This window comes from Klebsiella sp. OBRC7 (assembly GCF_000293135.1).
Classification (GTDB): domain Bacteria; phylum Pseudomonadota; class Gammaproteobacteria; order Enterobacterales; family Enterobacteriaceae; genus Klebsiella; species Klebsiella michiganensis.
Map to the genome: position 1 here is coordinate 57,227 of NZ_ALNJ01000028.1, position 57,142 is coordinate 114,368.

53 protein-coding genes and 1 pseudogene (2 of these 54 cut by a window edge) are annotated in these 57,142 nt (G+C 56.7%); 24 read left to right on the forward strand and 30 right to left on the reverse strand.

What is annotated here, in order from left to right:
* Positions 1–45, forward strand: the 3' portion of a protein-coding gene (locus HMPREF1144_RS07490; protein ID WP_009652375.1) for an alpha/beta hydrolase. Its footprint begins 978 nt before the window's first position; 45 of the gene's 1,023 nt are visible here — the last part of the coding sequence; the start codon falls outside the window, past its left edge; it ends in the stop codon at positions 43–45.
* Between the two features lie 40 nt (positions 46–85).
* Here HMPREF1144_RS07490 and miaE read toward each other — a convergent pair whose 3' ends face one another.
* Positions 86–844, reverse strand: a complete 759-nt coding sequence (miaE, locus tag HMPREF1144_RS07495) for a tRNA isopentenyl-2-thiomethyl-A-37 hydroxylase MiaE (RefSeq protein ID WP_009652296.1) — start codon at positions 842–844, stop codon at positions 86–88.
* A gap of 52 nt (positions 845–896) precedes the next feature.
* Positions 897–1,322 carry a ribonuclease E inhibitor RraB gene (gene rraB, locus HMPREF1144_RS07500; RefSeq protein WP_009652332.1) on the reverse strand — a complete coding sequence of 142 codons (426 nt, stop codon included), beginning with the start codon at positions 1,320–1,322 and terminating at the stop codon, positions 897–899.
* Between the two features lie 99 nt (positions 1,323–1,421).
* Here rraB and argL point away from each other — a divergent pair, with 99 nt between their 5' ends.
* The gene (gene argL, locus HMPREF1144_RS33980) at positions 1,422–1,517 is read left to right on the forward strand and encodes a putative translational regulatory protein ArgL (RefSeq protein ID WP_370798676.1); all 96 of its coding nucleotides are present in this window, start codon (positions 1,422–1,424) and stop codon (positions 1,515–1,517) included.
* The gene (argF, locus tag HMPREF1144_RS07505) at positions 1,487–2,491 is read left to right on the forward strand and encodes an ornithine carbamoyltransferase (RefSeq protein WP_004098121.1); all 1,005 of its coding nucleotides are present in this window, start codon (positions 1,487–1,489) and stop codon (positions 2,489–2,491) included. Before argL ends, argF begins: the two co-directional genes overlap by 31 nt.
* A 93-nt stretch (positions 2,492–2,584) precedes the next feature.
* Here the strand turns inward: argF and HMPREF1144_RS07510 are convergent, their stop codons facing one another.
* A complete protein-coding gene (locus HMPREF1144_RS07510) occupies positions 2,585–3,037 on the reverse strand; it encodes a YhcH/YjgK/YiaL family protein (RefSeq protein WP_004098120.1) in 453 nt (150 codons plus the stop codon).
* A gap of 192 nt (positions 3,038–3,229) precedes the next feature.
* Between HMPREF1144_RS07510 and HMPREF1144_RS31105 the strand changes: the two genes are divergently transcribed.
* The 5 genes from HMPREF1144_RS31105 (at position 3,230) to ridA (ending at position 7,043) form a co-directional block, all read left to right on the forward strand.
* Complete coding sequence (locus HMPREF1144_RS31105) at positions 3,230–3,334, forward strand: pyrBI operon leader peptide (protein WP_009652331.1); 105 nt, start codon at positions 3,230–3,232, stop codon at positions 3,332–3,334.
* A 35-nt stretch (positions 3,335–3,369) separates the two neighbouring features.
* Complete coding sequence (gene pyrB / locus HMPREF1144_RS07515; RefSeq protein WP_004098118.1) at positions 3,370–4,305, forward strand: aspartate carbamoyltransferase; 936 nt, start codon at positions 3,370–3,372, stop codon at positions 4,303–4,305.
* Between the two features lie 12 nt (positions 4,306–4,317).
* Positions 4,318–4,779: an aspartate carbamoyltransferase regulatory subunit gene (gene pyrI / locus HMPREF1144_RS07520; RefSeq protein WP_004098115.1), complete on the forward strand. Its 462-nt coding sequence runs from the start codon at positions 4,318–4,320 to the stop codon at positions 4,777–4,779.
* 259 nt (positions 4,780–5,038) lie between these two features.
* Positions 5,039–6,502: an N-acetylglucosamine-binding protein GbpA gene (gene gbpA / locus HMPREF1144_RS07525; protein WP_009652316.1), complete on the forward strand. Its 1,464-nt coding sequence runs from the start codon at positions 5,039–5,041 to the stop codon at positions 6,500–6,502.
* 154 nt (positions 6,503–6,656) lie between these two features.
* A complete protein-coding gene (gene ridA, locus HMPREF1144_RS07530) occupies positions 6,657–7,043 on the forward strand; it encodes a 2-iminobutanoate/2-iminopropanoate deaminase (protein WP_009652347.1) in 387 nt (128 codons plus the stop codon).
* 67 nt (positions 7,044–7,110) lie between these two features.
* Here ridA and mgtA read toward each other — a convergent pair whose 3' ends face one another.
* Together mgtA and mgtL are read right to left on the reverse strand one after the other, a co-directional pair.
* A complete protein-coding gene (mgtA, locus tag HMPREF1144_RS07535) occupies positions 7,111–9,819 on the reverse strand; it encodes a magnesium-translocating P-type ATPase (protein ID WP_004098109.1) in 2,709 nt (902 codons plus the stop codon).
* A gap of 144 nt (positions 9,820–9,963) precedes the next feature.
* Entirely contained in the window at positions 9,964–10,017 is a 54-nt protein-coding gene (gene mgtL / locus HMPREF1144_RS33985; protein ID WP_219620490.1) for a mgtA regulatory leader peptide MgtL, read from the reverse strand.
* Between the two features lie 180 nt (positions 10,018–10,197).
* On the opposite strand from mgtL, the gene treR reads away from it, so the two are divergent.
* The 3 genes from treR (at position 10,198) to treC (ending at position 14,401) form a co-directional block, all read left to right on the forward strand.
* The gene (gene treR / locus HMPREF1144_RS07540) at positions 10,198–11,145 is read left to right on the forward strand and encodes a trehalose operon repressor TreR (RefSeq protein WP_004098106.1); all 948 of its coding nucleotides are present in this window, start codon (positions 10,198–10,200) and stop codon (positions 11,143–11,145) included.
* Positions 11,146–11,273: 128 nt separating this feature from the next.
* Positions 11,274–12,692 carry a PTS trehalose transporter subunit IIBC gene (treB, locus tag HMPREF1144_RS07545; protein WP_004098104.1) on the forward strand — a complete coding sequence of 473 codons (1,419 nt, stop codon included), beginning with the start codon at positions 11,274–11,276 and terminating at the stop codon, positions 12,690–12,692.
* A gap of 53 nt (positions 12,693–12,745) precedes the next feature.
* A complete protein-coding gene (gene treC, locus HMPREF1144_RS07550) occupies positions 12,746–14,401 on the forward strand; it encodes an alpha,alpha-phosphotrehalase (protein ID WP_009652350.1) in 1,656 nt (551 codons plus the stop codon).
* A gap of 124 nt (positions 14,402–14,525) precedes the next feature.
* On the opposite strand, the gene celB is transcribed toward treC, so the two are convergent.
* From celB to HMPREF1144_RS07565, 3 genes are all read right to left on the reverse strand, one after another.
* On the reverse strand, positions 14,526–15,881 hold the full coding sequence (celB, locus tag HMPREF1144_RS07555; RefSeq protein WP_004098100.1) for a PTS cellobiose transporter subunit IIC: 1,356 nt from the start codon (positions 15,879–15,881) through the stop codon (positions 14,526–14,528).
* Positions 15,882–15,907: 26 nt separating this feature from the next.
* On the reverse strand, positions 15,908–17,215 hold the full coding sequence (locus tag HMPREF1144_RS07560; protein WP_009652335.1) for a 6-phospho-beta-glucosidase: 1,308 nt from the start codon (positions 17,213–17,215) through the stop codon (positions 15,908–15,910).
* A gap of 79 nt (positions 17,216–17,294) precedes the next feature.
* Positions 17,295–17,603, reverse strand: coding sequence for a PTS sugar transporter subunit IIB (locus tag HMPREF1144_RS07565; RefSeq protein WP_004098095.1), 309 nt, complete (start codon positions 17,601–17,603; stop codon positions 17,295–17,297).
* Positions 17,604–17,863: 260 nt separating this feature from the next.
* Here HMPREF1144_RS07565 and HMPREF1144_RS07570 point away from each other — a divergent pair, with 260 nt between their 5' ends.
* The 3 genes from HMPREF1144_RS07570 to nrdG all read left to right on the forward strand — a co-directional run bounded on the left by HMPREF1144_RS07570 (position 17,864) and on the right by nrdG (position 21,834).
* On the forward strand, positions 17,864–18,607 hold the full coding sequence (locus HMPREF1144_RS07570; protein ID WP_042927234.1) for a MurR/RpiR family transcriptional regulator: 744 nt from the start codon (positions 17,864–17,866) through the stop codon (positions 18,605–18,607).
* 370 nt (positions 18,608–18,977) lie between these two features.
* The gene (gene nrdD / locus HMPREF1144_RS07575; protein WP_004098089.1) at positions 18,978–21,116 is read left to right on the forward strand and encodes an anaerobic ribonucleoside-triphosphate reductase; all 2,139 of its coding nucleotides are present in this window, start codon (positions 18,978–18,980) and stop codon (positions 21,114–21,116) included.
* 253 nt (positions 21,117–21,369) lie between these two features.
* The gene (nrdG, locus tag HMPREF1144_RS07580; protein WP_004098087.1) at positions 21,370–21,834 is read left to right on the forward strand and encodes an anaerobic ribonucleoside-triphosphate reductase-activating protein; all 465 of its coding nucleotides are present in this window, start codon (positions 21,370–21,372) and stop codon (positions 21,832–21,834) included.
* Between the two features lie 7 nt (positions 21,835–21,841).
* Here the strand turns inward: nrdG and HMPREF1144_RS33520 are convergent.
* From HMPREF1144_RS33520 to pmbA, 13 genes and pseudogenes are all read right to left on the reverse strand, one after another.
* A pseudogene (locus HMPREF1144_RS33520) lies at positions 21,842–21,961 on the reverse strand (type II toxin-antitoxin system mRNA interferase toxin, RelE/StbE family); the annotation flags it as partial.
* Between the two features lie 26 nt (positions 21,962–21,987).
* A complete protein-coding gene (locus HMPREF1144_RS07585) occupies positions 21,988–23,898 on the reverse strand; it encodes a BglG family transcription antiterminator (protein ID WP_004098085.1) in 1,911 nt (636 codons plus the stop codon).
* A gap of 22 nt (positions 23,899–23,920) precedes the next feature.
* Positions 23,921–25,072: a lactonase family protein gene (locus tag HMPREF1144_RS07590; RefSeq protein ID WP_009652295.1), complete on the reverse strand. Its 1,152-nt coding sequence runs from the start codon at positions 25,070–25,072 to the stop codon at positions 23,921–23,923.
* Positions 25,073–25,159: 87 nt separating this feature from the next.
* Entirely contained in the window at positions 25,160–25,900 is a 741-nt protein-coding gene (gene dagF, locus HMPREF1144_RS07595; protein ID WP_009652358.1) for a 2-dehydro-3-deoxy-phosphogluconate aldolase, read from the reverse strand.
* Positions 25,897–27,015: a DgaE family pyridoxal phosphate-dependent ammonia lyase gene (locus HMPREF1144_RS07600; RefSeq protein ID WP_009652314.1), complete on the reverse strand. Its 1,119-nt coding sequence runs from the start codon at positions 27,013–27,015 to the stop codon at positions 25,897–25,899. Before HMPREF1144_RS07600 ends, dagF begins: the two co-directional genes overlap by 4 nt.
* A complete protein-coding gene (locus HMPREF1144_RS07605) occupies positions 26,999–28,132 on the reverse strand; it encodes an amidohydrolase/deacetylase family metallohydrolase (RefSeq protein WP_009652309.1) in 1,134 nt (377 codons plus the stop codon). The genes HMPREF1144_RS07600 and HMPREF1144_RS07605 overlap by 17 nt, the downstream gene beginning before the upstream one ends.
* A gap of 42 nt (positions 28,133–28,174) precedes the next feature.
* Positions 28,175–28,819, reverse strand: a complete 645-nt coding sequence (locus HMPREF1144_RS07610) for a DUF4310 family protein (RefSeq protein ID WP_004098076.1) — start codon at positions 28,817–28,819, stop codon at positions 28,175–28,177.
* A gap of 12 nt (positions 28,820–28,831) precedes the next feature.
* Positions 28,832–29,608, reverse strand: coding sequence for a DUF4311 domain-containing protein (locus HMPREF1144_RS07615; protein ID WP_004098075.1), 777 nt, complete (start codon positions 29,606–29,608; stop codon positions 28,832–28,834).
* A gap of 21 nt (positions 29,609–29,629) precedes the next feature.
* Entirely contained in the window at positions 29,630–29,929 is a 300-nt protein-coding gene (locus HMPREF1144_RS07620) for a DUF4312 family protein (RefSeq protein WP_042927216.1), read from the reverse strand.
* 2 nt (positions 29,930–29,931) lie between these two features.
* Positions 29,932–30,294 carry an SFCGS family glycine-rich protein gene (locus HMPREF1144_RS07625; protein WP_004098072.1) on the reverse strand — a complete coding sequence of 121 codons (363 nt, stop codon included), beginning with the start codon at positions 30,292–30,294 and terminating at the stop codon, positions 29,932–29,934.
* Between the two features lie 11 nt (positions 30,295–30,305).
* Positions 30,306–30,644, reverse strand: a complete 339-nt coding sequence (locus HMPREF1144_RS07630; protein ID WP_004098070.1) for a PRD domain-containing protein — start codon at positions 30,642–30,644, stop codon at positions 30,306–30,308.
* 291 nt (positions 30,645–30,935) lie between these two features.
* Positions 30,936–31,322, reverse strand: a complete 387-nt coding sequence (gene cybC / locus HMPREF1144_RS07635; RefSeq protein ID WP_009652340.1) for a cytochrome b562 — start codon at positions 31,320–31,322, stop codon at positions 30,936–30,938.
* Positions 31,323–31,358: 36 nt separating this feature from the next.
* The gene (gene pmbA / locus HMPREF1144_RS07640; protein WP_042927218.1) at positions 31,359–32,711 is read right to left on the reverse strand and encodes a metalloprotease PmbA; all 1,353 of its coding nucleotides are present in this window, start codon (positions 32,709–32,711) and stop codon (positions 31,359–31,361) included.
* Positions 32,712–32,805: 94 nt separating this feature from the next.
* On the opposite strand from pmbA, the gene yjgA reads away from it, so the two are divergent.
* From yjgA to HMPREF1144_RS07660, 4 genes are all read left to right on the forward strand, one after another.
* Positions 32,806–33,357 (forward strand): ribosome biogenesis factor YjgA, encoded by a 552-nt coding sequence (gene yjgA / locus HMPREF1144_RS07645; RefSeq protein ID WP_004098062.1) that lies wholly within the window; start codon positions 32,806–32,808, stop codon positions 33,355–33,357.
* Positions 33,358–33,993: 636 nt separating this feature from the next.
* Positions 33,994–35,505 (forward strand): CoA-acylating methylmalonate-semialdehyde dehydrogenase, encoded by a 1,512-nt coding sequence (locus tag HMPREF1144_RS07650; protein WP_004098061.1) that lies wholly within the window; start codon positions 33,994–33,996, stop codon positions 35,503–35,505.
* A 195-nt stretch (positions 35,506–35,700) separates the two neighbouring features.
* Complete coding sequence (locus HMPREF1144_RS07655) at positions 35,701–36,843, forward strand: iron-containing alcohol dehydrogenase (RefSeq protein ID WP_009652336.1); 1,143 nt, start codon at positions 35,701–35,703, stop codon at positions 36,841–36,843.
* 326 nt (positions 36,844–37,169) lie between these two features.
* A complete protein-coding gene (locus tag HMPREF1144_RS07660) occupies positions 37,170–38,378 on the forward strand; it encodes an aldose 1-epimerase family protein (protein WP_004098059.1) in 1,209 nt (402 codons plus the stop codon).
* 170 nt (positions 38,379–38,548) lie between these two features.
* On the opposite strand, the gene HMPREF1144_RS07665 is transcribed toward HMPREF1144_RS07660, so the two are convergent.
* On the reverse strand, positions 38,549–39,094 hold the full coding sequence (locus HMPREF1144_RS07665) for a GNAT family N-acetyltransferase (RefSeq protein WP_009652356.1): 546 nt from the start codon (positions 39,092–39,094) through the stop codon (positions 38,549–38,551).
* 64 nt (positions 39,095–39,158) lie between these two features.
* Complete coding sequence (gene mpl / locus HMPREF1144_RS07670; RefSeq protein ID WP_004098056.1) at positions 39,159–40,532, reverse strand: UDP-N-acetylmuramate:L-alanyl-gamma-D-glutamyl-meso-diaminopimelate ligase; 1,374 nt, start codon at positions 40,530–40,532, stop codon at positions 39,159–39,161.
* 175 nt (positions 40,533–40,707) lie between these two features.
* Here mpl and fbp point away from each other — a divergent pair, with 175 nt between their 5' ends.
* Positions 40,708–41,706 carry a class 1 fructose-bisphosphatase gene (gene fbp, locus HMPREF1144_RS07675; protein WP_004098053.1) on the forward strand — a complete coding sequence of 333 codons (999 nt, stop codon included), beginning with the start codon at positions 40,708–40,710 and terminating at the stop codon, positions 41,704–41,706.
* A 44-nt stretch (positions 41,707–41,750) separates the two neighbouring features.
* Here the strand turns inward: fbp and yjfF are convergent, their stop codons facing one another.
* The 4 genes from yjfF to ytfQ form a co-directional block, all read right to left on the reverse strand.
* Complete coding sequence (gene yjfF, locus HMPREF1144_RS07680; protein WP_004098052.1) at positions 41,751–42,737, reverse strand: galactofuranose ABC transporter, permease protein YjfF; 987 nt, start codon at positions 42,735–42,737, stop codon at positions 41,751–41,753.
* Entirely contained in the window at positions 42,724–43,749 is a 1,026-nt protein-coding gene (gene ytfT / locus HMPREF1144_RS07685; protein WP_009652307.1) for a galactofuranose ABC transporter, ATP-binding protein YtfT, read from the reverse strand. The genes yjfF and ytfT overlap by 14 nt, the downstream gene beginning before the upstream one ends.
* Positions 43,750–43,759: 10 nt before the next feature.
* Positions 43,760–45,262 carry a galactofuranose ABC transporter, ATP-binding protein YtfR gene (ytfR, locus tag HMPREF1144_RS07690; protein WP_009652299.1) on the reverse strand — a complete coding sequence of 501 codons (1,503 nt, stop codon included), beginning with the start codon at positions 45,260–45,262 and terminating at the stop codon, positions 43,760–43,762.
* Between the two features lie 109 nt (positions 45,263–45,371).
* Positions 45,372–46,328 (reverse strand): galactofuranose ABC transporter, galactofuranose-binding protein YtfQ, encoded by a 957-nt coding sequence (gene ytfQ / locus HMPREF1144_RS07695; RefSeq protein WP_004098043.1) that lies wholly within the window; start codon positions 46,326–46,328, stop codon positions 45,372–45,374.
* Between the two features lie 403 nt (positions 46,329–46,731).
* On the opposite strand from ytfQ, the gene ppa reads away from it, so the two are divergent.
* Entirely contained in the window at positions 46,732–47,259 is a 528-nt protein-coding gene (gene ppa / locus HMPREF1144_RS07700; RefSeq protein ID WP_004098041.1) for an inorganic diphosphatase, read from the forward strand.
* A gap of 150 nt (positions 47,260–47,409) precedes the next feature.
* Here the strand turns inward: ppa and HMPREF1144_RS07705 are convergent, their stop codons facing one another.
* The 3 genes from HMPREF1144_RS07705 to tamA are packed head-to-tail and all read right to left on the reverse strand — an operon-like array spanning position 47,410 to position 53,263.
* On the reverse strand, positions 47,410–47,754 hold the full coding sequence (locus HMPREF1144_RS07705; RefSeq protein ID WP_004098039.1) for a gamma-glutamylcyclotransferase: 345 nt from the start codon (positions 47,752–47,754) through the stop codon (positions 47,410–47,412).
* A 2-nt stretch (positions 47,755–47,756) separates the two neighbouring features.
* A complete protein-coding gene (gene tamB / locus HMPREF1144_RS07710) occupies positions 47,757–51,533 on the reverse strand; it encodes an autotransporter assembly complex protein TamB (RefSeq protein WP_009652323.1) in 3,777 nt (1,258 codons plus the stop codon).
* A complete protein-coding gene (gene tamA, locus HMPREF1144_RS07715) occupies positions 51,530–53,263 on the reverse strand; it encodes an autotransporter assembly complex protein TamA (RefSeq protein WP_009652357.1) in 1,734 nt (577 codons plus the stop codon). Before tamA ends, tamB begins: the two co-directional genes overlap by 4 nt.
* A gap of 209 nt (positions 53,264–53,472) precedes the next feature.
* Here tamA and msrA point away from each other — a divergent pair, with 209 nt between their 5' ends.
* From msrA to HMPREF1144_RS07735, 4 genes are all read left to right on the forward strand, one after another.
* The gene (msrA, locus tag HMPREF1144_RS07720; RefSeq protein WP_004098032.1) at positions 53,473–54,111 is read left to right on the forward strand and encodes a peptide-methionine (S)-S-oxide reductase MsrA; all 639 of its coding nucleotides are present in this window, start codon (positions 53,473–53,475) and stop codon (positions 54,109–54,111) included.
* A gap of 185 nt (positions 54,112–54,296) precedes the next feature.
* The gene (locus HMPREF1144_RS07725; protein ID WP_004098030.1) at positions 54,297–55,640 is read left to right on the forward strand and encodes a hemolysin family protein; all 1,344 of its coding nucleotides are present in this window, start codon (positions 54,297–54,299) and stop codon (positions 55,638–55,640) included.
* A 196-nt stretch (positions 55,641–55,836) separates the two neighbouring features.
* On the forward strand, positions 55,837–57,069 hold the full coding sequence (locus tag HMPREF1144_RS07730) for an oligosaccharide MFS transporter (protein ID WP_009652376.1): 1,233 nt from the start codon (positions 55,837–55,839) through the stop codon (positions 57,067–57,069).
* An 18-nt stretch (positions 57,070–57,087) separates the two neighbouring features.
* Positions 57,088–57,142, forward strand: the start of a protein-coding gene (locus HMPREF1144_RS07735) for a beta-galactosidase (protein ID WP_004098026.1). 1,955 nt of this gene lie beyond the right edge of the window; 55 of the gene's 2,010 nt are visible here — the first part of the coding sequence; the start codon lies at positions 57,088–57,090; the stop codon falls past the right edge of the window.

Sequence of the window (57,142 nt, forward strand, 5' to 3'; positions counted from 1 at the left end):
AAAGCCGCCGCGACGGCAGAGCAAGACAAAAACGCCAATCTGTAATGGATCGTCAGGCCGCTGCGGTGAAGCGGCGGCCTGACGATCAGGCGGGCACGCCGCTGTGAAAACGAAACTCCGCTTCAGGCGCGTTAATAAGCGCCGCTTCCGCTTCGCCAAGCTGGCGCACGCGTTCGCTGATATCGTCCTGGGAGATTCTCTGCGCCAGGTCCAGATAGTCCTGATAGTGGCGCGCTTCGGAACGCAGCAGCGACAGATAAAACTTCTGCAGATCGTCATCCAGCCATGGCGCCAGCGCGGCAAAACGCTCGCAGGAGCGGGCTTCAATATAGGCTCCGCAGATGAGTTTATCGATCAGCATGACCGGTTCGTGAGAACGCACTTCCCGGCGCAGCCCGCGGGCATAGTTGCTGGCGGTGATTTTGACGTACGGGATTTCGCGGGAAAGCATGATTTCCCTCACCTGCCAGAAGTGATGCAGCTCCTCTTTGATCAGCAGAATCATGCTGTCGAGCAGCTGACGTCCCCAGGGGTCGTCGGTCTGCGGCATGGCGCTTTTATTTATCTGCTTATGCAGCGCGACGAAATCCGGCTCCGGGCCCCAGCGGTAGGTGAAGTCCTCATACGGCTTCAGGCAGGCCAGCAGCTCATCCGCGTCCGCTTTATTCGCGACGTATCGACGCACCAGCAGCATCGCGTTTTGCGCCGCTTTCAGCTCGCACACCATATGGTCGGTCAACAGCAGCGGGAGGTTTTCCGGTTTACGGGCTTCATCAATCCACGCCTGAGGAGTTGGGCAATGCAGAAAGCTTAAAATCGGGGCGAGTATTTGCGGGTAATCCATTAAAATTCCTTGCTATACGGCGGCATATCGCACCGCCGTATACCTCTGCTACTTAGTGGCGAACGCCGTCGTCGTCTTCATCAACCAGATCTTCGTCGTCGTCACCTTCTTCGTCTTCCCCGTTCGGATCTTCGTAGTAGGTGCCCCAGCCGTCGTATTCAACGTTGTATTTTTCCGCCAGCGTCATCAACTGCTCAACCTGGGCGTCAATCAGCTCGGCATTCAGCGCGGATTCGCTGAGGATATCGCAGCAAATCACGGTATCGCCCTCTTCGACTTCCAGCTCTTCCGGCTCAGTCACTTCGTAGCCCAGCTTGAAGGCCTCGACCGCCACTTTCTCCAGCGTTTCGAAATCATCGGCAGAGAGATGATGCTCAATGGTGTACAGCGCGTCAGGATCGCTGCCGTCTTCGAGCAGCTCTTCAATAATCAGGCGCGTTTCTTCACGCTGTTCTTCCAGTAATTCCGGGTTTGCCATGGCTCGTTCCTCATAATGTGTCGCGGATGCTTCTATTGTCACATACCGCCGTGATTGCCTCCACCTTCTGAGCGAAAGATTTATGACACGGGGTTGCAAATGAATATTCATACATATAAAGTGAATTTTAATTCAACAAATGGCTTGAGCCATGTGAGGGAACCATGTCCGCGTTTTATCAGAAGCATTTTTTAAAGTTGCTCGATTTTACCCCCGCCGAAATCACCGCTCTGCTTGAGCTGGCGGCCAGGCTTAAAGCTGATAAGAAAAACAATATTGAAATTCAGCATCTCACCGGCAAAAACATCGCGCTCATCTTCGAAAAAGACTCTACCCGCACCCGATGCTCTTTCGAAGTTGCCGCATTTGACCAGGGCGCTCGCGTCACCTGGCTCGGCCCCAGCGGCAGCCAGATTGGCCATAAAGAGTCGATAAAAGACACCGCCCGCGTGCTGGGGCGCATGTACGACGGTATTCAATATCGCGGCCACGGCCAGGAAGTGGTTGAAACCCTGGCCGAGTATGCCGGCGTTCCGGTATGGAACGGCCTGACCAACGAATTCCACCCCACCCAGCTGCTGGCGGACTTACTGACCATGCAGGAGCATCTGCCGGGCAAAGCCTTTAATCAGATGACCCTGGTCTACACCGGCGACGCGCGGAATAATATGGGCAACTCCATGCTCGAAGCCGCCGCGTTGACCGGGCTGGATCTGCGTCTGGTCGCGCCAACCGCCTGCTGGCCGGAAGAGAAGCTGGTCGAGCAGTGCCGGGCGCTGGCGCAGAAAAACGGCGGCAATATTACGCTGACCGAAGATATTGCGGCGGGCGTGAAGGGCGCGGACTTTATCTATACCGACGTCTGGGTATCGATGGGCGAAGCCAAAGAGAAGTGGGCGGAGCGTATCGCGCTGCTGCGCGGGTATCAGGTAAATAGCGAGATGATGGCGCTGACCGGCAATCCGCAGGTGAAATTCCTCCACTGCCTGCCCGCCTTCCACGACGACCAGACCACGCTCGGCAAACAGATGGCGGCAGAGTACGGCCTGCACGGCGGAATGGAAGTGACCGACGAGGTATTTGAGTCCGCGGCGAGCATCGTTTTCGACCAGGCGGAAAACCGTATGCATACCATCAAAGCGGTGATGGTTGCGACGCTGGGTAAGTAAGCGTTCCCGCGATATTTCCCCGGATTGCGCTGCACTTATCCGGGCTACCCGCTGTAGCCCGGGCAAGGCGCCAGCCACAGCCCGGGGTATTTTTTACGCCATCAGCATCTTCACTACCGCTTTGCGCACCTTCGCCGGCGTGCCGACGGCGCACAGCGGCTTATGCACTTCACCGGGATAGAACACCACAAAGTCGCCTTCGCTGAGGATGACGGTTTTTTCCTGCGCCCCCTCCGCCAGGAAAGCGATGTCTTTATCCGCCAGCCAGTCGGTATCCGGCGCGCCGGCGGGAAGGACGCTAAAGGTCATGCCCTCCTGGCCTTTGAGTACAATCTGGATGTCGAGATAGCGGGCGTGATATTCGGCGCGGCGGTCGGCCATCGGCTCGGTGGTATCTTCGGAAATGAGATAGAACAGGTTGTTGCCGTCAATATCATGTTTACCCAGCGGCGTCGCGTCGGTGACATGCGCTTTAATATGTTCGATCGCCTCACGTAGAGACGCCGGCAACCCGCTTTGCAGATGGTGAATATTTCCAACGATCATAATAGCCCTCAAATATAAAACAGCTTTTCATTTCGCGTTTATACCCCCCATCCGACTGCCATACCACCTCTTTTTGCGGGTTTTTTGCGTTAACGCATGATTCCCCAGGCAAACGTTTACCTGTTTGTGGATTAATCGCTTGATCCGAAATATGAGCTGCGTATAATGCCACCCGTTTTGCCGGGAGGAATTATGGTTCAGTGTGTACGACATCGCGTCTTACCGCGTCTGAAAACAGGCGCTGGCCTGCCGTTTTTTCTTTCCGTTGCATCCGTATTCGTAAAGCCCCTTATTTAAGGGGCTTTTTTTTGCCCAGGCGTCAGGAGATAAACATGGCTAATCCGCTGTATCAAAAACATATCATTTCTATAAACGATCTCAGCCGCGAAGACCTTGAACTGGTACTGGCAACCGCAGCAAAGCTCAAAGCCCATCCACAGCCTGAGCTGCTGAAGCATAAAGTGATTGCCAGCTGCTTTTTTGAAGCGTCGACCCGCACCCGCCTGTCGTTTGAAACCTCAATGCACCGCCTGGGCGCCAGCGTGGTCGGTTTCTCAGACAGCAGCAACACCTCGCTGGGCAAAAAAGGCGAAACCCTGGCCGATACCATCTCGGTTATCAGCACCTACGTCGATGCTATCGTCATGCGCCACCCGCAAGAAGGCGCGGCGCGTCTGGCGACCGAGTTCTCCGGCGGTATTCCGGTACTCAACGCCGGCGACGGCGCTAACCAGCATCCGACGCAAACCCTGCTGGATCTGTTCACCATTCAGGAGACCCAGGGCCGTCTGGAAAATCTTAACGTGGCGATGGTGGGTGACCTGAAATATGGCCGCACCGTTCACTCCCTGACCCAGGCGCTGGCGAAATTTAACGGCAACCGCTTCTACTTTATCGCGCCGGACGCGCTGGCCATGCCGCAGTACATCCTCGACATGCTTGACGAAAAAGGCATTGCCTGGAGCCTGCATAGCGCCATTGAAGAGGTGATGGAAGAGGTGGACATTCTGTATATGACCCGCGTGCAGAAAGAGCGCCTCGACCCGTCGGAATATGCCAACGTGAAGGCGCAGTTCGTCCTGCGCGCCGCCGACCTGGAAGGCGCACGCGCGAACATGAAGGTGCTGCATCCGCTGCCGCGCATTGATGAAATCACCACCGATGTCGATAAAACGCCGCACGCCTGGTACTTCCAGCAGGCGGGCAACGGCATCTTCGCGCGCCAGGCGTTACTGGCGCTGGTACTGAATAGCGATCTGGCACTGTAAGGGGAAAAAGAGATGACACACGACAATAAATTACAAGTAGAAGCCATCAAACGTGGCACCGTTATCGACCATATCCCGGCACAGGTTGGCTTTAAGCTGCTGACCCTGTTCAAACTGACCGAAACGGATCAGCGCATCACCATCGGCCTGAACCTGCCGTCAGGCGAAATGGGCCGCAAAGATTTGATTAAAATAGAGAACACTTTCCTGACCGACGAGCAGGTCAACCAGCTCTCCCTGTACGCACCGCAGGCCACGGTAAACCGCATTGATGAGTATGAAGTCGTCGGTAAATCCCGACCGAATCTGCCGGACCGTATTAACAACGTACTGGTATGCCCGAACAGCAACTGTATTAGCCACGCCGAGCCGGTGTCCTCGAGCTTTGCGGTGAAGAAACGCGAAAACGATATCGCGCTGAAGTGCAAATATTGTGAAAAAGAATTTTCACATCATGTCGTGCTGGCAAATTAAATTCGCCAGGTTTTATCCGGAGCAGCCCGATAAACGGGCCTGCTCCTGAACGATAATTTTAATCATCCGCACGGGTGTCAACTCACTGACCACGGGTAAAACAATCAATAATCATCAATTTCTCATCGCCTCGCCTCATGATTCAAAATAACAAAAAATGGGATTAATCATTAAATATCACTGCTATTGAACCTGAATTTTTCACTTCATACACTCCAGTGCGTTTTCCATTTTTTAATAAATGTTCACAGGATGAATTATGCAAGTGAAAAAAATATCGCTATATACAGCAACATTATTATTTACCTCCTCAGCGTTGGCCCACGGCTATGTGGAATCGCCGCCAGGTCGGGCGTACCAATGTCATTTAGGGAAAAACACCGACTGCGGTCCGGTGCAGTGGGAACCGCAAAGCGTCGAGCAAGCGAGCGGTTTTCCTGAAGGGGCAATGCCGCCTGATGGTAAACTGGCCAGTGCGGGGAAAAGCAACTTCTCGCAGCTGGATAGCCAGAGCCCGACTCGCTGGGCGAAAACCACGATAAAGAGCGGTAAAAATAATTTCGTCTGGCATCATTCTGCGCCGCATAGAACGACTAACTGGCGTTATTACATTACCAAACAGGACTGGGATCAAAATAAGCCGCTGACGCGCAGCGATTTTGAAAGTAAGCCATTTTGTCAAATCGACGGTAATGGCACGACGCCGGCTGTACAGGTCACGCACTCCTGTAATGTACCCGATCGCACCGGCTACCAGGTTATTTATGCCGTCTGGGAAATTGCCGATACGGCAAATAGTTTTTATCAGGCCATTGACGTTGATTTCGGCGGCGCCAGCGATGAAACGGAGAATGAATCCCTCTGGACAACGCAGCTCGCAGGCCAGCTTAGCGGAAAAGATCTGCATGCGGGAGATAAAGTCATTGCCCATTTCTTTAACGCGAGCGGTGAAGTTCATTCGCTGCAAACGGAATTGACCATCGCCAGCGAAGCGCAAGGAAAAAGCAGCCAGTGGTCTTACGATCTGGCTGAAGCGATTAATACCGCGCACCAGGGCAAGCTGCGCGCCGGGGTAAAAGGGAGTGATGGCAACATTACCCCCCTCCACGGCGTTAACCAGGTGTATGTGCCGAAAGACAGCACCGTTCAAAGCGTTACGCTGACCTACGCCGAGTCGCAGTCACACGATATCGTGGAAGAGTCCCTGAGCGTCGCCAACGTTAACGCAACCAAAATCGCCAACGGGAAAGCGACCGTGACGTTCAACGCCACGGCCAGCGGCAAAATGCAGCTCACCGCCACCGTCAACGACCATGCGGGCACGCAGAAAGGAAGCATTCAGCAGACGATAGATAATCGCTCCCTGACGGTATCTATTCCGCTGACCAACGTTCAGGCAGGTCATCATATGCTGCGCTACTCAGCCAGCAATGCGCAGGGCGCCACCCTCAGCCAGGGGGTCATTGACCTGATGCTGGAAGAGAGTACGGTTCAGCCGGATCCGACGCCTGCGCCTGCGGGAAACTACGACTATACCTTCCCGGATAACCTGAAAAGCTATAAGGCGGGAACGAAAGTCATGCAGCCTAAAAACGGCAAAGTGTACCAATGTCGCCCGTTCCCCTACAGCGGCTACTGCGTGCAGTGGAGCCAGTACGCCACTCAGTTCGAACCGGGTACAGGTTCTGACTGGGCCATGGCATGGACGGAAGTCACCCACTAACTTCATCCTTCAGGCTCACGCCTTATGCGGATAGCGCGCTGCATTATCCGTTTTTCTCCTTCGCAAAATGCGGCCTGCTTAATGATAAAGCAGCCAGCACTCTTTATAATGACCCACGCCAGTCAGATTACATTCACATATTTCAGGAGAACTCATGTCTAAAACTATCGCGACGGAAAATGCGCCAGCAGCCATCGGCCCGTACGTTCAGGGCGTTGATCTGGGTAACATGATCATCACTTCCGGCCAGATCCCGGTAGACCCGAAAACCGGTAGCGTGCCGGAAGACGTCGCCGCTCAGGCGCGTCAGTCTCTGGAGAACGTGAAAGCTATCGTTGAAGCCGCGGGCCTGAAAGTGGGCGATATCGTTAAAACCACCGTTTTCGTCAAAGACCTCAACGATTTCGCCACCGTTAACGCCACCTATGAAGCCTTCTTCACCGAGCACAACGCCACCTTCCCGGCGCGCTCCTGCGTGGAAGTGGCGCGTCTGCCGAAAGACGTAAAAATTGAGATCGAAGCGATCGCCATTCGTCGCTAATCGTAGACTGTATGAACAAAGGCAGCCCGTGGCTGCCTTTGTTGTTTCTGCACGTAAAGCGCCTAGCTCACTGCCAGCCGTAGCGGCGGCTGTAGAAGCCTTTGACCATCTGGGTTAGCGTCATATAGCCCGCAAGGATCGCAATCAGCCATGGGAAGTAGCTGAGCGGCAGCGCCTGAAGCTGCAGGTAGCCCGCCAGCGGCGAGAACGGCAGCGCAATCCCCACCACCATCACCAGCAGCGTCATCACAATCAGCGGCCAGGCCGCGCGGCTCTGGATAAACGGGATCCGCCGCGTACGGATCATATGCACAATCAGCGTCTGCGACAGCAGGCCAACCACGAACCAGCCGGACTGGAACAGGGTCTGATGTTCCGGCGTATTGGCGTGGAACACCCACCACATCAGGCAGAACGTCAGAATATCGAATATGGAGCTGATCGGCCCAAAGAAGACCATAAAGCGGCCGAGATCCGCCGGGTTCCAGCGCTGCGGTTTACGGATCTGCTCCTCGTCCACGTTATCAAACGGAATGGCGACCTGGGAGACATCGTACAGCAGGTTCTGGATCAGCAGATGCAGCGGCAGCATCGGCAGGAACGGCAGGAAGGCACTGGCGACCAGAACGCTGAAGACGTTACCGAAGTTGGAGCTGGCGGTCATTTTGATGTACTTGAGCATATTGGCGAAGGTCCGGCGGCCTTCAATAACCCCCTCTTCCAGCACCATCAGGCTCTTCTCCAGCAGGATGATATCCGCCGCCTCGCGGGCGATATCCACCGCGCCGTCGACGGAAATACCGATATCCGCTGCGCGCAGCGCCGGAGCATCGTTAATGCCGTCGCCCATAAAACCCACCACGTGTCCTTCGCGTTTCAGCAGGGTCACGATACGCTCTTTGTGCAGCGGCGCCAGGCGAGCAAACAGGGTGGTACGTTTTGCCAGCTCGGCCAGCTCATCATCATTCAGCGCTTCAACCTGGCTGCCGATAACCACATCACCCGCGTCCAGCCCCACTTCATGGCAGACTTTCGCCGCCACCAGCTCGCTGTCGCCGGTGAGGATTTTGACCGTAATACCGCTAGCCTTCAGCGCCTTCAGCGCCGGGGCGGTGGTCTCTTTCGGCGGATCGAGGAAGGCGATATAGCCTTCGAGGATCAGGTCTGACTCATCCGCGCGCTGGTAGTCGCCTTCGCGGGCGGGCAGGTACTTCGTCGCCACCGCCACCACGCGCAGTCCCTGACGGTTGAGGGTGTCGGTGACGCGACGGATGCGCCGCAGCATGGTGTCGTCCAGCGGTACGATGTCGCCGTTATAGCGCACCTGGGTCGAGACGTTGAGGATCTCCTGCAGCGCCCCCTTGCAGATCAGCTGATGGACGTTGTCTTGCTCCTGCACGACCACCGACATGCGGCGACGCTCAAAATCGAACGGGATCTCATCGACTTTCTGCCAGCGTTCCGCCAGCCCGCGCGCTGACTCCAGCTCGACGCCCTCAAGCACCGCGGTATCGAGCAGATTCTTCAGCCCGGTCTGATAGTGGCTGTTAAGCCAGGCCGTATGCAGCACGCGTTCGCTCACCTTGCCGGAGACATCGGTGTGGTTCTCCAGCACAATTTTATCCTGCGTCAGGGTGCCGGTTTTATCGGTGCACAGGATGTCCATCGCGCCAAAGTTCTGTATCGCGTCGAGGTGTTTGACGATCACTTTCTGTTTCGACAGCTTCACCGCCCCGCGCGCCAGGGTTGAGGTGACGATCATCGGCAGCATTTCCGGGGTCAGGCCCACCGCGACGGAGAGCGCGAACAGCGCCGCCTCCCACCAGTCGCCTTTGGTGTAGCCGTTAATCAGCAGCACTATCGGGGTCATCACCAGCATAAAGCGGATCAGCAGCATGCTGACCCGGCTGATGCCTTTCTGAAAGGCGTTCGGCTCGCTTTCCTGCTCGCTGACGCGGCCAGCCAGCTGGCCAAACCAGGTGCCGCCGCCGGTGGCGAAAACAATCGCCTGCGCCGAACCGCTGACCACGTTGGTGCCCATAAAGCACAGGGTGTCGCACTCCAGCGGGTTTGCCTGCAGCGGGTCACGGGTGCGGGCCACTTTTTCGACCGGCAGCGATTCACCGGTCAGCGAGGCCTGAGCGACAAACAGGTCGCGCGCCTGAATGACGCGCAGGTCTGCCGGGATCATGTCTCCCGCCGATAGCTTGACGATATCCCCCGGCACCAGCTGGTCGATGGGCAGCTCACACCAGCGGCTCTCGCCCTGCTCGTTCACCACCCGCAGGACCGTCGCGGTGTTGCTGACCATCGCCTTCAGGGCGTCCGCCGCTTTGGTCGAGCGGGCTTCCTGAATAAAGTTCAGCAGCGTGGAGATCCCCACCATCAGGGCGATAACCGCGGCGGCAAACAGATCTTCCGTTGAGTAGGAGACGATACCCAGAACGGTCAGCAGCAGGTTGAAGGGGTTGCGGTAGCAGCTCCACAGATGCACCCACCACGGCGATGGCTTCTGCGCCGGGATCTGGTTTTCGCCATACTGTGCGATTTTCTGCGCCACTTCGCCCGCATTTAGCCCTTCCGGATGGCTGGCGAAGGCGCGCCAGATTTCATTCTCATCCATTGCCGCCACGTCCAGGCACTGCTTGCCGAGGGAGTCCGGGATCGGCGCGCTCGCCAGATTGCGGGCATCGGGTAGCGGATCGCGTTGTACTAAACGACGCGGTAAATGACGGCCAAGCTGGGCAAACAGCTGGCGGGTAAAATTTTTAAACATAAACAGTCCCTCCGCGCTCGCGCGAGCGAACGCAGGCTACCGACAGGCGCGAGTCAACCTTACCTGTCAGGCAGGTTATTTTTATGGCAGGGACGTCAAAGACATCGCTGCTTTACGCTTCCGGTAAAGCAGCGCTACGCAGATTTACCGGAAAATAAGGGGGCTCCATCGAGGATGAGGAGTGGGATCGGGGTCCATAAAATCTCCGGTAAATGAATACAAACGGCGCGAATTATACCATCGCCGATAATCTATTTGTGGTTATTATGGCGATAATACCCCCGGGCAACTAAACCAGACGTAAACCAGACTTTGCTCATTGTGGTTTCGTTGAGTAGCATTAGGCTCACTTTAAGCGAACCACAACGAGAACCCTGCATGCAAAACCGGCTGACCATCAAAGATATCGCACGCTTAAGCGGCGTCGGGAAATCGACGGTATCGCGCGTGCTTAATAACGAAAGCGGCGTTAGCGAACGCACGCGTGAGCGCGTTGAAGCGGTGATGCAGCAGCACGGGTTTTCCCCCTCACGTTCCGCCAGGGCGATGCGCGGCCAGAGCGATAAAGTGGTGGCGATCATCGTCACCCGTCTGGATTCGCTGTCGGAAAACCTCGCCGTACAGACCATGCTTCCCGCCTTTTACGCTCAGGGCTACGATCCGATTATGATGGAGAGCCAGTTCTCCCCGGCGCTGGTCGAGGAGCATCTCGGCATGCTCGCCCGGCGCAATATCGACGGCGTGGTGCTGTTTGGTTTTACCGGCGTCCAGCAAGAGATGCTCACACCGTGGCGAGAGACGCTGGTGCTGCTGGCCCGCGACGCGCCGGGCATCGCCTCCGTCTGCTATGATGATGAAGGATCGATCAGGATGCTGATGCAGCGCCTGTACGATCGCGGGCATCGCCACATCAGTTTCCTCGGCGTGCCGCACAGCGACATCACCACCGGGCAGCGCCGCCACCAGGCCTACCTGGATTTCTGCCAGAAAAAACACCTCACGCCCCTCGCCGCGCTGCCGGGCCTGGGAATGAAGCAGGGGTACGAAAACGTCGCCGGCGTGCTGTCGGCTGAAACCAGCGCGCTGGTCTGCGCCACCGATACCCTCGCGCTGGGAGCCAGCAAATATCTCCAGCAGCAGGGAATCGATCGTCTCCAGCTCGCCAGCGTCGGCAGCACGCCGCTGATGAAGTTTCTCCACCCGGAGATTCTGACGGTCGATCCCGGCTACGCCGAATCCGGACGCCGGGCGGCGCAGCAGCTGATCGAGCAGATCGCCGGAAACCGTGAACCCCGTCAAATCGTGATTCCCGCCGTACTGAATTAAGCCTGTCTTAACGATTTATGTGATCTTCGCCGGGTTTCGGGAACGTTCCCATTTTGCAATTTAAGCGGAACGAGTAGGATCCGTCTCAAGTTAAATGCAACCTCTCCCCTCGGTCATGAGGCCTCATCATGAGTAAAGTGAATCAGCAGGACATCGATAAACTTATCGAACTGGTGGGCGGGCGCGACAATATCGCCACCGTCAGCCACTGTATTACCCGTCTGCGCTTTGTGCTGAATAATCCAGCCATTGCCAAACCGAAAGATATTGAGCAGCTCCGCATGGTGAAGGGCTGCTTTACCAACGCCGGGCAGTTCCAGGTGGTGATCGGTACCGAGGTTGGCGACTACTATAACGCGCTGCTGGCGACCACCGGCCAGGCCAGCGCCGATAAAGAGCAGGCCAAAAAAGCCGCGCGGCAGAATATGAAATGGCATGAACAGCTCATTTCACACTTCGCGGAGATCTTCTTCCCGCTGCTGCCTGCGCTGATCAGCGGCGGCCTGATCTTAGGCTTCCGCAACGTGATTGGCGATCTGCCGATGAGCAACGGCCAGACGCTGGCGCAGATGCATCCGTCGCTGAAAACCCTTTATGACTTCCTGTGGCTGATTGGCGAGGCGATCTTCTTCTACCTGCCGGTGGGTATCTGCTGGTCCGCGGTCAAGAAAATGGGCGGCACGCCGATCCTCGGCATCGTGCTGGGCGTCACGCTGGTCTCTCCGCAGCTGATGAACGCCTACCTGCTGGGCCAGCAGGTGCCGGAAGTATGGAACTTCGGCCTGTTCACCATTGAGAAAGTCGGCTACCAGGCGCAGGTGATCCCGGCCTTGATGGCGGGGCTGGCGCTCGGCTTTATTGAAACGCGGCTGAAACGCATCGTGCCTGACTACCTCTATCTGGTGATCGTCCCGGTCTGTTCGCTGATCCTGGCGGTCTTTCTCGCCCACGCCTTTATCGGCCCGGTTGGCCGCATGATTGGCGACGGCGTGGCCTGGGCCGTGCGTCATCTGTTAACCGGCAGCTTCGCGCCGATTGGCGCCGCGCTGTTCGGCTTCCTGTACGCGCCGCTGGTGATTACCGGGGTCCATCAGACCACGCTCGCCATCGATATGCAGATGATTCAAAACATGGGCGGTACGCCGGTCTGGCCGCTGATCGCGCTGTCCAACATCGCCCAGGCGTCGGCGGTGGTGGGAATCATCATCGCCAGCCGTAAACAGAACGAACGCGAAATCTCCGTTCCGGCCGCCATTTCCGCCTACCTCGGCGTGACGGAACCGGCCATGTACGGCATCAACCTGAAGTACCGCTTCCCGATGCTCTGCGCGATGGTCGGCTCCGGTCTTGCCGGGCTGCTGTGCGGACTGAACGGCGTGATGGCCAACGGCATCGGCGTCGGCGGCCTGCCGGGTATCCTCTCCATTCAGCCAACCTACTGGCAGGTTTACGCGCTGGCGATGGCTATCGCCGTGGTCGTGCCGATTGTCCTGACAACGGTTGTTTACCAGCGCAAATTCCGCCAGGGCACCTTACAGATTGTCTGACGACTTATTTTCGGGGCGCGCTGTCGCCCCCTTTTTTGTAGCAGGAACGCAATATGAATACCCTTCCCCTCTGGTGGCAAAACGGCGTTATTTATCAAATCTATCCGAAGAGTTTCCAGGACACCACCGGGACCGGCACCGGCGATTTGCGCGGCGTGACCTCCCGCCTCGACTATCTGCAAAAGCTCGGCGTTGACGCTATCTGGCTGACGCCGTTCTACGTCTCGCCGCAGGTGGATAACGGCTACGACGTCGCCAACTATACCGCTATCGATCCCGCCTACGGCACGCTCGACGATTTCGACGAGCTGGTGGCCCAGGCGAAAGCGCGAGAAATTCGTATCGTGCTGGATATGGTGCTGAACCACACATCGACCGAGCACGCCTGGTTCCGCGAAGCGCTCAACAAAGAGAGCCCGTATCGCCAGTTCTATATCTGGCGCGACGGCGAACCCACCACGCCGCCGAACAACTGGCAATCAAAGTTTGGCGGCAACGCCTGGCAGTGGCACGCCGAAAGCGAGCAGTACTATCTGCATCTGTTCGCGGTTGAGCAGGCGGATCTGAACTGGGAAAACCCGGCGGTGCGCGCGGAGCTGAAAAAAGTGTGCGAGTTCTGGGCCGATCGCGGCGTCGACGGCCTGCGCCTCGATGTGGTCAATTTGATCTCCAAAGACCAGACCTTTCCGTCCGATACCGCGGGCGACGGCCGGCGCTTCTATACCGACGGTCCGCGAGCGCACGAATTTTTGCAGGAGATGAGCCGCGATGTCTTTACCCCGCGCAACCTGATGACGGTCGGCGAAATGTCCTCCACCACGCTTGAGCATTGCCAGAAGTACGCGGCGCTCGACGGCGGCGAACTGTCGATGACCTTTAACTTCCACCATCTGAAGGTGGACTACCCCGGCGGCGAGAAGTGGGCGCTGGCGCGCCCGGATTTTGTGGCCTTGAAATCGCTGTTCAGGCACTGGCAGCAGGGGATGCACAATCGCGCGTGGAACGCGCTGTTCTGGTGTAACCACGACCAGCCGCGCATCGTCTCCCGCTTCGGCGACGAGGGAGAGTACCGCGTCCCGGCGGCGAAAATGCTGGCGATGGTGCTTCACGGTATGCAGGGCACGCCCTATATCTATCAGGGCGAAGAGATCGGCATGACGAATCCACACTTTACGCGCATTACCGATTATCGCGACGTTGAGAGCCACAACATGTTTATCGAACGCGCGGCGCAGGGTCAGGATCCGGATGAACTTCTGGCGATTCTGGCCAGTAAATCGCGCGATAACAGCCGCACGCCAATGCAGTGGAACAGCGCTGATAACGGCGGTTTTAGCGCAGGCGAGCCGTGGATTGCGCTGTGCGATAACTATCGCGAGATTAACGCCGAGGCGGCGCTGGCGGACCCGGAATCGGTGTTTTATGCCTATCAGCAGCTGATTACGCTGCGCAAGAGCACGCCGGTGCTGACCTGGGGCGACTATCAGGATCTGCTGCCGGAACATCCGTCGCTGTGGTGCTATCGCCGCCAGTGGCAGGGGCAAACCCTGGTGGTCGTGGCGAACCTGAGCCGCGAGTTTCAGCGCTGGCAGCCGGAGGCTGTGGCCGGCGAGTGGCAGCGGTTAATGAGCAACTACGCGGAAGCGGCAAACCGTCCTGCAAATATGACCCTGCGTCCGTTTGAAGCGGTATGGTGGCTGCAGGAGTGATCCCCTACCCGGCTTGCGCTGAGAGTCCCGGGTCGCGCTGCGCTTACCCGGGCTACAGGTTCACCATCTTCTGCGGGCCAGTAGCCCGGACAGGCGCGTCAAGCGCCGCCTCCGGGAATACGCTTTAAATACGATCGGCCGCAGACAACGTCACGCTGGCTTCCGGCTGCGCTGACGCCTGCTCTTCTTTCGCCTTCAGGCGATCCCATGCCCGGAAGAACGGATAGTAGATCACCAGCGAGATCGCCAGGTTCACCACCTGCAGCACCGCGCCGGAAACGTGCCCTCCCGTCGCCAGATAGCCGCTCATAAAAATAGGCGTGGTAAACGGCAGCGCAATCCCCGCTGGCTTCATCACCAGCCCGGTGGCCATCGCGGTATACGAGACAATCACCAGCAGGACCGGCGTCAAAATAAACGGCAGGAAGAAGTACGGGTTCATCACCAGCGGAATGCCGAAAACCATCGGCTCGCTGATGTTGAACAGCGCTCCCGGCGCGGCAATTTTCCCCAGCTGTTTCATCTGCTGGCTACGGCTGCGCAGCAGCATAAAAATCACCAGCCCCAGCAGCGCCCCGGTACCGCCGGGCGCAATCCACAGGTCATAAAACTGCTGGGTGATGATATGCGGGATCGGCAGCCCATTCTGAAACGCTTCCAGGTTTTCCGACATATTCGACAGCCAGACCGGGCGAATAAACACCAGCACAATGGTGTCGCCGTGCAGCCCCAGGGTCCACAGGATACCAATCAGGATCACCGAGATAATCATGCCCGGCAGCGAACCGCCGACGTGCGACATGGGAATACCGATAAGGGTGGTAATCATGCTATTGATATCGCCGAACGGCGAAGCTTCAACGATCAGGCGCAGCACCAGCACCACGGCCAGCACGCAGAAACCGGGGATCAGGGCGAGAAAAGATTTCGCCACCGCGGGCGGTACGCCCTCCGGCATGCGGATCACCAGATTACGGCTGGCCACCAGGCGGTAGATCTCCGTGGAAAGCAGCGAAATCACAATCGCCACAAACAGTCCCTGGCTGCCAATCATCCCCACCGGCAGCACGCCTTTGACAAGCTGCGCTGCCGAACCGTCTGCCGGCGTAAAGAGCGTCACCTGGGGGATCGTCATCACAAATGCCACCAGCGACATCGCCCCGGCGCTGAGCGGGTCCAGGGTGCGATATTTTTCCGCCAGCCGGTAGGCAATGCCGAACGCGGAGAGCAGCGCCATGATGTCATAGGTCGCTTTGACCGGGTACAGCATCTTATCGCGCCAGGCATCGCCAAACACGCTGGTCATCATCTCACCGTAGCCGGGAATCGGCAGGTAGGCGAATATCAGGAAAAACGAACCAATCAGCATAAACGGCATATTGAGAATAATGCCGTCACGTACCGACAGGACATGCTTCTGACCGCCGATTTTCAGCGCGGCGGGCATGACATAGCGTTCAATAAATGAAGTACGAGACATAGTGGTATCCCCAAAGGCGGAAAAGTTTAGTTAAACTGCGTTAACCAGGGGCGGTTGATGGTTAACACCTCATCAAGCAGCGCCCGGGCATCGGTCACATTCCCGACCAGCGGGTTACTGACCAGCGCCAGCAGCGCGCTATCCCGGCAGCCGTGGACCGCGGCCTCAATCGTCAAGCGCTCGAAGGCTTTCACCTGTTGCGTCAGTCCGTTCATGATCGGCGGCAGCGCGCCAAAGGCCAGCGGCCGTGCGCCCTGCGCGTCAATAATGCTGTTAATTTCCACCACCGCATCATCATCGAACCCTTTAATAGCGCCGTTGTTGCGGGTGTTGACGACCATCTCTTTGCCAAGATTGTTGTAGATGGCGTTAATCAGCTCCACCGCCACTTCGGAGTAGTACGCCCCGCCGCGGAAGCTCAGCTGTTCGGGCTTTTCATCCAGCTCGGGCCGGGCATAGATATCAAACAGCTCCTGTTCCACCTTCATCACCTGTTCCGCGCGGGTGCCTTTGGTTTTGGCCGCCTCAATCTCTTCCGCCAGCATCGCCGGCGTCAGCCAGAAATAGCGATGATAGGGACAGGGGATTGCCTTCAGGGCCCGCAGAAACTCCGCCGGCCACGGCAGCGATTGAATATTGTTCATCGAGAGCGATTGACCGTCACACAGCATGTCGATGACCTTACTGGTCACCTCTTCCCGCCCCTGCATCACCTTGTGTACCCAGACCATATGATTCAGCCCGGCGAAGCTCAGCCGGACCTCCTCTTCTTTTGCGTCCAGCATTCCGGCAATCATGTGCTGCATATTGATGGGCACGTTGCACAGGCCGATGATTTTCGCGCTGCTGTAGCGGCTCACCGCCTCCGTCACGATCCCTGCCGGATTGGTAAAATTAAGGATAAAGGCGTCGGGCGCCAGCGCTTCCACCTTGCGGGCAACCTGTAAAATCACCGGAATAGTGCGCAGCGCTTTGGCAAAGCCGCCGACGCCGGTGGTTTCCTGACCCAGCAGATGGTACTTCAGCCCCAACCGCTCATCCGCCGCCCGCGCCGCCAGCTGCCCAACCCGCAGCTGGGTCAGCACGAATTGAGCGCCGCGAATGGCCTCATCGAGGCCGAAATGCACGCTGACCTTCACCTGTTCAAGGCCATGGCGCTTTAGCATACGCTGGGTCAGCGCGGCGATAATCGCCACTTTCTCGCGCCCGGCTTCGACATCCACCAGCGCCAGTTCCGTGACCGGAATCTGCTGATGGCGAAGGATAATGCCTTCGATAAGTTCCGGCGTATAGCTGCTGCCGCCGCCGATGACGGCAATTTTCAATGTTTGCATAGTGGCCTCATTTTTGGCGTACAGATCCCCGCGCAAGGCCGCAGCGGCATTGCGAAATGAACGCGTTGATGGGTAAGGGTTAGGGGTTCAGCAGAGCGAGCGCTTTATCGAGGACGGCGGCCCCGCGCATCATGCCGTAATCCGCCATGTCGATCACCGCCACGGCTTTCCCGTGCGGTGCAGCAAGCGCCGTCAATCGGGCCGCTTCATACTTCACCTGAGGCCCCAGTAAGATCACGTCGGCATTGGGCAACTCGCGCTCAAACTCGGCGACGGGTACGGCGTAAATCTCCAGCCCCAGCGCGCGCTGCTGCGCCTCGGCCTTCATTTTGTTAACCAGCATGCTGGTGGACATTCCGGCGGCGCAGCACAGGACGATACGTGGCATAATTCCTCCCAATGGATTTGGCGTAAGCGAGCGCTAAACAGACACCATCGACTATAAGACGAGGTGCCGGTATGGGTGAAGGCTATATGAAAATTTTTTTCACGTACGTGATCGGAGCGTTATTTTTCACCTCTTTACTCCGGCATAAAAGCGAAAGTGGCAATAATCTCAGGCATTGTGCGTGATTGCGTGGTATAAAAAGCCATCATTACTTGAAAAATATTTTCAATCAGGCGGTGGCGGAGAAAGAGGCTGAAAGCATGGATATCGTAGGACAGTTACAGGAAGGCATGACTCGCTTTAGCGCTCAGGAATCAAGAGTCGCGGCATTTATTCTGCAGAATTTAAGTTTTACCGCCAGCGCTTCGATTGATGAACTGGCGGTGCGCGCTGGCGTGAGCGCAGCCACAATTACCCGCTTTGCCCGCTCCGTCGGCTGCGAGGATATTCGTGATTTGCGCAAGCAGCTGGCGCAGGCCTGCGAACGTCGCACCAGCTGGCTAAACGAGGAGAGCGCCGCGCTGCCGGCCGCGTGGCGCGACAAGTTAAGCCTGATTAGCGCACATCTGGAGCAGCAGCTGGTCAGCACGCCCGAATCAACGCTGCAAAAGCTGCGCACGCGCCTGCAAAATGCCCGCGCCGTGCACTGTTTCGCCCTCGGCGCGCAGGATGTCGCGCTGGCGACGCTGCTTCAGCACCAGCTGCTCTCCATCGGGATCGTGATGAATCTCTGCCAGGACAGCGCCCTGATGCGGATGATCGCCAGTACCCTCAGCGACGATCATCTCCTGCTGGTGCTGGCAACCGGCGAGGCCGACGCGATTTTGCAGGGCGCGACCCTGCTGGCCCGGGTACAGGAAGCGACAATTTTCGCCCTCACCCCCGCCAACCACGCGTTGAGCAATATGGCCTCCGCGCTGCTGCCCCTGCCTGAGAATGCGCAGGCCGCACGTTACGCCCTGCTGCTGCTGGTTGACCTGCTTAACGACGCGCTGCTCGCCTGACGTTATTCCTTTCGGGCCTGAATTTCCTGCGTTCAGGCCCCATTTTTGCTTATTTTATAAGCGGATAAATTTACATTAAGCGCAAGCGCCCATCATTCCTGCTCTCCTCTTTTTACTTTGTTCTGCATCAATAAAATTGCAAACATCTTTGATGCAAAGCACTACATATAGAACTTAAAATGCGTCCCGGCCCCACATATTGTATTAATAGTCTATTATGTCACCACACCCATCGTACTCAGGCGGTGATGGGATGTGGATAAAAAGGGCCGGGATCGGAGGGAAACGGCGGCAGCTACAGCGCACCGGGACTTCGGTTGACCTTCCGCCTCTGTGGATAACCTGTTCTGTAAAAAATTATGGAGTGATCATGACACCGCATGTGATGAAACGCGATGGCTGTAAAGTGCCGTTCAAGTCAGAGCGCATTAATGAAGCAATTCTACGTGCAGCTAAAGCAGCGGGAGTCGATGACGCAGACTATTGCGCCACCGTCGCAGAAGTCGTTAGCCAGCAAATGCAGGGCCGCGCCCAGGTGGATATCAGCGAGATCCAGACCGCCGTTGAGAACCAGCTGATGTCCGGTCCCTACAAGCAACTGGCGCGCGCCTACATTGAATATCGCCACGACCGCGATAGCCAACGTGAAAAGCGCGGTCGTCTGAACCAGGAAATTCGCGGCCTGGTTGAGCAGACCAACTCGGCGTTACTCAACGAGAACGCCAACAAAGACAGTAAAGTCATCCCTACCCAGCGCGATCTGCTGGCGGGCATCGTCGCCAAGCACTACGCGCGCCAGCACCTGCTGCCGCATGACGTGGTCATGGCCCACGAGCGCGGCGTGATCCACTATCACGATCTCGACTACTCCCCGTTCTTCCCGATGTTCAACTGCATGCTGATCGATCTTAAAGGCATGCTGACCCAGGGATTTAAAATGGGCAACGCCGAGATTGAGCCGCCGAAGTCGATCTCTACCGCTACCGCGGTGACGGCGCAGATTATCGCTCAGGTCGCCAGCCATATTTATGGCGGTACGACCATCAACCGCATCGATGAAGTACTGGCGCCGTTTGTTACCGAAAGCTTCAATAAGCACCGTAAAATTGCCGAAGAGTGGCACATCCCAGATGCGGAAGGCTACGCCCGTTCCCGCACCGAGAAAGAGTGCTACGACGCCTTCCAGTCGCTGGAATATGAAGTGAACACCCTGCATACCGCCAACGGTCAAACGCCGTTCGTGACCTTCGGTTTCGGCCTGGGCACCAGTTGGGAATCGCGTCTGATTCAGCAGTCCATTCTGCGCAACCGCATTGCGGGACTCGGTAAAAACCGTAAAACGGCGGTATTCCCGAAGCTGGTCTTCGCCATTCGCGACGGCCTGAACCACAAGTTCGGCGATGCGAACTACGACATTAAACAGCTGGCGCTGGAGTGCGCGAGCAAGCGTATGTACCCGGACATCCTCAACTACGATCAGGTGGTGAAGGTGACCGGCTCGTTCAAAACGCCGATGGGATGCCGCAGCTTCCTCGGCGTGTGGGAAAACGAGGACGGCGAACAGGTGCACGATGGCCGCAATAACCTCGGCGTTATCAGCCTCAACCTGCCGCGCATCGCGCTGGAAGCGAAGGGCGACGAAACCGAGTTCTGGAAACTGCTCGACGAACGCCTGCAGCTGGCGCGTAAAGCGCTAATGACCCGCATCGCCCGCCTGGAAGGGGTGAAGGCTCGCGTGGCGCCGATTCTGTATATGGAAGGGGCCTGCGGCGTGCGTCTGAAAGCGGACGACGACGTCTCTGAGATTTTCAAAAACGGCCGCGCGTCGATTTCGCTGGGCTATATCGGCATTCATGAAACCATCAACGCGCTGTTCGGCAACAAGCATATGTACGATAGCGAAGCGCTGCGTGAGAAAGGCGTCGCCATCGTTCAGCGCCTGCGCGAAGCGGTAGACCAGTGGAAAGACGAGACGGGCTACGGCTTTAGCCTGTACAGCACGCCGAGCGAAAACCTCTGCGACCGCTTCTGCCGTCTGGATACCGCTGAGTTCGGCGTGATCGAAGGCGTAACCGATAAAGGGTATTACACCAACAGCTTCCACCTTGACGTAGAGAAGAAGGTAAACCCGTACGATAAAATCGATTTTGAAGCGCCTTACCCGCCGCTGGCTAACGGGGGCTTTATTTGCTATGGCGAGTACCCGAATATTCAGCACAACCTGAGAGCGCTGGAAGACGTGTGGGATTACAGCTATCAGCACGTGCCCTATTACGGGACCAATACGCCGATCGACGAATGCTACGAGTGCGGCTTTACCGGTGAGTTCGAATGCACCAGCAAAGGCTTCACCTGCCCGAAATGCGGTAACCACGATGCCTCCCGCGTGTCGGTAACCCGCCGCGTGTGCGGCTATCTCGGGAGCCCGGACGCCCGTCCGTTCAACGCCGGCAAGCAGGAAGAAGTGAAGCGCCGGGTTAAGCACCTGGGCAACGGGCAGATCGGTTAATTCCGGGTGGTTTAGCCCCTCCCCTAATCCTCTCCCCTGCCGGGAGAGGGGACCGGCCGGCCACTCGAGCCGTTCCCGGATCGCGGCGCAAAGCGCCTTATCCGGGCTACCGCCACTATATGGGTTTCCTCAAATCAGTTGGCGTTGTAGCAAGGCGGCAAGCGAGCAAGTCCCGGGGAGCTTACTGTAGTAAGTGACCTGGGCGCACGAGCGCAGCCAACGCCGCTACAGCGTCAAATGAGAAGAGGAAACAATGAATTACCATCAGTACTACCCGGTAGATATTGTTAACGGTCCGGGCACCCGCTGCACCCTGTTCGTTTCCGGCTGCGTTCACGAGTGCCCCGGCTGCTATAACAAGAGCACCTGGCGGCTAAACTCCGGCATGCCGTTCACCGCCGAGATGGCCGATCGCATCATTGCTGACCTCAACGATACCCGCGTTAAGCGCCAGGGGATCACGCTTTCCGGCGGCGACCCGCTGCACCCGCAGAACGTCCCGGAGATCCTTAAGCTGGTGCAGCGCGTTCGCGCCGAGTGCCCCGGCAAAGATATCTGGGTGTGGACCGGCTACAGGCTTTCCGAACTTAACGCCGCGCAGATGCAGGTGGTGGATCTCATCAACGTGCTGGTTGATGGCAAATTTGTGCAGGACTTAAAAGACCCGGCGCTAATCTGGCGCGGCAGCAGCAACCAGGTTGTACATCACCTGAGATAGCCTCCCGCTACAGCCGTTTATGGACGTTCCGATAGACGGCTAATTTCTCTCGTTTTCCCACAGCAATAACATAAACCATCACCACCTCATCCCGAACCTGATATACCCGTCGATATCCCGAAGCGCGCGCGGCTCTAACTCTGGCTGCGCATCTCAAAACCGGCTGACGCACTCCATGGCCACCGTTTTAAACTCAGCAAAACTGCGGGTGGCGGCAAGGCGGGTCATAGCGCGTTCGCGCAGGAAGGTGACGAAAATATCGTAGATCGCCATCGCCTCTTCATACTCGCTTTTACTGATGGCGAGCAAGAAGATGATATGCGCGGTTTCATCGCCCCAGGCGATACCGTGCGGGGCGATCACCGTATAGACCACGGTCTTTTTCGCCAGCAGGCCGAGGGCGTGAGGCAGCGCGATCCCGTCGCCAAGCATGGTGCTGACGATAGCCTCACGCTCCACCACCGACCCATGAAACTCCGCTCCGACAAACCCCTCCTGCTGCAGCTGCTGGCACAGCGTGGCAAACAGCGCCTGCTGATCCATCGGGGTATCTATCACCTGGAAGTGGGCTTCATCAAAATACTTATTCAGCATCCAGGGACGCGTGCGGTCCACCAGCACCAGCTTGCCGATTTGGTCGAGCTGGTAGTCGGTAGGAAACGGCGCAATGGTGACCACCGGCTTCTCTTTCTCGCTGATGCGCACGGTGGAAATAACAAAATCTTCCGCGATCTCTTCCCGCTGTTCATATTCGCGTTGCGAAAGGGTGGCGGCAATTTCCAGCTGCGGATACTTACGCTGAAGAATGGCTTCAATCATCCGCACCATCGCGTTGCTGGTATCGCAGACCAGCAGCACCTGCGGCTGACGCTGATAGCCGATATTGTAATGGCGCTCCAGCCCGACGCCGATATGCAGCACCAGAAAGCCGATCTCGTTTTCGCTGATGGCGTAGGGAGTATATTTCCCCCAGCTCGATACCGCCGCCAGGGTCATGTCCCACGCCATGGGGTAGTGCTGTTTGATATTTTCCAGAAGCGGGTTGGGGATCATTATCTGGTAGCGCACGCGGGTGATCATGGTCTTAATATGGGTCAATAAATCCGCACGCAGCTGGGCATCGTCCAGCAGATTGTAGTTATATTGCTGATTGATATAGCGCAGGATGTAGTTCACCAGCGCTTCGTCGTCGTCGGCGCTGATGGTGCCCGGATCGACGTCCTGCACCTGGCGGGCGGCAAGGTGGACGCACAGCCACTCCTCTTCCGCCGGAGCAAGCAGTTTGCCCGCCAGCTGCTGCATCGTGTTTGCCAGCTCGCGTGCGGCGTCGCGTACGTTTTGCGCCACATCCTCGGCGCTAAAATCGGCCAGCGGATACCCTTCGCTCACGCGGCGCACGGCAACCGCGCCGTACAGGCAGATAAAGCGCTCCCCCGCGTCCGTCAGCCGCACGTGATGGCGGGTTAACGTCTCCTGCAGCACGCCGGCCAGCAGCGTCGGTACGCTGGCGTCAAACGCCTCTTCGCCAATAAGCGGGTTCAGCGGCCCCGGCTGGCTCAGCTCCCACAGCAGATCGGTCAGGCAGGCGCGAATGGAGACCTCGCTGCCGAACAGCTTCATGCCGTGGCGCGGCCGGGTCTCGAGGGTGAGCTGATAACGCTGAAAACGCTCGCGTACGTCAACCATATCGCCCTGTAAGGTAGCGCGGCTGACGAACCACGCATCGGCCAGATCCTCAAGCTTGATAGAAAACGCGGAAGTTAAAAAGCGCACCAGCAAAAAGTGGATGCGATCCGCCGCGGTTCGCGGGATGTGCTGCGCTTTCGGCGCGCTCTCTTCCAGCGTCTGATAGCGCGTCGGATCGTGAATCACCAGCTGATAGCCGCTGCCGCGGGTGAGGATAAACTGCGCGCCGTAGTGCAGCAGCAGCGCGTTCAGCGCGGTGATATCCGCGCGTACCGTGCGAGTAGAAACCGACAGCCGCTGCGCCAGCTCCTCCTGCGGCAGCGTTTCGTTTTGCAACAGAGTAAACAGCTGCGCTAAACGTTGATGGGGAAATCGCATGTCAGTTCCTTTTTCTTACGGCTCAGGGTTGAGCGGATATCACCATCTGCGACGGGCTGCCGACCGGGGTGTAGTCCGGAGAGAACGTCAGCCTGCCATCCTTCGGCGCGACGCGAAAACGGGTGATGTTGTCGCTACGCTGGTTCATGACGTACAGCCACTGCCCCTGACTGTCCAGCGTCAGCGTGCGCGGATAGTCACCGCGGGTCCAGATATCGTCCTGGTGGCTCAGGCTGCCGTCAGCCAGCACCGTAAAGTGGGCGATACTGTTATGCAGTCGGTTAGCGACGTACAGCTGCTTGCCATCGCGGCTCAGGACCAGGCCGGCGGCAAAGCTGGTGCCCTTATACTCTGCAGGCAGCGCCGAGACCGTTTTCCCCTCGCGCAGCAGGCCGCTTTGCTTATCGAGATGATAAAAAGTGAGCGTCGACGCCTCTTCGTTAATCAACCATAGTCCGTCGCCCTGCGGCGTAAACACAAAGTGGCGCGGTCCGGCGCCGGGAGATGAGGCCGTGATAAATGGCGGATCGTTCGGCGTCAGCTTCCCTGTGGCGCTATCCAGCCGGTACTGATAGATCCGGTCCAGGCCGAGATCGGTGGAGTAAACGAATTTACCGCTGGGATCGGCGGCGATCATATGGGCGTGGGGGCCGTTATGATCGCTAATGGCAAAACTGCCTTCGACGGCTGCCGCCGGGCGTTCCGCGCCCGCAGGCCCTTGATCCTGATGCACGTCCACCGCCTCGCCCAGGTTACCATCTTCTTTCACCGGCAGCACGGCGATACTGCCGCTGACGTAGTTTGCCACCAGCAGATGACGTCCATCGGGGGTCAGGGAGAGATAAACCGGCCCGGCGCCGCCGGAAGCGACCTGATTCAGCTCGCTCAGTTCACCGTTGCTGCCGATGCGCCACGCCTGCACCACTCCCTTTTCCACTTCACTGGCGCCGTACAGGGTTTTGCCATCCGCCGAGACGGTAAGCTGGGCCAGGTCAGGCAGCGTCCCGACCAGCGTTTTATCGCGCAGCGCCCCGGTCTGGCTATCGACGGTAAAGCGATACAGCCCTTCGCCATTCGGGTTGTAGGTGCCGACCCAGGCGTACTGGATTTGCGCAGCGGCGCCGGCGGCGAGCAGAGAGAGTGAAGCAACAAGCAGGTGACGAGCGGTTGGCATGGTGACTCCTTGATGGTTCGGTGGCGGTTTCCCTTCGCCCTAACCCTCTCCCCGTTGGGGAGAGGACCGGGGGAGGGGCAATCGGCGCTATTTTACTAACTGTTTGGTGATCGAAAGCAGCTGACGCACGTCCGCCGGACGGGTATGACCGCTGGCTTTATCAATAATCGAACTGTAGATATGCGGGATAATTTTACTTACCCCTGCGTCCAGCGCGATCTGCAGGATCTCGCCGTAGTTTTCCAGATCAATCCCGCCGGTGGGCTCCAGCCAGAAATCATGACGGGCGCAGGCCTCGGCCACCGCAATAAACTCGTCACGATGCTTCAGCCCGCCCATCGGGAAATATTTAATCGAACTGCCGCCCATATCTTTCAGCAGCGCAATCGCGGTTTCCAGCGGTACGATGCCGTCCGGCGCGCCGCTGCTGAGCGGGCCGGTGGAGATCTTCACCCTTCCCGGCGTACCGGTTGGCGACACCAGGCCGTTAACCACGGTTTCGTTCTGCCCCAGCAGCGCGCGGCTGGTCGCCACGCCGGTAAATACCTGGTTGACGTGCTGCGGCTGCACCTGACGCGAAATTTCGCTGACCATCGCCGACTGGTTCGGGTCGCCCGCGCCCAGTCCCACGGAAAGCGCGTTATCAATCCGCTGCGCGTATTCACGCATATCGGCAACCGCGCTGGCGACGTTCGGGTAATTTTTGGAGAGCACGCCCACCAGTACATGACCTTCCGCCGCCTCATAAATCTCGCTGGCGTTCTCTTTGCTCCCCGCAAGCACGTTCAGGCAGACGCGGTCACGATAAAAATTAGGGGTCAGTTTCATGCGTTTTTCTCCTTGTTCAAAACTTCTGCGATGCGACGGGAGACAATCTCCAGCTGCTGCGCGTTCACGCTGCGGACATCGGCTTCAATAATGCCTTCATTCGCTTTATAACCACGGAAGTAGATGGCGTATTCGCCCTGCTTCAGCGCATTGACCAGATCGCCGGTATTGACGCCGGTCACCGCTTCATCAAACTTAATCTCCGCCCGCGCGATATCGCGGCCGGCGCTGTCCCAGACCACGCGCGCGGTGACGCCATCGAGCGTATTGAGCTGCTGAATAAACGGCGTCATCTTCGCCACCATCTCTTCACCGCTCTCTTTGCGCGCCGTCAGATAGTGCTCAATGGCGCAGGTCAGGCCGAGGATCCCCTCTTTGCCCACTTTCATCGCCCGGCCAATGCCGTTCGACTGACGTTTAACCCACTCAACGTATTGGGTTTTGCCAATCACCAGCCCGCTGGTCGGCCCTTCAATCGCCTTCGCGCCGCTATAAATCACCAGATCCGCGCCGGCGCGATAGTAGGCCTGGAGGTCTTCCTCCGCCGCCGCGTCGACAATCAGCGGCAGATTATGGCGCTGCGCCACCGCTGCCGCCTGCGCCACGTTGAGCATGCTTTTCTGCACGCAGTGGTGGGATTTGATATACAGAATGGCCGCGGTGCGCGGGGTAATGGCCGCCGCCAGCTGCCCGGCGGAACATTCATTGGCGTAGCCCGCTTCCACCAGCCTACCGCCGCCCAGCGCCACCATGGTGCCCACCGGCGCGCCAAAATTGACGTTATGACCCTTAGGTAGCACGATTTCGTTGTTTTCTATCGGCGTCACGTGCAGGTTTTCCAGCAGCCAGTCGCTGTCTTTTACCAGCACCGCCGCCACCGACTGGGCGATGCCCGCCGAGGCGCAGGAGACGACGGTCGCCCCTTCCACGTCCAGCAGCTTCGCAATATACGCGCCGGTTTTATTGACCAGATCTTTCATCTCGAAGTACTGGTTCATCCCCGCCATCGCGGCGTCCACCACTTCCGGCCGCGGCGTGGAGACGCCGAGAATGGTCATACGACCGGAGGTATTAATCACCTGTTTTAAATCATATTTCTCAAAAATCGAAGGCATTTTCCGCGCTCCCTTGTTCGGTCAGATAGCCCTTGCCCGCGCGAACGGCGGCAAGCGGCAGCAGAATCTTATCGGTCTGAAGGCTCTCTTTTTCCGCATCAACCAGCACCGTTGGCGTCTGCGCGAGGGTAAACAGCGTCAGGTCGGCGTCGTAACCCACTTCCAGCCGCCCTTTGTGGCTAAGACGCAGGCCTTCAGCGGCGTTGGCGGTCACGCAGTCAATGACCTGCGGCAGCGACATGCCAATGGCGAGGAATTTCGACATCACCAGCGCCAGCGAGCGCACCGGGCCGTCGATACGGTTGCGGCAGTAAATATCGGAGCTGATGGTGTGCGGCAAAATGCCCATAGCAATCGCCCGCCGCGCCACCTCGAAGCTGAAGCTGGCGGTACCGTGGCCGATATCAAGGCGCACGCCGCGCTGTAGCGCGCGGGAAATCGAGCTTTTCAGCTCGCCGGACGGCGTCAGGATACGATTGGGTTTACCGTTGTAGCAGTGGGTAATGATGTTGCCGGAGGTCAGCAGGTCGGCGATCTCATCCAGGTCTGGCGGATTGTTGCCGATATGCACCATCAGCGGCAGGCCGCCGTTTTCCTGCTGCATCGCCTTTGCGCGCGCCAGCGGCGTAATGCCGTTTTCCCCCACCACGCTGCTGCTCATCCGCGCCTTCAGGCCGACGATAAAGTTCGGGTAGCGGTTGACCGCCTGCTTCACCGCCTCCGCGTCGATATTCGCCATATTGGCCAGTTCATTCTGGGCAATCAGCCCGACGCGGGAGATGTTAAGCAGGGCGTAAACTTCGGTCGCGGCTTTGCGGGTCAGCTGGTAGAAATCATCCACGTCGTCCGCGCCGGTGCTGCCCGCGTCAATCACGGTGGTCACGCCGGTAGCAACCCCCACGCTGTCCGGCTCATCATGGTAAATCGGCGAGTTCGGATAGCAGTGAACGTGAGAGTCAATCCAGCCTGCGCTGACGTAATAGCGGCCGTCCAGCTCAAGGGTTTTGCGCGCAGGCGCGCTAATCTCGCCAAGCGCCGCGATTTTACCGTCCCGGATGGCGATATCGGTCAGGGTATCGTCGACGAGGCGCGCACGGCGCAGGAGTAAATCAAACATATCTCTCTCCTGTTAACGCAGGCGCCGAGGCGCCCGCAGGACTTAACTAATCGCCACCGGGAAGATTGACCCAAGAAGCATGGCGCCAAGGATCGCGCCGCCGGTGATAGGCTTCTGCCAGATGTAGAACAGCAGCGCGCCCGCCAGGGAACCGATGCCGATAGGAATAGAAGCGGTCATGGCGCTGAGGATAATCAACGGTCCGAGGAAACGGCCTGAGGCGTTACCGGCCCCCATCATGACGTCCGCACCGTAGGTGGAATCGCTCTGGTTGATGGTAAATTTACGCGCCAGGATGATGATGTAGCCAATCGCGAGGCCCAGCACCAGGCCGGTGACCAGCGAGGCGGCAAAGTTGGCGACCGGGAAAACAAAGCCCGCGCCGAGCAGCAGCGCCGGAACGCCTAAGCCGACGCCGGTCTGAATCGCCCCGCCGATATCCAGAATCCCCACCAGCGAGCCTTCGATAATACGCGCGAACAGGAAGCTGGCGCCGAACGCCGCTACCGCGCCGTAGGCCCCGGTATCAATTCCCGCTTTCAGCATCGCCACGAAGGCGACTTCGTTAAACGCGCCGATGCCGTAGAGGTAGTACATATGCGTCCCGGCAAAGACGCCGGCGGAGAGCAGGCCAACAAAGATCGGGAACGACCAGTCGGCATACCAAAAACCTTTATTTTGTTCCATGAGAGGCTCCTGTTATTTACCGCTGAGCGAGTTGTGGATCAGTTCCAGCCAGTTCGGCACGGTCAGATGGAAGGATTCAATCATCTTCATGTCGAAACCGCGGAAGAAGCCGCTCAGAACGAACAGCGCGACGATCGCCACCATCATCACCTTGGTGACGCGGTGCCAGCCGCTCTCTTCAACGCCTTTCCCGATCAGGATGCCCAGCACCAGGCCCGGAACGGCGTTACCCATAATCAGCTGCGCCGCGCCGCCGAAAATCGTCGCCCAGAAGCCCGATTTTTTACCGGCATCAATCGCCGCCAGCCAGAAGATGACCGGCATCACCGTATTCACCAGCAGGTTTGCCGCCGGAACCAGCACTTTAACCGCCGTCACCTGCAGCGCTTCCGGTACAGAAGAGGCGGTGAGGTTGAGGAAAGCGACCACGATCATGCCGATGATGCCGCAGGCGATGGCCATCTTTTTCGGATCGTGCAGCGTCTCGCCGACGTTGCGGTTTTTAATCATCAGCGCTGCCGCCCCCCAGTTGGGGATAATGCGGTGGTCAACGTCCTGAGTGAAGGAGCCTGCCGCGACGGAAGAGGCCCAGGCGTTGAAGAAGAAGCCCAGGCCAAATGAGAAGTGGGAAGCCGGATCGCCTTCACATGAATTCAGCTCGCCCAAGGTACGAAACGCCCCCATCCCCTGCGTGGTGGGCGCATGAAACATGCGCGCCGCTCCGGCGCCTACGCCGACGCCAACCAGGCCGCCGATGATGAGCGATTTTATTAAAATTATCAGGAACATAGTCTGACCCTTTGGTGAAAATCAGGTTTGCGTGACGAAATCCACTTTATCGAGATTAATGGCGGTCACGGTGACGGTGACCTTCAGCTCCACGCTGTAGGTTCGTCGCTCACGGCGCAAAAAGAAGAATAAAAAGGCCTCTTTCCGTACCGCTTCACGCGCATGAATAACCTCCACGTCCTGTGGTTCAATACGCAGTAAGATGTGCGGCGACGTTTTCATCACCGCCGCCTGGACATGGTTCAGGGCATCGGCAAAAGCGCGCGTTTTACTCTCACCTTTGCCAGTTACGCTCACCGTGGTGGTGAATTGCTCTTTCATGCTCACGCGCCGTACTTCTTCTTCCAGGCCTCAACCAGGCGTTCACCCAGCTCTTCTTTATCCATAAAGCCGAAGCCCAGTACGTTGTAGCCTTCGTTGATCGCGGTGACGCCTTCATCAACGGAACGCATGCCATATTTCGCCTTGTAGCCGTGCTTATTCTGCGCGGTGATCGCCCCTGCGCCGCCGCTGCCGCAGAAAGAGATACCGAAGGTGGCGTTTTCCGCCTTCATCATGTCGCCCAGCTTCATATCCGCGGCAACGCCCGGCACGACCACGGCGCGAGCGCCGGCTTTTTCCGCACCTGCGGCAACTTTTTGTCCTTTACCCAGGCGATCGCCAATAACAACGGTGATTTGTTCCATTTGTGTGCTCCTTACAGGTTATCTTTCGCGACTTCGAAGTGGACGGACAGCAGCCAGGCTTCTTCATCTGGCAGATTGCCGAACTGCGCGACCACTTCGCGGGCCAGCATCATTGAATCTTCTGAGATCTCTTCGAACAGGCTGGCATCCACTTCCGGCAGCGGCTCGCCGCTGATTGACCGATGGGCCATCGCCCGAACGTGGGAAGTCAGCATTTGCTCCTGAACGTCGTTGGGGACGATGTTGCGGCGGCTTAATAGTGCGAAAACCTGCTGCAGCATCTTGTCGGCCAGCTGTTCGGTTAGCGTGGCCTGCTCCTCTGGGACGTGTGTTACCGCTCCGTTATTCACTTGAATTACCCCGTTGATGTCTCTGGGGATAACACTAATGCCGGGGGCAAAGAGTTTGTAGCGAGTTGTTTTCCACTTCGAAGTGGAAAGGAAGAAGGCAGGCGTGATCTATTTCACATAGTTATTGTGAATGTATTCGCCTCAACCAATTCTCGTGATGAACATCACAAAATCCTCGGTGTCACGGTGGCGAAAACTGGCATGCAGGAAAAGCGAAAAATGTGACGGTGATGGAGTTTTGAATTAACAGAATGTGGGAGGCATCGGCTGACGCCTCCCCACAAGGAGAAATTAACGGTACTTCTTATGGTATGTATTGCGGGTGGTTTTAAACTCTTCCGCTGCGGCCTGGGCTTCTTTAACTTTGCCTTCATCAGCCAGCTTCAGCGCGCCGTCGATCTGGCCGATCAGCACATCGAAACCGTGACGATAGTCTTTCATTTCCGCGCTGTCCGCCGCTTTACCTTCCAGCTTCGGCGGCGTCTCTTTCTGGGCGTCAACCGCCGCTGTGCGCATCTTATTCAGCGCCGCTTTCAGCTCACCGGCATCTGAAGTTTTCTGCACCACTTGCAGGTTCTCAGCAAGGGTATCCATGTCTTCGCCCAGATCGGCGAAAGCCGATGCCGAACCAAGCGCAAAAGCCGATACGGCCAGCATCGCTAACAGTTTTTTACGCATTGCTCACTTCCTTTTTTATTATTAAGCACACAAGTGTTATTGCCCGGCGATCTTCATCTCCGGCAGCAGCACGGAACCGCACTGAATGTTGCTGCGCGTTTCGATATCGTCGCCGATGGTCACGATATTACGCCACATATCTTTCAGATTTCCTGCAATGGTTATCTCACTGACCGGATACTGAATTTCGCCGTTTTCTACCCAGAAGCCGGACGCGCCGCGTGAGTAGTCGCCGGTGACGCCGCTTACACCCTGCCCCATCAGTTCCGTTACGACAAGGCCGGTTCCCATCTCTTTAAGCAACTTTGCAAAACTCAGGCCGCAGCCGTTGATCCGCCAGTTGTGAATACCGCCCGCGTGGCCGGTGCTCTTCAGCCCCAGCTTACGCGCCGAGTAGTTGGTCAGCAGCCACTGGGTCAGTACGCCGTCTTTAATGATATCCCGGCGTTCCGTACGGACGCCTTCGCTATCAAAAGGCGTCGAAGCCAGACCTTTCAGCAGGTGCGGATGCTCTTCAATGGTCAGCCAGTCCGGCAGGATCTGGCTACCCAGCGCATCAAGCAGGAAGGTGGATTTACGGTAAACCGAACCGCCGGCGATCGCCCCGACCAGATGGCCAAACAGACCGGTAGCGACTTCGTTGGCGAAAATCACCGGCGCTTTCATCGTCGATAGCTTACGCGGGGCCAGGCGCGACAGGGTGCGGCGGGCGCACTCTTCGCCAACCCACTCCGGCGATTGCAGGTCGTCTATCGCCCGTCCGATGGTATAAGCGTAATCGCGCTCCATATCGCCATTCTCTTCGGCAATCACGCAGCTGGAGAGCGAGTGGCGGGTAGAGCAGTAGCTCTGCAGCATGCCGTGGCTGTTGCCAAACACTTTAATGCCATAGTGGCTGTTAAAGCTGCCGCCTTCGGTATTGCTGATGCGTTTATCGGCTTTTAGCGCCGCCTGTTCAGCGCGGGAGGCCAGCTCGATGGCTTCATCCGGGGAAACTTCCGCCGGATGGAACAGGTCAAGATCCGGGGCTTCAAAAGCCAGCAGTTCTTTATCCGCCACGCCCGCGCACGGGTCCGGCGAGGTATAGCGGGCGATATCCAGCGCCGCCTGCACCGTGCGGGCAATAGCCTGCGGGCTGAGATCGGTCGAAGACGCGCTGCCTTTGCGATTCTGGTGATAAACGGTGATGCCGAGAGCACCATCGCTGTTGAATTCTACGTTCTCCACTTCGCCGTAGCGGGTGCTCACGCCGATACCGGTAGTTTTACTGACGGAGACTTCCGCGCCGTCGGATTTGCCTGCCGCCAGTTCCAGCGCCGTGGTCACGGCCTCTTCCAGCGTCTTACGCTGTTGTGCAACTTGAGAGATGACTTTCATCGCTAATGCCATAATGTAAGAAGGAGTTAACTGAAGTCTAACAGAGAACCGTTTTTCAGTGCGCGCCTTAACTGGTAACATTAGTCTCTTTTTTAAGGAGCCTGAGATGACAAAGCAGCCCGAAGACTGGCTCGACGACGTCCCTGGTGATGACGTCGAAGATGAAGACGATGAAATTATCTGGGTCAGTAAAAGTGAAATTAAGCGTGACGCCGAAGAACTGAAGCGTCTTGGCGCGGAAATGGTCGAGCTGGGTAAAAACGCGCTCGATAAAATCCCGCTGGATACCGACCTGCGCGACGCGATTGAACTCGCCCAGCGTATCAAGAAAGAAGGCCGCCGCCGCCAGATGCAGCTGATTGGTAAAATGCTGCGCAGCCGCGACGTCGAGCCAATTCGTCAGGCGCTGGACAAGCTGAAGAACCGCCACAACCAGCAGGTTGCGCTGTTCCATAAGCTTGAACAGATCCGCGATCGTCTGATTGATAATGGTGATGATGCCGTGGCTGAAGTGCTGAACCTGTGGCCTGATGCCGATCGTCAGCAGCTGCGTTCGCTGATCCGCAACGCCAAAAAAGAGAAAGAAGGCAACAAGCCGCCGAAGTCCGCGCGTCTTATCTTCCAGTACCTGCGTGAACTGGCCGAAAGCGAAGGCTAATTCTGTATGACTCCCCGGATTACGGCTGTTGCCCGATCCGGGCGACCCACTCCCTCGAACGCAATGCCATGGACAATGGTCAATTCGAATTTCCCCTGCATTTAAATCGGTTTTAATTTTTCACTTTCATTCCAGTTCGCGCTTATATTTAACTTTTATTTCACAAAAAAGCCGTTCCATTCCAATCCGGCTGGCAATCTCCCCTCGCCATCAACGCCAACTCCATCGACACAACATTTTAAATTCATTAAACAAAACAATACAACCCCGCCTTTAGGACGCTGACTTTATCAGCAGTTTGCTTATCTTTGATCCACCTCTCAAAACGGTTTTGACATTTCATACATCATAATAATGAAAAATAAATTTCATTAAAGTGCAAGAACCGAAATGGCGCGTGCGCGTATTTTTGGCCAGTGAGTTCTGTTAATTAAAACCTGGCGTCTGCAGGCTTTCTTCAGGAGAAAGTCGACAAAATCATCCGCGCCGCCGCAGGTGAATCGCCCAGCGGAGGCCATCGTCCGGCAAAAAGCAGGAATTCACTTTTCACGAGAGGGGCTGACCCGGCGGTCAGTTATTTACCGCCGACCGGAGCCAGATTTTAGAGAGTCGACAGCTATCATCATGGAGAAAAATATGACTACTGTACCAAGGCTGAAATATTTCGTTGATGGTCAATGGCGCGTATCGCAGACCGAACGCTATATGGACGTCTATAACCCAAGTACCGGGGAAGTCATGGCTCAGGCCCCCTGCTGCACCGAGCAAGAAGTGCTGGATGCCGTTGCCGCGGCGCGCAAAGCCTTTCCGGCGTGGTCAGATACGCCGGCCATTAAACGCTCGCAAATTATGTTCCGCGTTCGCGAATTATTAATCCAGCATCAGGACCGCTTAACCGAGCTGGTGGCAAAAGAAAACGGTAAAGCCTGGGGCGACGCCCAGGGCGATGTATTAAAAGCGAAAGAAGGTACCGAGCTTGCCTGCTCGATTCCCACTCTCATGGCCGGTGAAAACCTGATGGACGCTTCTGCCGGGATCGACACCAACCTTTATCGTGAGCCAATTGGCGTGTTCGCCGGTATTGTGCCGTTTAACTTCCCGGCAATGATCCCGATGGGATGGATGGCGCCATTATGCGTCGCCTCCGGTAATACCATGGTGATTAAAGCGGCCAGTATGACGCCGATGACCTGTATGGAAATCACCAAACTCTATCAGGAAGCAGGGGTGCCGGATGGGGTGATTAACGTCGTGACCTGCTCACGCAATGAAGCCGATATCTTGCTGACCCACCCGGACGTCAACGGCGTCTCCTTCGTCGGCTCAACCTCCGTGGGCCTGCACGTTTACTCCAAAGCCGCCGCTCACGGCAAGCGCGTTCAGGCGCTGTGCGAAGCGAAAAACCATGCCCTGGTGCTGGCCGATGCGCCAATTAACCGTACCGCAGCGGGGATTATCAACGCCGCGTTTGGCTGCGCGGGCGAACGCTGCATGGCGCTGCCGGTTGTCGTGGTGCAGGAAGAGATCGCTGATAAGCTGATTGCCGCCGTCGTCGAGAAAGCCAAACAGCTGAAAATCGGCCCCGGCTATCTGCGCGATACCGATATGGGTCCGGTGATTTCTAAAGATCATAAGCAATCGGTCATCAACTGGATTAATAAAGGCATTGAGGAGGGGGCAAAGCTGGTGCTCGATGGTCGCGCTATTCAGGTGCCGGGCCAGGAAAATGGTTTCTACGTCGGGCCAACCATCCTGGATCGCGTAACCGAAGAGATGAGCGTCGGCACGCAGGAAATTTTCGGGCCGGTGCTGTGCTTTAAGCGGGTCAAAACCTTCGAAGAAGGTCTGCAACTTATGAACAATAACCCGTTTGCCAACGGCTCGGTTATTTTCACCCAAAGCGGCTACTACGCCCGCGAATTCCAGAAACGCACCCACGGCGGCATGGTCGGTATCAACGTCGGTATTCCGGTGCCGGTCGGCGTATTCCCGTTCTCAGGCCATAAGCAGTCCTTCTTCGGCGACCTGCACTGCCTGGGCAAAGACGGCGTCCGTTTCTACACCGAATCAAAATGCGTGACCTCGCGCTGGTTTGATGAAGAGGAAGCGAAACGCGAAAAAGTCGACTCCTGGGACGGTACGATTTAAACGCCGCTAATACCCCAAATAATTCAAGTTGCAGTCAACGCACCAGCCGCTCGAAGTATGACGGTCAACTCCCTCCAGATATTGCTTCGGCAATATCTGGAGCATTAATTCGATTTTTTTACTTTGCACGTGTCGCTGAATCGTAAATGACGAATGCACACTAAAAAAATCCTTAATATTAAATTGGAGTTTCCTATGACCCAGGCCTTCTCAATTCCTCGCAGTATTATTTATGGCGAAAATGCTTTAGAACATCTTTCCACGCTGAGCGGCAAAAAAGCCGCGTTAGTCACTGGCGGAAGTTCCATGAAGCGTTTTGGCTTTCTGGATAAAGCCGTCAGCGAACTTAATAAAGCGGGTATGGAGTGCATTATTATCGATAATGTCGAACCCAATCCGTCCATTAAAACCGTCTGGCGCGGCGCAAAAGCGATGCAGGCTTTTGAACCGGACTGGATAGTGGCGATTGGCGGCGGCTCCGCGCTTGATGCCGCAAAAGTGATGTGGTGTTTCTACGAGCATCCGCAGCTGAAGTTCGAGGATATTCTTCCGGTCGGTTCCATGCCGGCGCTACGCAATAAAGCCCGATTTGTGGCGATCCCTTCCACCAGCGGCAGCGCCTCTGAGATCACCGCATTTTCGGTGATCACCGACACGGAAAATCATATCAAATACCCGATTGTTGCTGCCGATCTGGTACCGGATATCGCCATTCTCGACCCCACCATTCCGGCAAAAATGCCGCCGCACGTTACCGTTCATACCGGAATGGACGTTCTGACCCACGCTATTGAAGCCTATGTGTCCACCGCGGCCAACTCGTTTACTGACCCCTATGCGGTAGAAGCGATGCGGTTGGTGTTCACGTATCTGGAAATCGCCTGGCGCTCACCTGATGATTTAAATGCCCGCATGCATATGCACAATGCTTCTGCGCTGGCGGGAATCGCCTTCACCAACGCCTCGCTGGGGTTAGTTCATTCAATGGCGCATAAGATTGGCGGCGAGTTTGGTATTACCCACGGTCTGGCAAACGCGATTATGCTGCCTTATATCATTCAATATAATGCGAAGTTCACCAAAAAATATCGTCAGCTGGAAGCAGCGTTAGGCATCAAAAACCTGATTGAAGCGATCAACGCGCTGAATCAACGTCTGGGCGTGCCGAAAACGCTAAGCCAGTGCGGCGAAGTTGAAATCAATGAAATCACCTTTGTGAACGTCCTCGACAGAATGAGTCACCATGCCGTTGACGATCCCTGCACATTAACGAATCCTAACTATCCGTCCGTTCAGGATGTCAAAGGGCTCTATACCAAAGCGTTCTACGGCGCTTGATAATCTCCCCGCTGCGTTTTTTTAAACGGTAAAGCCGCTACAACCAGGGCCGCCTGGGCCACTAAAGCCCGGCGGTCCTGTCGTTTCTAAAGGCTTCATCATAGCCGTAGCCAATAATAGCTGAATCGTTAAAGCTAAAATCATCTTGATTCACGTTTTTTTAGCAACCACTTTTAGAATTACTTTAAAAAAGCGATTTATATCTCATTTAAAAATATAAAAACGGCCATTTTCTCACCAGGTGAGACACTTCACATTTTCATAATCCACTTACAACTAAATTCCCTGCATCAGCAACACAATCGATTCAGCAAAAGGATTAAAAAATGAAAAAAACATTAGCTTTAACAGCAGTCGCGATGCTTGTTTCTGGGCCAGTAGTAGCGAAAACATGGGTGCTGACAAGCGCTGAAAGCGGCATGGATAAAGGAAACTGGCAGATAACCAGCGACCAGCTGAAGATAAAAGATCATAATTTCAGCATTGAGCAAAAAGTCCTTCACGGCGGGAAACAGGAAGGCAGCAAAATCCTCGTAATCCACAGCAAAGACGGCCTGACGATTACCCTGAGCCCGACTCGCGGCATGAATCTGCTGAAAATCGAAGGTTTTGGTTCACGGATGGGCTGGGACTCACCGGTAAAAGAGGTGGTCAACCCGGCCTTTATTAACCTCGAAAGCCGCAACGGGCTGGGCTGGCTGGAAGGCTTCAATGAAATGATGGTGCGCTGCGGCTATGAATGGACCGGCCACCCGGTAACCGCAGACGGGCAGATTTATACCCTGCACGGCAAGGCCGGCAACACGCCGGCTTCACAGGTGGAAGTGGAAGTCGCGGACACCGCGCCGTATGAAATTCGCGTTCGCGGGCTGGTGAAGGAGAGCACGTTTAAGAAAGCGGATCTGCAGACCATGACCGAGCTGCGCTATGTACCCGGCAGCAACAGCTTCAGCCTGCACGATGTCTTAACCAACCATGCTGACTATCCGCATGACTATCAGATTATCTATCACAGCAACTTTGGCAAGCCGATCCTCGAAGAGGGGGCCCGCTTTATGGCGCCGATCGCCAGCATCAGCCCGTTCAATGACTACGCCAAAGCCGGCTTAAAAACCTGGCAAACCTACGCCGGTCCAACAAAAGGTTTCGATGAAATGGTGTTTAACATGCAGCCGCTGGCGGATGAAAATCATCAAACGCTGGCCGCCGTGGTCAACAAAGCCGGCGACAAAGGGGCATCGATTCAGTTTGATACCCGCCAACTGCCGGTGCTGACGCTGTGGAAAAACACCGATACCGAGAAACAGGGTTACGTGACCGGTATTGAGCCGGGCACCAGCTACGCCTATCCGGTAACCATCGAGCGCGAGCAAAAACGCGTTAAGCAGCTTCAGCCAGGGGCAAGCACCCAGTTTGATCTGACCTATACGCTGCTGCACAGCAGCGAGCAGGTTGCCGACGTAGAGAAGAAAATCGCGACCATTCAGGGCGATACCAAAGTGGCGGAAAACGAAACGCCTATCGCGAAGGAGTAGCGTAAGCTTTGAGCCCGTCCCGGGTTGCGGCGTAACGCCTGACCCGGGCTACCGGCCCGCAGACGACGGTAAACCCGTAGCCCGGCTAAGCGCAGCGCGAGCCGGGAGAAAAGCGGAGGTGGCATTGCGCGCAGTTTCCCGGAGGCGGCGCTTGACGCGCCTTGTCCGGGCTACAAAACCTTGACCGCGCCAGCCTGATCCATGACCACCAAACGCAAATCCTGCACAAAGCGCTGGTACTGCGCCTCATTAATCGGCTGCGGATAGCTCAACACGATCAGTTCATGATCGGCGATGCCCTGATGATAGGTCGGATGGCGATGCGCCCAGGGATTCGCGCAAAAGCCCATGGTTTCATAAAAGCGCAGGCGCTTATGGGCAACTTCGCTGGTCAGCGGATCGATTTCCAGAACGGTCAGCGGCGCCCGATGAAGTATTTCAGCTAACAGCCGCTTGCCGTAGCCGCGCGATCGCAAGGTATCGTCGATGGCCAGATGTTCAACGTAGCGATAGTCAGCAAACCGCCAGCAGCCGCTCAGGCCAATAAACTGGCCATCATCGAACCAGGCTTCCAGTTCATAATGCGGATTATCAAGCGCCTGCTGCTTAGCCTTGGCTTCACGCTGCTCGTGCCACGGGAAGGCCCTGCCGTACAGCGCGTCAATCGCGGGAAAATGCGCGGAATCGGTAGAGGTCACTCTTTCTGAATTCAACATCAACCATCCTGGTCACAGCAAACATCCGCCCTCGCGCGGAGGGCGGATAAACGAGGAGAATAGCCTACTCGGCCGCCTCGGCTTTTTTCGCCAGCTTATCGAGCAGCTTCTGATGAATGCCGCCAAATCCACCGTTGCTCATCACCAGAATGTGGTCGCCCGGATGCGCGGTTTTAACAATCATATCCACCAGCGCATCGACATCGGCGCTCCAGTGCGCGGGCTGTACGCAAGCGTCAGCCACTTCAGCAACCTGCCACGGAATATGCTGCGGCTGCAGCAGGAAGACCTCGTCTGCGCGACCGAGAGACGGCGCCAGGTCGTCTTTGCAAATGCCCATTTTCATGGTGTTAGAACGGGGTTCAAGCACGGCAAGAATACGCGCGGTACCGCCAACTTTGCCGCGTAGCGCCTGCAGGGTCGCCAGAATCGCCGTCGGGTGGTGGGCGAAATCATCGTATACGGTCACGCCGTTGGCTTCGCCGCGCAGCTCCAGACGGCGGCGGGCGTTGATAAAGCTGCCCAGCGCGTTGGCCGCATCGGCAGGCAGCACGCCGACATGCCGGGCGGCGGCGATGGCCATCAGGCCGTTATGCATATTATGCTCGCCGACCAGCGCCCACTTCACTTCGCCGACTTTCTCGCCGTCCAGCCACACTTCCCAGGAGGAAGCATCGGTGGTGAGCTTTTTCGCCTGCCAGTGCCCCTGTTCGCCAACCAGCTCCTGCTCGCTCCAGCAGCCCATCGCCATCGTCTGCTTCAGATTGATGTCGTTCTCCGGCAGGATAATCTTGCCTTTGCCCGGCACAATACGCACCAGATGATGGAACTGTTTCTGGATGGCCTTCAGGTCATCAAAAATATCCGCATGGTCGAATTCAAGGTTATTGAGAATCAACGTGCGCGGGCAGTAATGAACAAATTTGGAACGTTTATCGAAGAAAGCGCAGTCGTATTCATCGGCTTCAATCACGAAGAACGGGCTGTCGCCGAGGCGCGCGGAAACATCGAAGTTGCCCGGAACGCCGCCGATAACAAAGCCCGGCTTGTAGCCGCAGGCTTCGAGGATCCAGGTCGCCATACCGGCAGTGGTGGTTTTTCCGTGCGTTCCGGCAACCGCCAGCACCCAGCGATCGCGCAGCACGAAATCGTGCAGCCACTGGGGACCGGACATGTAAGGGATATTATTTTCCAGCACCGCTTCCACGCACGGGTTTCCGCGCGTCATTGCGTTACCGATGATCACCAGGTCCGGCTGCGGATCCAGCTGGCTGGCATCATATCCTTGAATTAACTCAATTCCCTGGTTTTCCAGCAGGGTACTCATTGGCGGATAGACGTTCGCATCCGACCCCGTTACCTCATGACCGAGGGAACGCGCCAGCATCGCCAGCCCCCCCATAAACGTGCCACAGATTCCTAAAATATGAATGCGCATTCGTCACTTCCTTCTCTTATCTGAAGCACAGTTTACCGGGATGTTGGGGGTGAAAGAAATGCATTTAAGGCGAATCCGTATTTTGCTGGCGCGATTCACCTGTGCGAACTTTTTTTATTCTTTGTTAAGATTGTTATGTTCGTTTTACTTCACATAAACATGCAGGGAACGGGTTATGAAAACGTTAGGTGAATTTATTGTCGAAAAGCAGCACGAGTTCTCTCACGCAACCGGCGAGCTTACTGCTTTGTTGTCGGCGATAAAGTTAGGCGCCAAGATCATCCACCGCGATATCAACAAGGCCGGTCTGGTCGATATCCTGGGTGCCAGCGGTGCTGAAAACGTTCAGGGCGAGGTGCAGCAAAAACTCGACCTGTTTGCCAATGAAAAGTTGAAAGCCGCACTGCGAGCACGCGATATTGTTGCCGGGATCGCCTCTGAAGAAGAAGATGAAATCGTCGTCTTTGAAGGATGCGAACACGCCAAATACGTGGTGCTGATGGACCCGCTGGATGGATCTTCTAACATCGACGTTAACGTCTCCGTTGGAACGATTTTCTCTATCTATCGCCGCGTCACGCCGGTGGGAACCCCCGTTACTGAAGAAGATTTCCTGCAACCGGGCAACCGACAGGTCGCCGCGGGCTATGTGGTTTACGGCTCCTCGACGATGCTGGTTTATACCACCGGCTGCGGCGTCCACGCCTTTACCTACGACCCGTCCCTTGGCGTCTTCTGCCTGTGCCAGGAGCGCATGCGCTTCCCGGAAAAGGGCAACACCTACTCGATTAACGAAGGTAACTACATCAAGTTCCCGATGGGTGTGAAGAAGTACATCAAGCATTGCCAGGAAGAAGATAAAGAGACCCAGCGCCCGTATACCTCACGCTACATCGGCTCTCTGGTGGCGGATTTCCACCGCAACCTGCTTAAAGGCGGCATCTATCTCTACCCGAGCACCGCCAGCCACCCGGACGGTAAACTGCGCCTGCTGTACGAATGCAACCCGATGGCGTTCCTCGCGGAACAGGCGGGCGGTAAGGCCAGCGATGGTAAAGAGCGTATTCTGGATATCATTCCGGAAAGCCTGCACCAGCGCCGTTCTTTCTTCGTCGGCAATAACCATATGGTTGAAGACGTCGAGAACTTTATTAAAGAGTTCCCGGACGCATAAAGCGCCTCTTCCCCTCCCGCCGTACGGGAGGGGAAATTCTCCAATCAATGTCCCACCCTTGTGACCGGCGAGCTCTGCCGATTCTCCCACAGCACCGTCAGGCCGCGCTGCAGCGCAATAAAGATAAACAGCAGGATACCGATAGCGATCTTGGTCCACCATGAACTCAGCGTACCGTCGAAGTTGATGTAGGTTTGAATCAGCCCCTGAATGGCGACGCCAAACAGCGTGCCGAGAACCGTCCCCACCCCACCGCTTAACAGCGTACCGCCGATAACCACCGATGCAATCGCGTCCAGTTCAACGCCAACGCCCGCCAGCGCATAGCCCGCCTGGGTATAGATGGAGAAAACGATCCCCGCCAGCGTCGCCAGCCCGGTAGAGAGCATATAAATGCGGATCGTTGTGCTCCGCGTGGAAATCCCCATCAGGTTCGCCGAAGTCGCATTACCGCCGATGGCATAAACCTGATTGCCAAAGCGGGTGCGGTGAGCCATAAAAATTCCGCCGATCACCACCAGCAGCATCAACAGCCCCATCGCGCTCAGACGTCCGCCGCCGGGGATGGTCCATGCCAGTCCTGACAGCGCGTCATATACCGGATGATTAATGGGTATCGACTCTTCCGAGACCAGGTAGCTGACGCCGCGCAGGAAAAACATCCCGGCGAGGGTGATGATAAACGCCGGGATTTTCAGCGCATCAATAAGCAGGCCCATAAACGCGCCAAAGGCGCAGCCCATCACCAGCACCAGCGGAAACGCCACCAGCGGCGAAATCCCCCAGAAACCGATCGCTTTAGCGAGAAATACGCCGGTAAAGGCGATCACCGACCCGACCGACAGATCGATCCCGCCGGAGAGGATCACGAAGGTCATGCCGACGGCGATGATCCCAAGAAAGGCATTGTCGGTCAGGATATTGCAGATCACCCGCGTCGAGGCAAAGCCGGGAAACTGGGTCAGGCAGTAAAGGTATCCCAGTACGAAGACCGCGAGGGTAATCATTAACGGTAAATTACGTTTTATCATGGCCGCGCATCCCCTTCAGTATGCTGATAAAGCGCGGCGACTGGACGATCAGTACGCACAGCACCACCACCGCTTTGACTACCTGATTAAGCTCCGGCGGGAATCCTGACAGCAGGATCCCGGTATTCATCCCCTGGATAATCAGCGCCCCGACGACCGAGAGCAGCAGGTTAAAGCGCCCGCCCATCAGCGAGCCGCCGCCGATAACCACCGCCAGGATAGCGTCCAGCTCCAGCCATAGCCCGGCATTATTGGCATCCGCGCCGCGAATATCCGCCGCAACGATAATGCCGGCAATCGCCGCGCAAACGCCGCTCAGCACGTAGGCCAACATCACGACGATGCGGGTATTTACCCCGGCGTTTTTTGCCGCGCGAATGTTAATCCCCACCGCTTCGATAAACATCCCCAGCGCGGTTTTGCGGGTAAACAGCCAGAACAGCACCAGCGTCACGATGGCGATAACCACCGGCGTCGGGAACAGCAGTAGCGATCCGCTGCCGAGCCACGCCAGATGCGGAGAGTCAAAGGTCACGATCTGCCCGGAGGTGATCAGCTGCGCCACGCCGCGTCCGGCGACCATCAGGATCAGCGTGGCGACGAACGGCTGGATCTTCAGCACCGCCACCAGAATGCCGTTCCACAGCCCGGCCAGCGCGCCGGCCCCCAGCGATGCGAGCAGCACAACCGTCAGGCTGTGCCCCGCCACGGTCATTGACGCCGCCGTTGCGCCGGCAATCGCCATCACCGCCCCAACGGAGAGGTCAATCCCGCCGGTGGCGATAACCAGCGTCATGCCAATCGCCAGCAGCGCCACCGGTGCGGCGCGGTTCAAAATATCTATCGGACTGCCGAACAGTCGCCCGTCCTGTAGCACGATCTGGTAGAAATGCGGGGCGACCAGGCTGTCAACGACCAGCACCAGCAGCAGCGCAATAATTTGCGGCATCCCTTTTGGCCAGTTAAAGCGCCGTTTCGGCTGGCCGGTTTTCGGAACAGATTGAGGCATCATCGGTTACTCCTTATGCCGCAATAGCGTTCATGATCGCCGGCACGGAGAGCTCGCTCAGAGCCAGCTCCGCCACCTGCTGGCGATCGCGCATGATAATCACCCGATCGGCGTAACCCACCAGCTCTTCCAGCTCTGAAGAAATAACCAGCAGCGCCAGACCATCGGCGCACAGGGTTTCAATCAGGCGGATGATTTCGGCGTGGGCGCCAACGTCAATACCGCGAGTCGGTTCATCAAGGATCAAGAACTGCGGCTTCGTCAGCAGCCACCGGGAGAGCAGCACCTTCTGCTGATTACCGCCGGAGAGAAATTCGATCGGCTGTTCAGCGCTGGGGGTACGAATACCCAGTTGACGAATGAAACGTTCAGCAATCTCATTTTGTTCGCGCCGGCCAATCGGCCGCAGCCAGCCGCGCTGCGCCTGTAGCGCGAGAACGATATTTTCCCGCACCGAGGCGGCGGCGATAATGCCGTCGGTTTTACGGTCTTCCGGACAGAAGCCGATCCCGAGGCAGGATGCCTGATGCGGCGAGCGCAGGGTTTGCGGCTTGCCTTTGATCCACGCTTTGCCGCTGTCGGCGGGTTTAATGCCGAAAATGACTTCCGCGGTTTCCGTGCGTCCGGAGCCTAGCAGACCCGCCAGGCCGACGATTTCACCGGGACGGACCTGCAGACTAAACGGTGCGATGGTGCCTTTTTTGCCAAAATCTTCGAAGGCGGCCACCGGCTTATCGCTCAGCAGGGTGCGGCCCGCGCGCTGCAGGGCGTTATGCTCCAGCTCACGGCCCAGCATCATCTTCACCAGTTCAATTTGCGGCAGCTCGCGGGTTTCCCGACAGCCAACAAAACCGCCGTTACGCAGCACGGTGATGCGATCGCTGACGGCATACACCTGGTCGAGGAAGTGGGTGACGAAAATCAGGCTGACCGCGCTATCGCGCAGCTGGCGCATCAGGGTAAAGAGCATCTCCACCTCCTGGGTATCCAGGCTGGCGGTCGGTTCATCAAGAATTAACACTTTTGCTGACAGGTCGATCGCCCGGCAGATCGCGACAATCTGCTGCATCGCCACCGAAAAGCGGTTCAGCGGTTCACGGACATCAAGAGAAAAACCGTAGGACGCCATCAGCGCGGTGGCGCGCTTTTCCATCTCTTTACGCCGCAGCAGGCCAAAGCGTCTGGGCTCGCGGCCGATAAACAGATTATCCGCCACCGACATATTAGGCAGCAGGTTCACTTCCTGATAGACGGTGCCGATCCCCAACTGCTGAGCGTGAGCGGTATTTTTCGGCGCGATCTCCCGCCCTTCCAGCCAGATGGCCCCGCGATCGGCATGATAGACGCCGGTCAGCGCTTTGATCAGGGTGGATTTACCTGCGCCGTTTTCGCCTAACAGAGCCATGATTTCGCCCCGGCGCAGGCTAAAATTAACGTTATCCAGCGCCTTCACGCCGGGGAAAAATTTGCTAAGCCCTTCAGTACGAAGGATTTCCTGATGTAATTCGCCGTTCATGCTCTCCCCCTCACCTTTGCCCTCTCCCCGATGGGAGGAGAGGGAAATCAGCCGCGCTTTAGCGACCGGGGACATCCCGGAGGCGGCGGTGAACCTGTCATTCGGCTACTCAGTAGCCCATATTTTTCTTCTTCTCTAACTCTTCTTTCGCCGTATCCGGCAGGTAGAGGGTCGATTTGGTGATGGTGACTTTTTCAGGCAGGGTGCCGTCTTTTTTGTATTTCTCCAGCGCATCGAACGCCGGACCGGCCATATTCGGCGTCAGCTCGACGCTGGCATTGGCCTCGCCGGCCATCATCGCTTTATAGATATCCGGCACGCCGTCGATAGAGCCGGTGAGGATATCTTTGCCCGGCTTCAGCCCGGCCTCTTTAATCGCCTGAATGGCGCCAATCACCATGTCGTCGTTATGGGCGTAAACCATGCAGATGTTCTTGCCGTTGTTTTCCGCTTTAATAAAGCTCTCCATAACTTCTTTGCCCTTGCTGCGGGTAAAATCGCCGGACTGGGAGCGGATAATTTTGATATTAGAGGCTTTAGAAATGGCCTCAGCGAAGCCTTTCTTGCGGTCAATCGCCACGCTGGCCCCCACGGTGCCCTGCAGTTCTACAACGTTACACGGCTTACCGTCGACGGTTTTGACCAGCCACTCACCGATCAGTTGGCCTTCCAGCACGTTGTTCGCGGTAACGGTGGTCATGTAGAGATCTTTGTCTTTAACATCAATTGAGCGGTCGAGCAGGAATACCGGGATTTTGGCCTCTTTCGCTTCTTTCAGTACCGGCTCCCAGCCGGTCGCCACGACCGGCGCGATGAAGATGGCATCGACGCCCTGAGCAATAAAGGAGCGTACGGCTTTAATCTGGTTTTCCTGTTTTTGTTGCGCGTCGGCAATCTTCAGAGTGATGCCGCGCTTCGCGGCCTCCTCTTTCGCGACGTTAGTTTCGGCCGCACGCCAGCCGGATTCAGAACCGACCTGCGAAAAACCTACGGTAAGAGGGGCAGCCATGACCATAGACGACATAGCTGCGGAAACTGCTGTGACAAGAAGTAAGCGCTTCCACATAAGAGGATCCTCGTAGGGTTATTGTTGGTTAAAGCCTCACCTGCGGACAAACTATAGACAATCGGAGATGTAACTGAATGCGTTACATCACACTTCAAAAAAGTTAATTAGATGTTAATCAGCGGCCATCTCACCAGCGGAGAGCCGGTGAGGCTTCGCGAGCCGCGCGAGCTTCGCCGTTTATGACGAAATTTTGCACACTTTGAGATATCAAGCATATGCAATGAAAACGGTTACATAATTTTATTCAGTATGCGGCTATGTTTATGGATTTTCAGGCTGTCTTACGCTGAAAAATTCAGACGCCACCCACCCGTTCAGGGGAAAAAGAAGCGAAGACATTCGATGTGAGTTGGCTATAATACCGGGCACTTGTTTGCCATACATTTTAAAGGAAACAGACATGAGCTTACTCAACGTACCTGCGGGCAAAGATCTGCCGGAAGACATCTACGTCGTGATCGAGATCCCGGCGAACGCAGATCCTATCAAATACGAAGTCGACAAAGAGAGCGGTGCACTGTTCGTTGACCGTTTCATGTCCACGGCGATGTTCTATCCGTGCAACTACGGCTACATCAACCACACCCTGTCCCTGGACGGCGACCCGGTTGACGTTCTGGTCCCGACGCCCTACCCGCTGGAGCCAGGTTCAGTCATCCGCTGCCGTCCGGTTGGCGTGCTGAAAATGACCGACGAATCCGGTGAAGATGCGAAACTGGTTGCGGTACCGCACACCAAGCTGAGCAAAGAGTACGATCACATTAAAGATGTGAACGACCTGCCGGAACTGCTGAAAGCGCAGATCACCCACTTCTTCGAGCACTATAAAGACCTCGAAGCGGGCAAATGGGTTAAGGTTGACGGCTGGGACAACGCTGAAGCGGCGAAAGCTGAAATCGTGGCTTCCTTCGAGCGCGCTAAGAAGTAATTCTGCCGCACTCAGGTTCGTAAAAACACCGCCTCCGGGCGGTGTTTTTTTTGGCCGTTGATCCATGCCCGAGCGGCGGCTGACGCCTTAGCCGGCGACAGCACCTGGCGCCACAAAAAACAACGCCACCCGAAGGTGGCGTTATCGTTATTAATACTGGTCTTTATCCAACCAGTTGCCGCTTTCTATCAGCGTGAAGCCCTCAACGGGGCGCTGATAGACATACATCCAGGCGCTACCGTAGGGCGTCTGGATCAGGTGACGAGCATACTCGCCGCCTTTGGTACGCAGCGCATCCAATTCAGCCAGCGTCGATGCGTCAATACGATAGACCTCACCATGTACCGTGCCATCGCCGGGCACCGCGCCTGGATAGTGGCCCAGGCTGTACAGTTGATAATCATTGACACTATGATCGCCCAGCCACTGAGCGTTGGTCATCCAGTGGCTGTTGCCTTGTTTGCGTCGTAAACTGCCGTAAACAAATATTCGCATTGCTAAAACTCAAACTGATAGAGCAAATCGAGAGCCTGGTCTACGCCAGACACAGCTTCCATATATAGCTTAGGCATCAGGCGATAGCGTAACGTCAACGTCGCCAGGGAGTCAAAGATCCCTACCCCATATTTTACCTGCAGACCCGGCAGTACATAGCCGCTGACCACCACCTGGGAGGAGTCGCCCACTCCCTCGGTATCCAGCGCCAGATTGCTTACGCCAAACGTCTCGCCGATTTTACCCACAACCTGACCACTTTGTGCAACCCCCATACCAATAAGCATTGAAGTCATGGCTGCGCTATCGCTCTGTCCGCTGCCTAAACCCTGCCCGCGTAGCAGGTAAGAGAGCGCTTCCTGCTGCGACATCGCCGGATCGGAGAAAATCTCCGCTTTCGGCTGATCGGCCGAGCCGGTCACGCGAACGCCGGCGATAACGTCGTCCTCGGTGGCGTCCGGATTACGAATGGCCTCGATATTCAGCAGCGGCTGATCCGGCGGACCGGAGAACAGCAGCTCGCCTTTACGCACGATCAGATCCTGGCCGTAGGCATGGAAGCGCCCTTCCGGGATGTTGATCTGCCCGTTGAGCCCCAGCCCCTGTTTGTCCTGCGCCACTTTCAAATCGCCGGTCAGACGCGCTTTCAGACCAAAGGCGTCGAGACGAACGTTGTTGCCCACGTGAATCGTCAGATTGCTGTTGATAGGGATACCGGCGCTCTGCTGCTTAATCGGCTGCAGATTTTTATCCAGCATCACTTCGTCAGATGAGACCCCAACGGCGCTTTCCGGCACTTCGTTGACGACGATTCGCGCCCAGGGCACATCAACGCTGCCATCCAGGTTAAACAGGCTTGGCGTGGCGGTAAAGACCACGTCCGGCGACACATCGAGGCGCACCATCGGCGGCACGGTTATCCGCACCCGGCTGCCCTTCGCCGCAATCTGCGCGCGCCAGTTGTCAATCTGCGTCCAGTCGGCGTTACCGCTGAGCGCAATCTGTCCCTGGCGAGTGTTCACCGTCCCCTGCAGGGTCGAACGGGTACCGGTAAAATTCATCGCCAGCTGGCTCGGCTGCATATCAAACGGCATAAAGTTACCGTCAATATCCACGCCGTTCAGCTGCATCTGACCGAAAAGCTGCGGGCTCTGGACGTTACCGCCCAGCGTCAGACGCGCGTTCAGTCTCCCTTCCGCCTTTTCACCGCGCGAGAAGATAGGGTTGATCATCGCCAGCGAGAAGTTGCTGATATTGACGTTACCGCCCAGATTGCGTCGGCCCTGGGGATCGGTGACCTGCACCTGTCCGTCCAGCTGGCCATTGTTGGTCAGGCGAATCAGCCAGCCCAGCTGGGCGCGGTTATTGTGCAGATCGGCCGTGAGGTTCAGGGTATCGAAAGCCACCGGCAGCGGCGCGTCGTTGACCGTCTGCGTCACCTTCACGTTACGCCCGCTCAGGGTGACCTTACCCTGCGGCAGCCCCTCTTTGGTGGTGTCCCAGCTCACGTCGGCATTACCGCTAAACACGCCGCTGGCCTGGGTCGCTTCCGGCATAAACGGCTTGAGCATCGCCAGGTCGAAACGGTTGAGGTTCACCACCGCGCGCCCGCTCGCGCCGGCGTCGATGGTCTGAGGTACGCACAGCTCGGCGTTCGGGTTAGTCCAGCAGTGCGGCCCGATGCTGATTTTCTGCTCGAGGTTGCGGTAATCCAGCGCGATATCCCGCGTCAGCGCCACCGGCCCCACCGGGGTCTGGAAACGGGTATTGCTCAGCGTACCTTTCCAGCGCTCCGCTTTGCGGTCAAAGCTCCCCGCCAGCGAGAGCTGCCCGGAGACCGGGTCGCCCTGCACCCGCAGCTGCAGGTTGTGCTGTTTCTCATTGCCCTTCGCATTGAGCTGCACCAGACTGATATTCACGCCCGGCTGGCTAATACGGTCTACGCGTACGTCAAGGTTACCGCCAATCTGGTCGGTGGATTTCACATCGCCCTTCACGTTCACCTGAGCCACCGACAGCTCCTGCCAGCGCAGCGCCCGGGCGGTGATATCCGCCAGCAGCTGCGGCGCGTCGACGGTGCCGCGAACCTTCACCAGCCCTTTCGCCGTGCCGCCCAGGCCCGGCAGGGCGTTATCGAGATGCGGTGCGTCAATGGTGGCGTCGAGGTTAAGGTCTTTGACCCCCAGCTCGCCTTTCACGTCGGCGCTGTTAGGGCCTAAAGCCAGATGCAGGCCGGGGATTTTCCACTGCATATAGCTGTTTCCCTGCAGCGATCCGCTCACATCGACTTTGTTTTGCTTCACGTTACCGGTGATTTTCAGCTCCGGCACCGACATCTGCCAGCTGCCGCCGTACAGGCTGCCCTGGGTCTTAATCAGACCGTTGAGCTTCGACGGCCAGTCCGGGACCTCTTTAGCGGTGTTGATGCCGTCAAGCGTCAGTTCGCCGCGCCAGCTGATCGCCTGCTGCCAGTCGAGCAGCGCCTTCAGTTCGGTTTTCCCTTCGAGGGCGGCGACGGTGAGCTTATCGAGATTCACCTGCTGCTCGTTGCCCTTCGCGTTCAGGTTAATCTTCGCTGGCGGCAGCGACTGCCCTTTCACCGCGGTGCTAAAGGTCAGGGTGTAGTCGGTCATCTTGCCGTTAAATTTCAGCAGAAGATCGTCAGCCTGATACGCTTTCTCGCCGGTAAACGGCCAGTAGAGCTGCTTGCTTTTCACCTCCATATCCAGCGGCAGGCCGGCCTCCGCCAGCTGCGTTTCGGCGCGCAGCATCATCGCGACTGGACCATTCAGATCCACGCCGACCGTGAGCTTTTTACGCACTTCGCCGCCCACTTTTAGCTGCACTTTCTCGCCCTTCAGGGGGTCAATATTCAGCGTACCGTTGAGGGTGATATCGACCGGCCAGTTATCCTGCAGCTGCGCGTTACCGGAAGCCGTGACTTTCCCCTGGTCGGAGTCCACGTCCAGCGCGTCCAGCTTCATCTGACCATCAATACTGCTGACTTGAAGCAGCAGATTATAGATAGTGATATCGGTATCGCCGGTGAGACGCAGCTGCTCGCCGCGGAACGCCTGAATATTGAGATTCAACGGCAGATGGACGTCGGTCATTTCCGGCAGTACCGGCTTCGAGAACAGATCTTTCATCGTCTCGCCGAGCGGCTTTTCTTCCGGCCGCGGATTGTCAATTTTCGGCTCGACCACCTGCTCCTGGGCCACCTTCGCCACCTTCGGCAGCGCGATGAGCAACCCCTGCAGGGAGGTCGGCGTCAGGGTCAGGTTTTTCTCCTGCCAGTTCAGACCGCTGGTAAAGTCGCGCAGCGAGATGGCGGTATCGTCAATTTTTACGTTGACGTTATGCAGCGCCACCCGGCTCAGGGTGATGGGATAAGGCGTGGAGAGATTCAGCGGGCCGCTATCTTCTTCTTCAACCGGCGCTGCCGGCGGCATCTTGCTGGTATCGATCGCCACATAGATATCGCGCAGAGAAAGATCGTTGACGCACAGGCTGCTGTCCCACAGGCAGCGCAGTTTGACGCCGAGGTGGAACTGACCAGCGGTGACCGCCACGCCCGGCTGCTCAAAGCGCACGTTCTCCAGCGTCAAATCGCGCCAGCCGCCGGTCGCTTTGCCGATCTCCAGCCCCGGAACCCAGCGGTCGGCGGCTTTGATCACCAGATGCAGGCCGGTGGTGGTCCCCACCAGGAATCCTACCGTCCCCAGCAGCAGCACAAGAAAAATCAGTACGCCGAGGCTTATCTTCTTCCATAAACTCATAATTCAGGCCCCAGACCGATATAAAACTGTAAACCGTGCTCTTCTTTGTCGCCGATCGGTCTGGCGATATCCAGCTTGATTGGTCCGACCGGAGACTGCCAGCGCACGCCGAGGCCGGCGCCGGTTTTAAAATCGCTCTCGCGGATATCGCTTACCGCTTCGCCGCTATCGACGAACACCGCGCCCCACCACTTGCCGCTCACGTTGTACTGATACTCCAGCGAACCGGTAGCCAGCTTCGAGGCCCCCATCAGTTTGCCGTCGTCATCTTTTGGCGAGATAGATTTGTATTTATAACCGCGAATGCTGCGGTCGCCACCGGCGAAGAAACGCAGATCCGGCGGGACCTTGCTGAAGTTATCGGCCTCAATCCAGCCGAGATTGCCGCGCACCACGAAGCGGTGGCGGTCATACAGGGTGCGGATCCAGACATCCTGCGCCTGCATCACGATAAAGTTGATGTCCGAACCCCACATGGTGTTGGAGTAGTCCACCGAATAGCGCTGCGAATCACCCCAGGTCGGCATCAGGCCGCCGCGCGAACGTGTGCGGTTCACCGACACGCCGGGGTAGATCAGCATGGTGGTGTTAGTGACGTTGGCCTGGGTAAAGTGGTCGAGGCTCCAGCGCAGGTTCAGCGCACGCTGCCAGCCGCTCGACATCTCCCAAAAACGTGATACCCCGAGGGTCGTAGAGTCGGCTTTGGTATCGTTAAGATCGGTACGCTTAAAGCCGCCCTGCATCAGGTAGTACTGCTCCAGAGGGCTTTTTAACAGCGGTACCTTGTAGCTGAAATCAAGCTGCTGTTCAGGGGCGGAAAGGCTGAGGCTGGAAGTGAGGCTGTGGCCGTATGAGTTCATCCACGGCTTTCTCCAGGTACCTTTGACGCGCGGCCCGACGTCGGTTGAGTAGCCGACCCCGGTTTCCACGGTGTTCTCTTTACGCGGAGAGACCACGCCCTGCAAAGGCAGCACTTTCGTCTGGCGGGACTTGTCAAACTGCGGCGCCACCACGACGGAGCTAAACCAGCCGGTTGCCGCCAGGCGGCGGTTAAGTTCGGCTAAATCCTGCGAGGTGTAGTAGTCGCCCTGCTTAAACGGCACCAGGTTTTGCAGATATTCGTCACGAATTTGCGAGCCTTCAAAAGTGACCGGGCCAAAGCGGTAGCGCTCGCCGCTGTTGTAGTCGATATCCCAGAAGGCCTGATGCCGGTCGAGAGAGACGCCGAGCTGGCTTTTATTAAACTCGCTATCAAAATAGCCTTTACGTAGCGCAACGCGGGTCAGGGAGCTTTTGAAGCCATCATAGTCGCCGTGGTTTAGCACGGTGCCGATCGCCGGGCGCGTTTTCAACAAATCCAGATAGTCGCGATCGGTTCGGGCGCCGCCGCGTAAAATCACGTCAGTGCCGCCAATGCGCACCGGTTCGCCGGGCGTCACTTTGGCGATCAGGACCTGGCGGCCCCTCGCCGGCGGCGGACGTAAATCAAAATCGATCGTCGGTTCGTAGTAGCCGAGCGCTTTCAGGCCTTCGCGGATAGCATCATCAACGCGCGCGCGAAAGCGCCGGTCCGGCGTGACTTCATCGCTCTGGATCGTAGAGAGTTGGGCGCGGACGTTTTTTTCCAGTTCCCCGGATAGCCCCTCAACCTGCAAACGCACGCTCGCTGCGCTGGCGACCCCGCTGACCAGCAAAAGGCTGGTGAAACATAACTGGCGGATTTGTAGCACGTTTTCTCCTGAATATCCTTGTTTCCCCCCGAAGGAAACGAAAGTGCCGTTCCACGGCTTAACAAAACCCTAACAACTAAGGGTTGAAAAATAGACGTTCACCCAAATAATTCTTATGTTTAAATCTAGACGTATTAAGCGCGTTTATTGTGTTAAAAGACGCGCTTGGTTACAACCTTAACCACATTTTCTGTTTTGAGAGGCCCACCGTGAGTCTATTTGATAAAACGCATCTTGTCGCCCAAGCGGACGCGCTGCCGGGACGCAACACGCCGATGCCGGTGGCTACGCTCCACGCCGTCAATGGCCACTCGATGACCAACGTTCCCGCAGGAATGGAAGTCGCCCTGTTCGCCATGGGCTGCTTCTGGGGCGTTGAACGCCTGTTCTGGCAGCTGCCCGGCGTCTACAGTACCGCCGCTGGCTACACCGGCGGCTATACGCCCAACCCGACCTACCGCGAAGTGTGCAGCGGCGAAACCGGCCATGCTGAAGCGGTGCGCGTGGTCTACGATCCGCAGGTTATCAGCTATGAGCAGCTGCTCCAGGTCTTCTGGGAAAACCACGACCCGGCGCAGGGTATGCAGCAGGGTAACGATCGCGGTACCCAGTATCGTTCCGCGATTTATCCGCTGACGCCGGAGCAGAGCGAGGCAGCACAGGCCAGCCTGGCGCGTTTCCAGGCGGCAATGAAGGAAGCTAACGACTCGCGCACTATCACTACCGAGATCGCGACGGCGAAGCCGTTCTATTATGCCGAAGACGATCATCAGCAGTATCTGCATAAAAACCCGTACGGATACTGCGGTATCGGCGGAATCGGCGTTTGTTTGCCGCCGCAGGCCTGATGCTGCCGCGTGGTTCCCGCAGACCGCCGGATTGAATAATTTACGCTCTGGCGGCTTTACAGTACCTTACGCTATACTACGCCGTGCTATCGCCGGTCCAGGGCCTTCGGACCGGCTTTTTGTGAATTCCACTTAGCGTTATCCACTTCCCTTCCGAGGATCTGATCTCAACGGTCAGATAAGATATGTTAAACAGTATTTTAGTAATACTCTGTCTGATAGCCGTCAGTGCGTTCTTTTCGATATCGGAAATCTCGCTGGCCGCATCACGTAAAATCAAACTCAAGCTGCTGGCCGATGATGGCAACATCAACGCTCAACGCGTGCTGAAGATGCAGGAAAACCCCGGTATGTTCTTTACCGTGGTGCAAATCGGCCTCAACGCGGTGGCGATTCTCGGCGGTATCGTCGGCGATGCTGCGTTTTCACCGGCTTTCTACGGCCTGCTGAGCCGCTATCTGTCGCCGGAGCTCTCCGAGCAGCTGAGCTTTATTATTTCCTTTACCCTGGTCACCAGCCTGTTCATTCTGTTTGCTGACCTGACTCCGAAACGCATCGGTATGATCGCGCCTGAAGCCGTCGCTTTACGCATCATCAACCCGATGCGCTTCTGCTTGTTTATTTTCCGCCCGCTGGTGTGGTTGTTTAACGGCATGGCCAACAACATCTTCCGCCTGTTCAAAATTCCGATGGTGCGTAAAGACGACATTACCTCAGATGATATTTACGCCGTAGTGGAAGCCGGCGCGCTGGCCGGGGTGCTGCGTAAGCAGGAGCATGAGCTGATTGAAAACGTGTTCGAGCTGGAATCGCGCACCGTGCCTTCATCCATGACCTCACGTGAAAACGTCATCTGGTTCGATCTTCATGAAGATGAGCAGAGCCTGAAGAATAAGGTCGCGGAGCATCCACACTCCAAATTCCTGGTGTGTAACGAAGATATCGACCATATCATCGGCTACGTTGACTCTAAAGACCTGCTGAACCGCGTGCTGGCGAACCAGAGCCTGGTACTGACCGGCGGCGTGCAGATCCGCAACACCCTGATTGTCCCGGATACCCTGACGCTCTCTGAAGCGCTGGAAAGCTTTAAAACCGCCGGTGAAGACTTCGCCGTGATCATGAACGAATATGCGCTGGTGGTCGGGATTATCACCCTTAACGACGTGATGACCACCCTGATGGGCGACCTCGTCGGCCAGGGGCTGGAAGAGCAGATCGTCGCGCGCGATGAAAACTCCTGGCTCATTGACGGCGGAACGCCGATCGACGACGTGATGCGGGTACTGGATATCGATGATTTCCCGCAGTCCGGCAATTACGAGACCATCGGCGGCTTTATGATGTTTATGCTGCGTAAAATTCCCAAGCGCACCGACGCGGTGAAATTCTCCGGCTATAAGTTCGAAGTGGTGGATATCGACAACTACCGCATCGATCAGCTGCTGGTGACCCGTATCGACAATAAGCCGACGGTGCTGGTGCCCAAGCTGCCGGATGCGGCCAACAGCGATAAAGAGTCAGCGTAAAACCTTTGACGAACCGACAAGGCGGATGAAAATCCGCCTTTTTTATTGCCCGAATGTGAGGCTGCTCACGCCCCTCGGGCAATAGCAGATTTTTACTGCTCCATAGCGAAACGTTCATGACTCCCCTCTGCGCAAAAAGGTAACTTTGCTCGCGTCTATACGATCATATTCCTGAATAAAGGAAGCGAGGGTTACCATGATAGAATCAAATAAAAACTACTATATAAGCTGTCTGTTCTTCCTGTTCTTCTTTATTGGCTGGGGATGCTGCTATCCTTATTTATCATTGTGGTTAACGGAGACCATCGGTATTAATTACACCGATGTCGGTCTGGTTTATTCCTTTACTGCGGTTATTGCCGTTTGCGTTCAGCCGCTATTCGGTTTTATATCCGACAGGCTGGTTTATCGTAAAAACCTGATGTGGATGCTGGCCATCATTATTACCCTTTTTGCCCCCTACTGGATCTACGTCTTTGCACCATTATTAAAAGTTAACGTTTTTCTCGGGGCGCTGGCCGGCGGTATCTATATTGGCATGGCCTACGGCGCAGGCTGCGGTATTTGCGAAGCTTACATTGATAAAGTCAGCCGCGCTTCCGGTTTTGAGTTTGGTCGCGCCAGAATGTTTGGCGGCATTGGCGCGGCTATCGGCACCTTCGCGGCTGGCAAGCTCTACGGGATCGACCAGAACATGATTTTCTGGCTGGCCAGCTGCGCCGGCGTATGCCTGCTGGTCATTGTCTGGAAAATGCAGATTAGCGCGAATAAACAAGGCGCAATGCAGAGTAATAAATCCTCGCCGGTCACCCTGAGCGACGCCACCTCGCTGCTGAAAATGAAGAAATTCTGGTTCTTCGCGATCTACACGATCGGCGTTGGCGCGGTATATGAAACCTACGACCAGCAGTTCGCCATCTATTACAGCCACTTCTTTGAGAGCAAAGCGCGCGGCGCGGAAGTGTTCGGCTATTTAACCACAGGTCAGATTTTCCTTGATGCGGTGGTGATGTTTTTCGCCCCATGGTTCGTGAATAAAATCGGCCCGAAAAATGCTCTGCTGTACTGCGGAATGATTATGAGTCTGCGCATTATCGGCTCGGCCTGGGCTATGGGTCCGGTTTCCATTAGCCTGATTAAACTGCTGCACGGTTTTGAAAGCTCGGTATTACTCGTCGCCGCGCTGAAATATATTACGGCCAACTTCAACCCGCTGCTATCAGCCACGGTTTATTTAATCGGCTTCCAGTTTTCGAAAAGCTTTAGCTCTATTTTCCTTTCTACCGGCATCGGTCATATGTACCAGAGCATGGGCTTTACCAGCAGCTATATCGTGCTCGGAGGTATCGCCCTGTGCTTTACGCTGATTTCATTTATTACGCTGGATAAAGCGCGCGCTTTTGCCCCGCAGCCAGCTCCCGCGCATTAATTTAAGGAGGTAACCTGTATGTCTGATTTATTTTATGGCGTGGCCTATTACGATGAATATATGCCGGAAGATC

Bases quoted from the DNA above. Each gene is read 5' to 3' on its own strand.
- ridA (WP_009652347.1), top strand. From the start codon at position 6,657: ATGTCTAAAACTATCGCGACGGAAAATGCGCCAGCAGCCATCGGCCCG.
- rraB (WP_009652332.1), bottom strand. From the start codon at position 1,322: ATGGCAAACCCGGAATTACTGGAAGAACAGCGTGAAGAAACGCGCCTG.
- ytfT (WP_009652307.1), bottom strand. From the start codon at position 43,749: ATGATGCCTCAATCTGTTCCGAAAACCGGCCAGCCGAAACGGCGCTTT.
- HMPREF1144_RS31105 (WP_009652331.1), top strand. From the start codon at position 3,230: ATGGTTCAGTGTGTACGACATCGCGTCTTACCGCGTCTGAAAACAGGC.
- dagF (WP_009652358.1), bottom strand. From the start codon at position 25,900: ATGAAACTGACCCCTAATTTTTATCGTGACCGCGTCTGCCTGAACGTG.
- tamB (WP_009652323.1), bottom strand. From the start codon at position 51,533: ATGAGTTTATGGAAGAAGATAAGCCTCGGCGTACTGATTTTTCTTGTG.
- argL (WP_370798676.1), top strand. From the start codon at position 1,422: ATGAATATTCATACATATAAAGTGAATTTTAATTCAACAAATGGCTTG.
- HMPREF1144_RS07730 (WP_009652376.1), top strand. From the start codon at position 55,837: ATGATAGAATCAAATAAAAACTACTATATAAGCTGTCTGTTCTTCCTG.
- pmbA (WP_042927218.1), bottom strand. From the start codon at position 32,711: ATGGCATTAGCGATGAAAGTCATCTCTCAAGTTGCACAACAGCGTAAG.
- HMPREF1144_RS07610 (WP_004098076.1), bottom strand. From the start codon at position 28,819: ATGGAACAAAATAAAGGTTTTTGGTATGCCGACTGGTCGTTCCCGATC.
- ytfR (WP_009652299.1), bottom strand. From the start codon at position 45,262: ATGAACGGCGAATTACATCAGGAAATCCTTCGTACTGAAGGGCTTAGC.
- fbp (WP_004098053.1), top strand. From the start codon at position 40,708: ATGAAAACGTTAGGTGAATTTATTGTCGAAAAGCAGCACGAGTTCTCT.
- pyrB (WP_004098118.1), top strand. From the start codon at position 3,370: ATGGCTAATCCGCTGTATCAAAAACATATCATTTCTATAAACGATCTC.
- HMPREF1144_RS07600 (WP_009652314.1), bottom strand. From the start codon at position 27,015: ATGCCTTCGATTTTTGAGAAATATGATTTAAAACAGGTGATTAATACC.
- treB (WP_004098104.1), top strand. From the start codon at position 11,274: ATGAGTAAAGTGAATCAGCAGGACATCGATAAACTTATCGAACTGGTG.
- HMPREF1144_RS07565 (WP_004098095.1), bottom strand. From the start codon at position 17,603: ATGCCACGTATCGTCCTGTGCTGCGCCGCCGGAATGTCCACCAGCATG.
- HMPREF1144_RS07665 (WP_009652356.1), bottom strand. From the start codon at position 39,094: ATGTTGAATTCAGAAAGAGTGACCTCTACCGATTCCGCGCATTTTCCC.
- celB (WP_004098100.1), bottom strand. From the start codon at position 15,881: ATGTCTCGTACTTCATTTATTGAACGCTATGTCATGCCCGCCGCGCTG.
- HMPREF1144_RS07705 (WP_004098039.1), bottom strand. From the start codon at position 47,754: ATGCGAATATTTGTTTACGGCAGTTTACGACGCAAACAAGGCAACAGC.
- HMPREF1144_RS07660 (WP_004098059.1), top strand. From the start codon at position 37,170: ATGAAAAAAACATTAGCTTTAACAGCAGTCGCGATGCTTGTTTCTGGG.
- miaE (WP_009652296.1), bottom strand. From the start codon at position 844: ATGGATTACCCGCAAATACTCGCCCCGATTTTAAGCTTTCTGCATTGC.
- treC (WP_009652350.1), top strand. From the start codon at position 12,746: ATGAATACCCTTCCCCTCTGGTGGCAAAACGGCGTTATTTATCAAATC.
- HMPREF1144_RS07725 (WP_004098030.1), top strand. From the start codon at position 54,297: ATGTTAAACAGTATTTTAGTAATACTCTGTCTGATAGCCGTCAGTGCG.
- mpl (WP_004098056.1), bottom strand. From the start codon at position 40,532: ATGCGCATTCATATTTTAGGAATCTGTGGCACGTTTATGGGGGGGCTG.
- HMPREF1144_RS07510 (WP_004098120.1), bottom strand. From the start codon at position 3,037: ATGATCGTTGGAAATATTCACCATCTGCAAAGCGGGTTGCCGGCGTCT.
- ppa (WP_004098041.1), top strand. From the start codon at position 46,732: ATGAGCTTACTCAACGTACCTGCGGGCAAAGATCTGCCGGAAGACATC.
- HMPREF1144_RS07560 (WP_009652335.1), bottom strand. From the start codon at position 17,215: ATGCAAACATTGAAAATTGCCGTCATCGGCGGCGGCAGCAGCTATACG.
- ytfQ (WP_004098043.1), bottom strand. From the start codon at position 46,328: ATGTGGAAGCGCTTACTTCTTGTCACAGCAGTTTCCGCAGCTATGTCG.
- gbpA (WP_009652316.1), top strand. From the start codon at position 5,039: ATGCAAGTGAAAAAAATATCGCTATATACAGCAACATTATTATTTACC.
- treR (WP_004098106.1), top strand. From the start codon at position 10,198: ATGCAAAACCGGCTGACCATCAAAGATATCGCACGCTTAAGCGGCGTC.
- HMPREF1144_RS07570 (WP_042927234.1), top strand. From the start codon at position 17,864: ATGGATATCGTAGGACAGTTACAGGAAGGCATGACTCGCTTTAGCGCT.
- HMPREF1144_RS07625 (WP_004098072.1), bottom strand. From the start codon at position 30,294: ATGGAACAAATCACCGTTGTTATTGGCGATCGCCTGGGTAAAGGACAA.
- cybC (WP_009652340.1), bottom strand. From the start codon at position 31,322: ATGCGTAAAAAACTGTTAGCGATGCTGGCCGTATCGGCTTTTGCGCTT.
- yjgA (WP_004098062.1), top strand. From the start codon at position 32,806: ATGACAAAGCAGCCCGAAGACTGGCTCGACGACGTCCCTGGTGATGAC.
- HMPREF1144_RS07605 (WP_009652309.1), bottom strand. From the start codon at position 28,132: ATGTTTGATTTACTCCTGCGCCGTGCGCGCCTCGTCGACGATACCCTG.
- HMPREF1144_RS07615 (WP_004098075.1), bottom strand. From the start codon at position 29,608: ATGTTCCTGATAATTTTAATAAAATCGCTCATCATCGGCGGCCTGGTT.
- HMPREF1144_RS07585 (WP_004098085.1), bottom strand. From the start codon at position 23,898: ATGCGATTTCCCCATCAACGTTTAGCGCAGCTGTTTACTCTGTTGCAA.
- HMPREF1144_RS07650 (WP_004098061.1), top strand. From the start codon at position 33,994: ATGACTACTGTACCAAGGCTGAAATATTTCGTTGATGGTCAATGGCGC.
- mgtA (WP_004098109.1), bottom strand. From the start codon at position 9,819: ATGTTTAAAAATTTTACCCGCCAGCTGTTTGCCCAGCTTGGCCGTCAT.
- pyrI (WP_004098115.1), top strand. From the start codon at position 4,318: ATGACACACGACAATAAATTACAAGTAGAAGCCATCAAACGTGGCACC.
- HMPREF1144_RS07590 (WP_009652295.1), bottom strand. From the start codon at position 25,072: ATGCCAACCGCTCGTCACCTGCTTGTTGCTTCACTCTCTCTGCTCGCC.
- yjfF (WP_004098052.1), bottom strand. From the start codon at position 42,737: ATGATAAAACGTAATTTACCGTTAATGATTACCCTCGCGGTCTTCGTA.
- nrdG (WP_004098087.1), top strand. From the start codon at position 21,370: ATGAATTACCATCAGTACTACCCGGTAGATATTGTTAACGGTCCGGGC.
- HMPREF1144_RS07655 (WP_009652336.1), top strand. From the start codon at position 35,701: ATGACCCAGGCCTTCTCAATTCCTCGCAGTATTATTTATGGCGAAAAT.
- argF (WP_004098121.1), top strand. From the start codon at position 1,487: ATGTCCGCGTTTTATCAGAAGCATTTTTTAAAGTTGCTCGATTTTACC.
- HMPREF1144_RS07620 (WP_042927216.1), bottom strand. From the start codon at position 29,929: ATGAAAGAGCAATTCACCACCACGGTGAGCGTAACTGGCAAAGGTGAG.
- nrdD (WP_004098089.1), top strand. From the start codon at position 18,978: ATGACACCGCATGTGATGAAACGCGATGGCTGTAAAGTGCCGTTCAAG.